General features: G+C 74.0%; 45 protein-coding genes and 1 tRNA gene (1 of these 46 only partly in view). 23 read left to right on the top strand and 23 right to left on the bottom strand.

Translation table 11 applies throughout. The features are described 5' to 3' along the window. The 7 genes from QSK10_RS01590 to QSK10_RS01560 all read left to right on the top strand — a co-directional run. A protein-coding gene (locus QSK10_RS01590) for an AfsR/SARP family transcriptional regulator (protein WP_285660745.1) crosses the window boundary here: on the top strand, window positions 1-826 show its 3' end. Its footprint begins 2,216 nt before the window's first position; only the last 826 of its 3,042 coding nucleotides appear in the window; the start codon falls outside the window, past its left edge; its stop codon occupies window positions 824-826. A gap of 93 nt (window positions 827-919) precedes the next feature. Beyond that, entirely contained in the window at window positions 920-5,821 is a 4,902-nt protein-coding gene (locus QSK10_RS01585) for a non-ribosomal peptide synthetase (RefSeq protein WP_285660743.1), read from the top strand. Further along, window positions 5,818-8,625, top strand: a complete 2,808-nt coding sequence (locus tag QSK10_RS01580; protein WP_285660742.1) for a type I polyketide synthase — start codon at window positions 5,818-5,820, stop codon at window positions 8,623-8,625. The genes QSK10_RS01585 and QSK10_RS01580 overlap by 4 nt, the downstream gene beginning before the upstream one ends. Beyond that, window positions 8,625-8,825: an MbtH family protein gene (locus QSK10_RS01575; protein ID WP_285660741.1), complete on the top strand. Its 201-nt coding sequence runs from the start codon at window positions 8,625-8,627 to the stop codon at window positions 8,823-8,825. Before QSK10_RS01580 ends, QSK10_RS01575 begins: the two co-directional genes overlap by 1 nt. Continuing rightward, a complete protein-coding gene (locus QSK10_RS01570; RefSeq protein ID WP_285660740.1) occupies window positions 8,822-10,087 on the top strand; it encodes an MFS transporter in 1,266 nt (421 codons plus the stop codon). The genes QSK10_RS01575 and QSK10_RS01570 overlap by 4 nt, the downstream gene beginning before the upstream one ends. Then, the gene (locus tag QSK10_RS01565; protein WP_285660739.1) at window positions 10,080-10,811 is read left to right on the top strand and encodes a thioesterase II family protein; all 732 of its coding nucleotides are present in this window, start codon (window positions 10,080-10,082) and stop codon (window positions 10,809-10,811) included. The genes QSK10_RS01570 and QSK10_RS01565 overlap by 8 nt, the downstream gene beginning before the upstream one ends. After that, window positions 10,795-12,378, top strand: a complete 1,584-nt coding sequence (locus QSK10_RS01560; protein ID WP_285660738.1) for an acyl-CoA dehydrogenase family protein — start codon at window positions 10,795-10,797, stop codon at window positions 12,376-12,378. The genes QSK10_RS01565 and QSK10_RS01560 overlap by 17 nt, the downstream gene beginning before the upstream one ends. On the opposite strand, the gene QSK10_RS01555 is transcribed toward QSK10_RS01560, so the two are convergent. From QSK10_RS01555 to QSK10_RS01540, 4 genes are all read right to left on the bottom strand, one after another. Continuing rightward, a complete protein-coding gene (locus QSK10_RS01555; RefSeq protein WP_285660737.1) occupies window positions 12,359-14,029 on the bottom strand; it encodes a DUF7927 domain-containing protein in 1,671 nt (556 codons plus the stop codon). The two genes, QSK10_RS01560 and QSK10_RS01555, sit on opposite strands and share 20 nt — an antisense overlap. 50 nt (window positions 14,030-14,079) lie before the next feature. Continuing rightward, on the bottom strand, window positions 14,080-14,574 hold the full coding sequence (locus tag QSK10_RS01550; protein WP_285660736.1) for an SgcJ/EcaC family oxidoreductase: 495 nt from the start codon (window positions 14,572-14,574) through the stop codon (window positions 14,080-14,082). 137 nt (window positions 14,575-14,711) lie between these two features. Then, the gene (locus QSK10_RS01545; protein WP_285660735.1) at window positions 14,712-16,472 is read right to left on the bottom strand and encodes an ABC transporter ATP-binding protein; all 1,761 of its coding nucleotides are present in this window, start codon (window positions 16,470-16,472) and stop codon (window positions 14,712-14,714) included. Continuing rightward, window positions 16,469-18,145 (bottom strand): ABC transporter ATP-binding protein, encoded by a 1,677-nt coding sequence (locus QSK10_RS01540; RefSeq protein ID WP_285660734.1) that lies wholly within the window; start codon window positions 18,143-18,145, stop codon window positions 16,469-16,471. The genes QSK10_RS01545 and QSK10_RS01540 overlap by 4 nt, the downstream gene beginning before the upstream one ends. Before the next feature lie 93 nt (window positions 18,146-18,238). On the opposite strand from QSK10_RS01540, the gene QSK10_RS01535 reads away from it, so the two are divergent. Further along, complete coding sequence (locus tag QSK10_RS01535; protein WP_285660733.1) at window positions 18,239-18,988, top strand: AraC family transcriptional regulator; 750 nt, start codon at window positions 18,239-18,241, stop codon at window positions 18,986-18,988. A gap of 4 nt (window positions 18,989-18,992) precedes the next feature. On the opposite strand, the gene QSK10_RS01530 is transcribed toward QSK10_RS01535, so the two are convergent. From QSK10_RS01530 to QSK10_RS01490, 9 genes are all read right to left on the bottom strand, one after another. Further along, on the bottom strand, window positions 18,993-20,303 hold the full coding sequence (locus QSK10_RS01530; protein ID WP_285660732.1) for an FAD-dependent oxidoreductase: 1,311 nt from the start codon (window positions 20,301-20,303) through the stop codon (window positions 18,993-18,995). A 46-nt stretch (window positions 20,304-20,349) separates the two neighbouring features. Continuing rightward, entirely contained in the window at window positions 20,350-20,829 is a 480-nt protein-coding gene (locus QSK10_RS01525) for a MarR family winged helix-turn-helix transcriptional regulator (protein ID WP_285660731.1), read from the bottom strand. Window positions 20,830-20,934: 105 nt separating this feature from the next. After that, window positions 20,935-21,474: a F0F1 ATP synthase subunit B gene (gene atpF, locus QSK10_RS01520; protein WP_285660730.1), complete on the bottom strand. Its 540-nt coding sequence runs from the start codon at window positions 21,472-21,474 to the stop codon at window positions 20,935-20,937. 73 nt (window positions 21,475-21,547) lie between these two features. Beyond that, window positions 21,548-22,177 carry an MBL fold metallo-hydrolase gene (locus QSK10_RS01515; RefSeq protein WP_285660729.1) on the bottom strand — a complete coding sequence of 210 codons (630 nt, stop codon included), beginning with the start codon at window positions 22,175-22,177 and terminating at the stop codon, window positions 21,548-21,550. Beyond that, entirely contained in the window at window positions 22,174-23,259 is a 1,086-nt protein-coding gene (locus tag QSK10_RS01510; protein ID WP_285660728.1) for an S-(hydroxymethyl)mycothiol dehydrogenase, read from the bottom strand. The genes QSK10_RS01515 and QSK10_RS01510 overlap by 4 nt, the downstream gene beginning before the upstream one ends. A gap of 147 nt (window positions 23,260-23,406) precedes the next feature. Beyond that, window positions 23,407-24,417, bottom strand: coding sequence for a TerC/Alx family metal homeostasis membrane protein (locus tag QSK10_RS01505; RefSeq protein ID WP_285660727.1), 1,011 nt, complete (start codon window positions 24,415-24,417; stop codon window positions 23,407-23,409). A gap of 260 nt (window positions 24,418-24,677) precedes the next feature. Then, a tRNA-Val gene (locus tag QSK10_RS01500) sits at window positions 24,678-24,749 on the bottom strand. A gap of 113 nt (window positions 24,750-24,862) precedes the next feature. Beyond that, window positions 24,863-26,455, bottom strand: a complete 1,593-nt coding sequence (locus QSK10_RS01495; protein WP_285660726.1) for an ABC transporter permease — start codon at window positions 26,453-26,455, stop codon at window positions 24,863-24,865. Continuing rightward, window positions 26,452-27,375 (bottom strand): ABC transporter ATP-binding protein, encoded by a 924-nt coding sequence (locus QSK10_RS01490; RefSeq protein WP_285660725.1) that lies wholly within the window; start codon window positions 27,373-27,375, stop codon window positions 26,452-26,454. Before QSK10_RS01490 ends, QSK10_RS01495 begins: the two co-directional genes overlap by 4 nt. 134 nt (window positions 27,376-27,509) lie before the next feature. Between QSK10_RS01490 and QSK10_RS01485 the strand changes: the two genes are divergently transcribed. Further along, window positions 27,510-28,013, top strand: coding sequence for a GbsR/MarR family transcriptional regulator (locus QSK10_RS01485; RefSeq protein ID WP_285660724.1), 504 nt, complete (start codon window positions 27,510-27,512; stop codon window positions 28,011-28,013). Here the strand turns inward: QSK10_RS01485 and QSK10_RS01480 are convergent. After that, window positions 28,007-29,545 (bottom strand): gamma-glutamyltransferase family protein, encoded by a 1,539-nt coding sequence (locus QSK10_RS01480; protein ID WP_285660723.1) that lies wholly within the window; start codon window positions 29,543-29,545, stop codon window positions 28,007-28,009. The two genes, QSK10_RS01485 and QSK10_RS01480, sit on opposite strands and share 7 nt — an antisense overlap. A gap of 78 nt (window positions 29,546-29,623) precedes the next feature. On the opposite strand from QSK10_RS01480, the gene QSK10_RS01475 reads away from it, so the two are divergent. Continuing rightward, window positions 29,624-30,418, top strand: a complete 795-nt coding sequence (locus QSK10_RS01475; RefSeq protein WP_285660722.1) for an HAD family hydrolase — start codon at window positions 29,624-29,626, stop codon at window positions 30,416-30,418. Here QSK10_RS01475 and QSK10_RS01470 read toward each other — a convergent pair. The 6 genes from QSK10_RS01470 to QSK10_RS01445 form a co-directional block, all read right to left on the bottom strand. Beyond that, window positions 30,412-31,077: a phosphotransferase gene (locus QSK10_RS01470; protein ID WP_285660721.1), complete on the bottom strand. Its 666-nt coding sequence runs from the start codon at window positions 31,075-31,077 to the stop codon at window positions 30,412-30,414. The two genes, QSK10_RS01475 and QSK10_RS01470, sit on opposite strands and share 7 nt — an antisense overlap. After that, the gene (locus tag QSK10_RS01465) at window positions 31,077-31,709 is read right to left on the bottom strand and encodes an MBL fold metallo-hydrolase (RefSeq protein WP_285660720.1); all 633 of its coding nucleotides are present in this window, start codon (window positions 31,707-31,709) and stop codon (window positions 31,077-31,079) included. The genes QSK10_RS01470 and QSK10_RS01465 overlap by 1 nt, the downstream gene beginning before the upstream one ends. A gap of 10 nt (window positions 31,710-31,719) precedes the next feature. Continuing rightward, the gene (locus tag QSK10_RS01460) at window positions 31,720-36,954 is read right to left on the bottom strand and encodes an AMP-binding protein (RefSeq protein WP_285660719.1); all 5,235 of its coding nucleotides are present in this window, start codon (window positions 36,952-36,954) and stop codon (window positions 31,720-31,722) included. Between the two features lie 99 nt (window positions 36,955-37,053). Beyond that, a complete protein-coding gene (locus QSK10_RS01455; RefSeq protein WP_285660717.1) occupies window positions 37,054-37,284 on the bottom strand; it encodes a hypothetical protein in 231 nt (76 codons plus the stop codon). A gap of 69 nt (window positions 37,285-37,353) precedes the next feature. Beyond that, window positions 37,354-38,013, bottom strand: a complete 660-nt coding sequence (locus QSK10_RS01450; protein ID WP_285660716.1) for a lysoplasmalogenase — start codon at window positions 38,011-38,013, stop codon at window positions 37,354-37,356. Beyond that, on the bottom strand, window positions 38,010-38,849 hold the full coding sequence (locus QSK10_RS01445; protein ID WP_285660715.1) for a sterol desaturase family protein: 840 nt from the start codon (window positions 38,847-38,849) through the stop codon (window positions 38,010-38,012). The genes QSK10_RS01450 and QSK10_RS01445 overlap by 4 nt, the downstream gene beginning before the upstream one ends. 126 nt (window positions 38,850-38,975) lie before the next feature. Between QSK10_RS01445 and QSK10_RS01440 the strand changes: the two genes are divergently transcribed. Next, window positions 38,976-39,335, top strand: a complete 360-nt coding sequence (locus tag QSK10_RS01440; RefSeq protein ID WP_285660714.1) for a VOC family protein — start codon at window positions 38,976-38,978, stop codon at window positions 39,333-39,335. Between the two features lie 39 nt (window positions 39,336-39,374). Here the strand turns inward: QSK10_RS01440 and QSK10_RS01435 are convergent, their stop codons facing one another. After that, the gene (locus QSK10_RS01435) at window positions 39,375-41,666 is read right to left on the bottom strand and encodes a glycosyl hydrolase family 18 protein (RefSeq protein WP_285660713.1); all 2,292 of its coding nucleotides are present in this window, start codon (window positions 41,664-41,666) and stop codon (window positions 39,375-39,377) included. A 389-nt stretch (window positions 41,667-42,055) separates the two neighbouring features. Here QSK10_RS01435 and QSK10_RS01430 point away from each other — a divergent pair, with 389 nt between their 5' ends. The 10 genes from QSK10_RS01430 (at window position 42,056) to QSK10_RS01385 (ending at window position 54,553) form a co-directional block, all read left to right on the top strand. Further along, on the top strand, window positions 42,056-42,445 hold the full coding sequence (locus QSK10_RS01430; RefSeq protein ID WP_285660712.1) for a DUF485 domain-containing protein: 390 nt from the start codon (window positions 42,056-42,058) through the stop codon (window positions 42,443-42,445). Then, window positions 42,442-44,115 (top strand): solute symporter family protein, encoded by a 1,674-nt coding sequence (locus QSK10_RS01425; protein ID WP_285660711.1) that lies wholly within the window; start codon window positions 42,442-42,444, stop codon window positions 44,113-44,115. Before QSK10_RS01430 ends, QSK10_RS01425 begins: the two co-directional genes overlap by 4 nt. A gap of 46 nt (window positions 44,116-44,161) precedes the next feature. Beyond that, on the top strand, window positions 44,162-45,079 hold the full coding sequence (locus tag QSK10_RS01420; protein WP_285660710.1) for a MerR family transcriptional regulator: 918 nt from the start codon (window positions 44,162-44,164) through the stop codon (window positions 45,077-45,079). Further along, entirely contained in the window at window positions 45,076-47,646 is a 2,571-nt protein-coding gene (locus QSK10_RS01415; RefSeq protein WP_285660709.1) for a VIT domain-containing protein, read from the top strand. Before QSK10_RS01420 ends, QSK10_RS01415 begins: the two co-directional genes overlap by 4 nt. Before the next feature lie 771 nt (window positions 47,647-48,417). After that, window positions 48,418-48,618, top strand: a complete 201-nt coding sequence (locus QSK10_RS01410) for a hypothetical protein (RefSeq protein ID WP_285660708.1) — start codon at window positions 48,418-48,420, stop codon at window positions 48,616-48,618. A gap of 179 nt (window positions 48,619-48,797) precedes the next feature. Then, on the top strand, window positions 48,798-50,837 hold the full coding sequence (gene thrS, locus QSK10_RS01405; RefSeq protein ID WP_285660707.1) for a threonine--tRNA ligase: 2,040 nt from the start codon (window positions 48,798-48,800) through the stop codon (window positions 50,835-50,837). 89 nt (window positions 50,838-50,926) lie between these two features. Beyond that, window positions 50,927-51,250, top strand: a complete 324-nt coding sequence (locus QSK10_RS01400) for a hypothetical protein (RefSeq protein ID WP_285660705.1) — start codon at window positions 50,927-50,929, stop codon at window positions 51,248-51,250. Window positions 51,251-51,357: 107 nt separating this feature from the next. Then, entirely contained in the window at window positions 51,358-51,858 is a 501-nt protein-coding gene (locus tag QSK10_RS01395; protein ID WP_285660704.1) for a hypothetical protein, read from the top strand. 199 nt (window positions 51,859-52,057) lie between these two features. After that, entirely contained in the window at window positions 52,058-53,875 is a 1,818-nt protein-coding gene (locus tag QSK10_RS01390; RefSeq protein WP_285660703.1) for a cellulose binding domain-containing protein, read from the top strand. Window positions 53,876-53,998: 123 nt separating this feature from the next. After that, on the top strand, window positions 53,999-54,553 hold the full coding sequence (locus QSK10_RS01385) for an HdeD family acid-resistance protein (protein ID WP_285660702.1): 555 nt from the start codon (window positions 53,999-54,001) through the stop codon (window positions 54,551-54,553). On the opposite strand, the gene QSK10_RS01380 is transcribed toward QSK10_RS01385, so the two are convergent. Next, window positions 54,541-55,002 (bottom strand): MarR family winged helix-turn-helix transcriptional regulator, encoded by a 462-nt coding sequence (locus tag QSK10_RS01380; RefSeq protein WP_285660701.1) that lies wholly within the window; start codon window positions 55,000-55,002, stop codon window positions 54,541-54,543. The two genes, QSK10_RS01385 and QSK10_RS01380, sit on opposite strands and share 13 nt — an antisense overlap. 80 nt (window positions 55,003-55,082) lie before the next feature. Here QSK10_RS01380 and QSK10_RS01375 point away from each other — a divergent pair, with 80 nt between their 5' ends. Further along, window positions 55,083-55,631 carry an NADPH-dependent FMN reductase gene (locus tag QSK10_RS01375; protein ID WP_285660700.1) on the top strand — a complete coding sequence of 183 codons (549 nt, stop codon included), beginning with the start codon at window positions 55,083-55,085 and terminating at the stop codon, window positions 55,629-55,631. On the opposite strand, the gene QSK10_RS01370 is transcribed toward QSK10_RS01375, so the two are convergent. Then, window positions 55,628-56,950 carry a GNAT family N-acetyltransferase gene (locus QSK10_RS01370; protein ID WP_285660699.1) on the bottom strand — a complete coding sequence of 441 codons (1,323 nt, stop codon included), beginning with the start codon at window positions 56,948-56,950 and terminating at the stop codon, window positions 55,628-55,630. The two genes, QSK10_RS01375 and QSK10_RS01370, sit on opposite strands and share 4 nt — an antisense overlap. Before the next feature lie 185 nt (window positions 56,951-57,135). Between QSK10_RS01370 and QSK10_RS01365 the strand changes: the two genes are divergently transcribed. After that, window positions 57,136-57,639 (top strand): HIT family protein, encoded by a 504-nt coding sequence (locus QSK10_RS01365; protein WP_285662888.1) that lies wholly within the window; start codon window positions 57,136-57,138, stop codon window positions 57,637-57,639. The last annotated feature ends 32 nt before the right edge of the window (window positions 57,640-57,671 follow it).

The following is a 57,671-nucleotide window of genomic DNA, read 5'->3' as shown; positions in this document are numbered from 1 at the left end:
CCGCGACCGCTACCGCAACGCCCAGCACTACCTCACCGAGGCCCTGGAGATCTTCCGGAGCCTGTCCGACGCCTCCGCCGAGGCCGAGGTGCTGCGCGCGGTCAGCGCCGCCCACTGGTACGCCGGGCGCTTCGAGGACTCCGCCCGCGCCGCCCGCCGCGCCGGGGCGCTGCTGCACCGCGCCGGGGACCTCACCGGCTCCGCCGCGTCCTTCTGCGGGCTGGCCTCGGCGCTGCGCATGCTCGGCCGCCTCGACGCCGCCGCCGTCTGGTACCGCCGCGCCCTCACCCGCTTCGAGAAGACCGGCGAGCAGGCCGGGCAGGCCACCGCGTGGGCCGGGCTCGGCCTCGTCCACGCCGCCGAGGGCCGCGCCGGGGCCGCCGAGGACGCCTACACGCGCGCGCTGGCCCTCGCCGGGAAGTCCGGGCACCGCCTGTTCGAGGCCTACGCCCGCTGCTACCTCGGCGAATGCCTCCTGTCGGTCGGGCGCGCCGACGAGGCCGCCCCGGAACTGGCCGCCGCGCTGGAGGGCGCCCGCGGCGCCGGTGACCGCTTCGGTGAGGCGCTGTCCCTGCGCGCCCTCGGCGAGCTGGACCTGGCCCGCGGCCGCCCCGACGAGGCCGCCGCGCGGCTGGCCGACGCCACCGGCATCGCCCGGCGGCTGGAGACCCCGGCGCTGCTGGCGCGCGTCCTCGTCAGCGACGGCGACGCCCGCCTGCGCCTCGGCGACCGCGAGGCCGCCCGCGACGCCTGGCGCGAGGCCCGCGACCTGCGCGCCCGCTTCGATCTGCCCGGCCGCGCCGAGATCACCCGCCGCCTGGGCTGAGCGCTCCAGCGCCACCACAGCACCACTCCAGCGCGCGGGCGCAGCCTTCAGCGCGTGACCGCCGACCCGCGGTCCGCGCCGAAAGGAGAATCCGTGTATCCGACGGAGCTCATGCCCCGGATCGCCGCCATCGCCGGAGCGCGACCCGACGCCCCGGCCGTGCGCGGCGAGGCGGGAACCGTCACCTATGGACGCCTGCGCGCCGACGCCGGGCGCCTCGCCCGCCGCCTCGCCGCGCGCGGCGCCGGGCCCGGCACGGTCGTCGCCGTCTGCCTCCCGCGCGGCGCGGGCCTGGTCACCGCGCTGCTCGGCGTCCTCGAAGCGGGCGCCGCCTACCTGCCCCTCGACCCCGGGCAGCCCCCGGCGCGGCTGCGGCACATGCTCGACGCCGCCGGAGCCGGCCTCGTCCTGGCCACCGGGCACGCCGGTCTCTTCGAGGAGGCCATGGACCCCGAGGGTGACGGGCCGCTCGCCGAGCCCGCCGCCGCCCACCCCGAGGACCTCGCCTACATCGTCTACACCTCCGGCTCCACCGGCGAGCCCAAGCCGGTCGCGGTGACCCGCCGGTCCCTGGACGCCCTGGCCACGGCGGCGGGCGCGCGCTACGGGCTGTCCGAACGCGACACCGTCCTCCAGTTCGCCAACCCCGCCTTCGACGTCCTCGCCGAGGAGGTCTTCGCCTCCCTGGCCGCCGGCGCGGCCATCGTCCCCGCCCCCGACGAGGGCATCACCCCGCGCGCCCTGGAGGGCCTGATCGCGCGGCACGGCGTGACCGTGGCGAACCTGCCGACGCCCTACTGGACGGCGTGGACGCGCGACCTGCGCGCCGCCCCATCGTCCCTTCGGCTACTGGTGGTCGGCAGCGAGGCCGGGCGCGCCGACACCCTCGCCGCCTGGCAGGCCGTCACCGCGATCCCCGTGATCAACGCCTACGGCCTCAGCGAGACCACGGTGACCGCCACCGCCGCGAACCTGCCGCCCGCGGCCGAACTGGACGCCCCCGTCCTCCCCGTCGGCGAGCCCCTGCGCGGCTGCGTCACCCGCGTCCTGGACGCCGAACTCGCGGCCGCGGAGGAGGGCGAGCTGTACATCGGGGGCGCGCTCCTGGCCCGCGGCTACCACGGTCGGCCCGCGCTGACCGCCGAGCGCTTCGTCCCCGACCCCTTCGGTTCCGGCGAGCGCCTGTACCGCACCGGCGACCTCGTCCGGCGCGGCCCGCACGGCCTGGAGTTCCTGGGCCGCGCCGACGGGCAGGTCAAGATCCGCGGCCACCGGGTGGAGCCGATGGAGGTCGCCGCCGCCCTCGCCGCGCATCCCGACCTCGCCGATGCCCACGTCACCGCCCGCGACGGCGACCTCATCGGCTACGCGGTGCCGCGCGACGCGCGCGCCGTGCCCACCCCGGCGGCGCTGCGGGAGCACCTGGCCACGCGCCTGCCCGCCTACATGGTCCCGTCGGCCTACGTCGTCCTCGACGTGCTGCCCCTGGGCCGCAACGGGAAGGTGGACGCCGCCGCGCTCCCCGCCCCCGCGCGCCGCTCGGCGCCCGCCGCCGAACCGCCCGCCACGCCCGCCGAGGAGGCCCTGTGCCGGATCTGGCGGGAGGTCCTGGAGCTGGACGCCCTGGGCGCCACCGACGACCTGCGCGAGTTCGGCGCGCACTCGCTGACGGCGGTGCGCGTGGCCGCCGCGATCGAGACCGAGCTGGGCGCGACGGTGACCCTGCGGGAGGTCTTCGCCGCCGCGACCGTCCGCGAACTGGCCGCCCTCGCCGCCGCCCGCGCGAGCGGCCCCGCCGAGGACGGCTTCGAACCCGAGGACGGGCCCGGGCCACCGCCCCTTCACGATGAGCTGTCCCTTCAGCAGGAGCAGGTGTGGTTCCTCAACCGCCTCGCCCCCGACTCCATCGCCTACCACACGCCCACCACGATCCGGGTGCGCGGACCGCTCGACCTGGACGTCCTCGACCGGGTCGTCACCGAGATCGCCCGCCGCCACGAGATCCTGCGCACCACCTTCGCCGAGACCGGCGGGCGCCCCGCGCAGACCCCGCACCCGCCCGGGCCGGTCACCGCCCGCCGCGCCGACCTGCGCCACCTGCCGCCCGGCGAGCGCGAGGCGCGCTTCGAGGAGCTCTTCGCCGCCGAACTGCGCCGCCCCTTCGACCTGGGCGCCCTGCCGCTGATCCGCTGGACCGCCGTGCGGCTCGGCGAGGACGAGTGGGAGCTGATCCTCGTCGAGCACCACCTCGTCCACGACGGCTGGTCCTTCGCCATGCTCATGCGCGACCTGCGCGAGCTGTACACCGCCTACCGCGAGGGCCGCGAGTCGCCGCTGCCCGAGCCGCGCAGCTCCTACCGCGACCACGCCCGCCGCCAGCGCCGCGACCTGGACGCCGGGCGCATGGACGACGCCCTCGCCCGCTGGCGCGAACGCCTCGCCGGGCTCCCCGCGCCCGTCGCGCCGCCCGCCGACCGGCCGCGCGGGGGAGTGGCCGCCTACACCGGCGGGATGCTGCGGATCGAGCTGCCGCCCACCCTCCCCGGCGCGCTGCGCGAGACGTCCCGCCGCCTCGGCGTGTCCCTGTTCACCACCATGTACGCCGGGTTCGCCGCCCTCCTGCACCGCTACACCGGCGAGGGCGACATCGCCATCGGCTCCGCCTTCGCCAACCGCCGCCCGCCCGCCACCCACGACGTCCTCGGCATGTTCGTCAACCCCGTCGTGCTGCGCTGCCCGGTGACGCCGGAGGAGCCCTTCGCCGCGCTCGCCGCCCGCGCCGCCGAGACCGTCCTGTCGGCCGCCGACGACGAGGCCGTCCCGTTCCCGCTGATCGTGCGCGAGGTCAACCCCGGGCGCGACCCGGCGGCCAACCCCCTCGTGGCGGTCATGTTCAGCGCCAACGACTCGCCGCTGCCCGCCCTCGACCTCGGCGGCGGCGTCACCGGCACCGTCCACGAGCGCGGCAACGGCGGCGCGAAGACCGACATGAACGTCGTCGTCGTGCCCCGCGCGGAGTCCCAGCGCGACGGCGACGACCGGATCCTGCTCATGTGGGAGTACGACGCCGCCCTCTACGACGAGGACACCGTCCGCGCCATCGCCGACGCCTACCTGCGGCTCCTCACCGACGCCGCCGCCCACCCGGAGCGCGCGGTCGCCGCCCTCGACCTCCTCGGCGGCACCCGCCGCGAGATCCTGGCCGCCGGACGCGGCGCACACGTCCCCGGCGGGCCCGCCGCGCATCTCGCCGTCGCCGCCCGCGCCGCCGCCACCCCCGCCGCCGTCGCTATCGCCGAACCCGGCCGCGCCATCGACTACGCCACCCTCACCGGCGACGCCGCCCGCCTCGCCGGGGTCCTCGCCGCACACGGCGCCGGGCCCGGCGAGATCGTCGCGGTGTGCCTGCCGAGCGGCGCCGCGCAGGTCACCGCCGCGCTCGCCGTCCTCCACACCGGCGCCGCCTACCTCGCCCTCGACCCCGCCAACCCGCCCGAGCGGCTGTCCTGGATGTGCCGGGACGCCGGAGCGCGCCTCGCCATCGCCGACACCGCGCGGCCCGACGGCGTCACCGTCATCGACCCCGGCGCGCGCGGCGAGCCCTTCGCCCCGCGCCCGGTCGCCCCCGGCGAGACCGCCTACGTCATCTACACCTCCGGCTCCACCGGGCGCCCCAAGGGCGTCGCCGTCTCCCACGGCGCGCTCGCCGGGCTCATCGCCTGGCACCGGGACGCCTTCGCGCTCACCCCCCGCGACCGCGCCACCCTCCTCGCCGGACCCGGCTTCGACGCCGCCGTCTGGGAGACCTGGCCCGCCCTCGCCACCGGCGCCGCCCTCCACGTCCCCGACCACGCCTCGCGCGTCTCGGCCACCGCCGTGCGCGCCTGGCTCGCCGAACACGAGATCACCATCGCCTTCGCCCCCACCCCCCTCGCCGAGGCGATGCTCGCGCTGCCCCCGGTGGAGGGCCCACTGCGGATCCTGCTCACCGGCGGCGACCGCCTCCACCTGCGCCCGCCCGCGGACCTCCCCTACACCCTGGTCAACAACTACGGCCCCACCGAGGCCACCGTCGTCACCACCACCGGAACCGTCGGCGACGGCACCGGGCTCCCCGCCATCGGCCGCCCCCGCGCCGGGCTCGACGCCCACGTCCTCGACCCCGAACTCGCGCCCGTCCCCGACGGCGCCGTCGGTGAACTGCACATCGGCGGGCCCGCGCTCGCCAGGGGCTACCTCGGGCGGGCCGCGCTCACCGCCGAGCGCTTCGTCCCCGACCCCTTCGGGACCGGCACCCGCCTCTACCGCACCGGCGACCTCGTGCGGCGGCGCGGCGGCGTCCTGGAGTTCCTGGGCCGCGCCGACGGGCAGGTCAAGATCCGCGGCCACCGCGTCGAGCTCGGCGAGATCACCGCCGCGCTCCTGGCGCACCCCGGCGTCACCGACGCGCACACCGCCGTGCGCCCCGACCCCCGCACCGGCGAGCCCGCGCTCGTCGCCTACCTCACCGGCGAGAAGGCACCCGGCCGCGACGAGCTGCGCGAGCACCTGCGCGGCTGGCTGCCCGGGCACATGATCCCCGGAGCGCACGTCGTCCTGGACGCCATCCCCGTCACCGCCAACGGCAAGGTCGACGCCGCCGCCCTGCCCGACCCGCAGGCCGCGCCCGAACCACCCGCCACCGTCATCGGCGGCGGCACCGAGGCCGTCATCGCCGGGATCTGGCGGCGCGTCCTGGGCCACGACCGCTTCGGCGCCCGCGACAACTTCTTCGACGTCGGCGGCCACTCCCTGCTCCTCGGCCGCGTCCACCACCTCCTCACCACCGAGACCGGACGCGACGTCCCCGTCGTCGACCTCTTCCGCTTCCCCACCGTCGCCGCCCTCGCCGGGCACCTCGAACGGCCCGCCGAGGCCGCCGACGGCCCGGTCCCCACCAGACGGCGGCCCGCGCGCGCCCGCGCGCTGCGCCGCGAGATCGGAGAGCACGCATGAGCGAGGACCACCTGGCCGTCATCGGGATGGCCGGGCGCTTCCCCGGCGCCGGAGACCTCGGCCGCTTCTGGGACAACCTGACCGGCGGAATCGAGTCCATCACCGAGTTCCCCTCCACCCGCGACCACGTCAGCGCCTGCGGCGTCCTCGACGGCGCCGACCTCTTCGACGCCGGATTCTTCGGCCACTCGCCCCGCGAGGCGCTGATCCTGGACCCCCAGCAGCGGGTGTTCCTCGAATGCGCCTGGCACGCCCTGGAGGACGCCGGATACGACCCCGCCGCCCACCCCGGCCCCATCGGCGTCTACGGCGGATCCAGCCCCAGCTCCTACCCCGAGCGCCTCCGCGCCGCCGCCGAGCGCCTCGACCTCGACGACTGGACGATCCGCCTGGCCACCGGACCCGACTTCCTCACCACCCGCGTCGCCTACCGGCTCGGCCTCACCGGGCCCGCCGTCACCGTCCAGACCGCCTGCTCCACCTCCCTCGTCGCCGTCCACACCGCCGCGCAGGCCCTCCTGGCGGGCGAATGCGACATGGCCCTCGCCGGGGGCGTCTCGGCGCACGTCCCCGTCCGGCCCGGCGTCTACACCGAAGGCGGCGTGCTGTCCCCGACCGGGCACTGCCGGGCCTTCTCCGCCGCCGCCGACGGCACCGTCGGCGGCGACGGGGTCGGCGTGGTCGTCCTCAAGCGACTCGACGACGCGCTCGCCGACGGCGACGACGTGCGCGCGGTCATCCTCGCCACGGTGGTCAACAACGACGGCGACGACAAGATCGGCTACACCGCGCCGGGCGTCGCCGGGCAGGCCCGCGCGATCCGCGCCGCGCACCGCGTCGCCGGGATCGACCCCGGCTCGATCGGCTACGTCGAGGCGCACGGCACCGGCACCCGCCTCGGCGACCCCATCGAGATCGCCGCCCTCACCGGCGCCTTCGGGCCCGGTGAGGAGACGCTGATCGGCTCGGTGAAGACCAACATCGGGCACACCGACGCCGCCGCCGGGGTCGCCGGGCTCATCAAGACCGTGCTGGCGCTGCGGCACGCGACGATCCCGGCGAGCCTGCACGCCACCCCGGCCAGCGCCGTCATCGACTTCGGCCGCTTCCGGGCCGCCGCCGAGACCACCCCGTGGCCCGCGCGGCCCGGCCCGCGCCGGGCGGCGGTCAACTCCCTGGGCATCGGCGGCACCAACGCCCACGTCGTCCTGGAGCAGGCACCCCCGCGCGAGGCCACCGCCGACGACGGCTCGCCCCGGCTCCTGACCGTCTCGGCCCGCTCGGCGGGCGCCCTGGCGACCGCCGCGGCGGACCTCGCCGCGCACCTGGAGACGCACCGGCCCCCGCTGTCCGACGCGTCCTGGACCAGCCGCGCCGGGCGGCGCGCCTTCACCCACCGCGCGTTCGCCGTGGCCTCCGGGCCCGGCGGGGCCGCCCGGGAGCTGCGCGCCGCCGTCCCCGTCACCGCCGCCGAGGGCGCGACCACGGCCCTGCTGTTCCCCGGGCAGGGCGGCCAGCACCCCGGCATGGGCCGCGAGCTCTACGAGACCCGGCCGGTGTTCCGCGAGGCCCTCGACGAGGTCGCCGAGCTGGCCCGCCCGCACCTCGGGCTCGACCTGCGCGAGGTCCTCTACGGCGACGGGGGCGAGCGGCTGTCCGCGATCGCCGTCGGGCAGCCCGCCGTGTTCGCCGTCGAGTACGCCCTCACCCGGCTGTGGGCGCGGTGGGGCGTCACGCCCGCCGCGGTGGCCGGGCACAGCCTCGGCGCCTACGCCGCCGCGCACGCCGCCGGGGTCATGTCCCTCCCGGACGCGGTGTGGCTGGTCGCCGAGCGCGGCGCGCTGCTCCAGAGCCTGCCCGCCGGGGCGATGCTCGCCGTCCCCCTGAGTGAGGACGAGGTCCTGCGCCGCCTGCCCGGCGAGCTCGACCTCGCCGCGGTCAATGCCGCCCACCAGTGCGCGGTCTCCGGGCCGGCCGAGGCCGTGGAGTCCTTCGCCGCCGAGCTGGCCGCCGGGGGTGTCGACGCCCGTCGCCTGCGCATCGCCGCCGCCGGGCACTCCCGCCTCGTGGAGCCCATCGTGGACGACTACGCCAAGCGCCTGTCGGAGGTCGAGCTGCGCGACCCGCGCGTCCCGTGGGTCAGCGACCTCACCGGCCACTGGGTCCGCCCCGGCGAGGCCACCCGCCCGCAGTACTGGACCGACCACATGCGCCGGCCCGTGCGGTTCCGCGACGCCGCCCGCACTCTCGCCGCCTCGGCGCACGGCGCGTTCGCCGAGGCCGGTCCCGGGCGGACCCTGGCGTCCCTCGCCGCGCGGGAACTGCCCGGCCGCACGGTCGTGGCGTCCCTGCCGCACCCCGCCGAGGACGTCTCGTCGGTCACCGCGATGCTCACCGCCGCCGGGACCCTCTGGGCCGCCGGGGCGAGCGTCGACCGGTCCCGCGTGGACGCCCCGGCCCGCCGCGTCCCGCTGCCCGGCTACCCCTTCGAGCGCGGCCGCTACCTGGTCACCGCCACCGAGACCGTCATCGAGGACGCCGCCGCCACCGCGACCGGCGAGGACTACCAGGCCCCCGCCACGCCCACCGAGGAACGCGTCGCCGGAGCCTTCGCGCGCCTCCTCGGCGTGGAGCGCGTCGGCCGCGACGACGGCTTCTTCGCCCTCGGCGGCGACTCCCTCCTCGCCACCCGCCTCATCCGCTGGGCCCGCGAAGAGCTCGGCGCCGCCCTCACCGTCCCGCAGGTCTTCCGCGCGCCCACCCCGCGCGCCCTGGCCGCCCACCTCTCACCCAAGGAGCAGTGATGTTCGAAGACGACACCGACCGCGTCTACGCCGTCGTCCGCAACCCCGAGGAGCAGTACTCCATCTGGCCCGCCGACCGTCCCCTCCCGCCCGGCTGGGACCCCGAGGGGTTCACCGGCCCCAAGACCGCCTGCCTGGAGCACATCGAGGCCACCTGGACCGACATGCGCCCCCTCGCGCTGCGCCGGACCGCGACGTGACGGCCGCGACCGGCGTCCGCAGCCTGTGGCGCCACGGCGACTTCATGCGCCTGTGGAGCGCCCAGACCCTCAGCCTCGCCGGAACCCAGGTCACCCAGATCGCGCTGCCCATCGCCGCGATCACCCTCCTCGACGCCACCCCCTGGCAGCTCGGGCTGCTCGCCGCCGCCCAATACCTGCCGTTCCTGCTGGTCGGCCTGCCCGCCGGAGTGTGGGTCGACCGGTGGCGGCGGCGGCCCGTCCTGGTCACCACCGACCTCGCCCGCGCCGCCGTCCTGGCCGTCCTGCCCCTCGCCTACCTGTTCGGCGGGCTCCACCTGTGGATGCTCTACCCCGTCGGATTCGCCGTCGGGATCCTCACCGTCTTCTTCGACATCGCCCACCAGTCCTACCTGCCCTCCCTCGTGGACCGCGACCACCTCGTCGACGGCAACGGCAAGCTGGAGGCCTCCTACCAGGGCGCCCAGCTCGCCGGGCCCGGCGCCGGGGGCGTCATCGTGCAGGTCCTCACCGCGCCCGTCGCGCTGTTCGCCGACGCGGTCAGCTACCTGTTCTCCGCCCTCCTCCTCGGCCGCATCAAAGCCGTCGAGCCCGTCCCCGAACCGCACCCCGAGGACGCCCACGGGCTCCTGCGCGGCATCGGCGTCGGCCTGCGCTACGTCCTCAAGCACCCGCTGCTGCGGCCGATCGCGCTGGCCACCGCCATCGGCAACCTCTTCGGGATCTTCGGCATCGTCCAGGCCGTGCTCACCCTGTTCGCCATCAAGGGCGTCGGCCTCACCGCCGGATGGCTCGGCCTGGCCCTCGGCATCGCCAACGCCGGCGCGCTGCTGGGCGCCCTCGCCAACCGCCGCATCGTGGCCGCCCTCGGCCTCGGGCCCGTCATCGTCGCCTCGGTCACCCTGCCCGGCGCGGCGATCCTGCTGCTGCCGCTGGCCCGCGAGGGCTTCGCGCTGCCCGTCCTGGCCGTCGCGCTGGCCATCGCCTGGTTCGGGATCGCGGTGTACAACGTGAACCAGATCAGCCTGCGCCAGGCGGTGGTCCCCACCGCCCTCCAGGGCCGGATGAACGCCACCATGCGCTTCCTGATCTGGGGCACCATCCCGCTCGGCACCGCCCTCGGCGGGTTCCTCGGCGGCGCCATCGGCCTGCGCTCGACGCTGCTCATCGCCGGGGCGGGCGCGGTCCTGTCGGCGCTGCCGGTGCTGCTGTCGCCGGTGCGCGCGCTGCGCGCCATCCCCGAACGGGACGGCGATGGGTGACTGGCTGGCGCGCCGCCGCGCCGCGCCCGGCGCCCGCGCGCGCATGTACTGCTTCCCCCACGGCGGCGGCTCGCCGGGCGAGTACCTGCGCTGGTCGGAGGACCTGCCCGAGCTGGAGGTCTGGGGCGTCCAGGCGCCCGGACGCGGGCCGCGCTTCGGCGAGGAGCCCTTCGACCGGCTCGCGCCCATGGTGGACGCGCTGGTGCGCGAGACGTCCTTCGCGCCGCCGTTCGTCCTGTTCGGGCACAGCCTCGGGGCCCTGGCCGCCTACGAGACCGCGCGCGCCCTGCGCCGGGCGGGACGGCCCGCGCCGGTCCTGCTCGTCGTCTCCGCCTACCCCGCGCCGCACCTGCCGCGCGCGGCGGCGCCCGTCCACGGCCTGCCGGACGAGGCGCTGCTGGCGGCCGTGGAGGACCGCTACGGGCGCTGGCCGGAGGAGATCCGCGAGGACCCGGACCTGCTGGCGCTGACCCTCGCCGTCCACCGCGCCGACTTCGCGCTCTTGGAGACCTACGCGCACGTCCCCGACGAGCCCCTGTCCGTCCCGGTCCTCGCCGTCACCGGCGCGCAGGACGCGGGCACGCCCGCCGAGCTCGACGGGTGGCGCGACCACGCCACCCGCTGCGACACCCGCGTCGTGCCCGGCGGGCACTTCTACCACCGCGACGGCAAGGACGCCCTGTTCGCCCTCATCAGGGAGCGCCTCGATGAACTCCTTCCATGACGACCTCGTCCGGGGGAGCCTGCGTTTCGGGCTCCTGCGGCCCTTCCCCGTCCAGGACCCCCTCGACCGGCACCTCGGCGACGCCGTCGTCGCCGAGCTGGAGGCCCTGCTGGCCTGCCGCGTCGACCCCGACGACATCGACCGCAGCGGGCGGATGCCGCCCGGCGTGATCGACGACCTGCGCTACGGCGGTTTCCTGTCCCTGCGCGCGCCGGTGACCCTGGGCGGGCGCGACCTGACCGAGTTCAACGCGTTCCGCGCGGTGACCGCCGCCGCGTCGATCGCGCCGCCGATCGCGCTGACCATGGCCATCGCCAACGGGCTCGGCGCGCCCGCCTACCTGTCGGTGCTGCCGCCGGGGCCGCTGCGGGACTTCCTGGCCGGGCGCATCGCCGACGGCGCGGTCTCCGGCACCGCCGACACCGAGCCCGGCGGCGCGGCCAACTCCACGCGCGGCACGGTCGCCGTGCCCGACGGCGACGCCTACGTCCTGCACGGCGAGAAGGTCTTCGCCGGGAACGGCACGATCGCCGACCTGCTGGCCGTCTCGGCGAGCGTCCGCGACGACGGCGACGCGGTGCGGCTGTTCTTCGTGGACACCTCCGATCCCGGCGTGGAGGTGCACGCCGCCCACCAGTTCACCGGGTTCCGGGGCGCGCCGAACGCCGCGGTGCGCCTGTCCGGCGTGCGCGTCCCCCGGGAGCGGATGGTCCCGGCGGCCACCTCCTGGCGGGAGTCGCAGGGCCTGGTCGGCCTCGCCGCCGCCGCGCGGCTGCTGGTCATCGCCGCGCCCTCGCTGGCGATCGCCCGGCAGTGCCTGGAGTGGGGCCGCCGCTTCGCCGCGCGCCGCAGCGTCGACGGGCACGGGCTCGGCGAGTACGAGCTGGTCCGCGAGCTGCTGGACACCGCCGAGGCCGAGGTCTACGGCATCGAGAGCCTGGTGCGGTGGGCGGTGCTGGGCGCGCGCCGCGCCGATACCGGCCGCGAGCGCGCCGCCGCGAAGAACCTCACCTCGATGGCCTGCTGGCGGGTCGTGGACGGGACGATGTCGCTGCTGGCCGCCGAGGGCTACGAGTCGGCCGCCAGCAAGGGACGCCGTGGCGCCGACCCGGTGCCGCTGGACCGCGCCTTCCGCGACGCGCGGGGCCTGCGGATCGCCGGTGGCGTCGACTTCCAGGTCGACAACTGGGCCGGTCAGGCCATTCTCGCCCGCCACCGCGAGGGGCCCGGCATGCCCGGCGGCGGCGGGCTGAGCGGCGTGCCGTCCTGCTGCGCCGGGTACCTGGCGGGCACCGCCGAGGCGGCCCGGGAGCTGGCCGACACCGCCGCCTGGCTCGGCGCGCGCGTGTCCGGGGACGCCCGGCGCGGGCAGAAGGCGCTGATGCTGCTCGGCCGGGTCGCCGGTGAGCTCACCGCCGTCCCGATCGCGCTGGCGCGCGGCCTGGACGGCGACGGCCACGACCTCGCCGAGCGGTACGCGCGGGTGGCCTCCGAGCGCGCCGAACGCCACCTGCGCCTGCTGCGGGCCGAGCGCGCGGCCCTGGCGGCTAACCCCTCCGGCGGGTGAGCCACAGCCCGGCCGCGCCCAGCGCGATGAGGACCGCGCCCGCGGCGGCGAGGATCCACGCCGCGCGGCCGGTCGCCGCCAGCGCGGTGCCCGGCCGCGGGGTGCCGTGCTGCGGCGGGGCCGCGCCGGGGACGGTGACCGCGACGGCGCAGGCCGGGTCGGTGGAGCCCTTCTCACAGTTGCCGACCAGGGATCCCGAGGCGACCAGCACGTTGTTCAGCAGCCTGCCGTCGCCGGTGTCGGGATCCCTGACCCGCAACCGGTAGGTGACGGTGGCCTTCGCGCCGGCCGGGACGTCGCCGCTCCAGCGCAGCACCGGCGCGGTGTAGCCGGCCTCGCCGAGGTCGGCGGTGGCCGAGACCCAGTCGGCGTCGTCGAGGACCTCCGACAGGTCGTCGGTGAAGGACGCGCCGGGGTAGTCGACCTCGCCGGTGTTCTCGGCGGTGATGGTGAAGGTGACGACGTCACCGGGCTTCACGATGCCGCCGGGGCTGGTCTTGGTGACCAGGAGATCGGGCACCGGCACCGACAGCGACACCTCCTGGAGGACATAGGTGTCGCCCCTGGTGCTCAAGGTGAGATCGGCCGAGGTCGCGCCCTCGGGGATGACGCCGCCGGGCAGGTCGAGGGCGTCGACGTCGGTGCCGAGGTTGTACGGCGAGCCGACCTCGACGGTGTCGGCGCCGTCGGCGCGGCCGGCGAAGAAGTTGCGGGTCTCGCCGGTGCGCGGGTTGGGGATGTTGGTCCCGTTGACCCGGAACTGGTCCCCGGAGGCCGCGCGGTCGCCTTCGTGGGCGGTGAGCGTGGCGCGCACGGGCGCGGTCCCGTAGCGGTGGAAGCCGTCGACGGTGACGGTGGTGGGCGCGTCGTTGGAGCGCTGGAGCACGTGCCCGCCGTAGATGTGCACGTGCCTCCGCGAGGGCGCCTGCGCGTTCGGCCCGGCGAACTCGTAGACCACGGCCACCGACCAGCCGCCGACGCAGCCCGCGCCGTTGGGCGCCCACACGTCGCCGACGGCGATGTCCACGGGGGACCCGGTGGGTGCCGCGGCGAACAGGGACGTCACGTCGCCCTCGGCGGTGTAGTAGTGCGGGCCGTTCAGGCTCTCGGAACTGGCCGCGGCGTTCTCCGGCGGCACCGGCGTGGCCGGGCCACCGGCCACCGCGATCACCGGCGCGCTCGTCATCGGGTCGCCGGGGGCGGGGTCCACGTCGGCGCCGGAGATGTCGCAGCGGTTCAGCAGCCCGCCGACGGCCGAGCGGTAGGTCCCGGTGTTGCCGCCCCAGAACAGGCGCGCGTAGGACACCCTCGCGCCCGCCGGGACGGTGAGCCGCGCGACGCTGGAGTCGTAGGCGCCCACGGCGGCCGACTCCTTCACGCGCGTCATGACGAACTGGTTGTTGTTGTCGCCGTTCTCGCCGCGCATGGCCGCGCGGCAGCGTTTCGCCGCCTTGGCGGGCGATCGCGGGCAGCCGAGCACGGCGTCCCCGGCGATGAGGACGTCGCCGTAGACGGTGTCGTCATGCCGCAGCGTCAGTGGGCCGGCGACCTCGGCGGCGGCCGGTGGTGGCACGGCCGCGACGGACGCCGCCGCCACGGCCAGGACCGCGAGCGCGGCGGGCGTCCGCCGGATCGGTGCGAATGCGCGCATCGAAAGACACTATCGGGACATTTCAGCCATGTCTCGCGACGCGCTCGGGCTCAGCCGAGCGGCATCTGCCTGGTGTTCTGGAAGGACTGCTGCATCCAGCGGCCGTGCCGCTTGAGCATCACGTTGGTGTTGGTCGACAGCGACCCGTCCCGGCACGGCGAGGACTCGGTCACCAGCAGGCAGGACGTCCGCACGATGACCGCCAGGTCCGGCCGCGCGAAGGTCACGTCCTGCGAGAGCGTCTTGATGTGCGTGGGATCCATGTAGTTGTCGAAGTAGTACTGCATCCGCACGGCGATGTCGGCGCGCCCGTTGAGGTGGTCGCCGTTGAAGGTGACCATGTCGCCGTCGGGCCAGAACGTGGCCGCGAAGGCCGCGCCGTCCTCGGCGAACCACGCGTCGGCCTGCGCCCGCAGGATCGCGTCGAAGGTCTCGGCCGGGCGGTCGTCCGGGGTGGACGGACCGGCCGAGGCCGCGGTGCCCGCCAGGGCGAGCACCGCCATCGCCACCGTCGCCAGGACGGCCTGGTACCAGCGCTTGCGCATCGGATCTCCTCTGTCTTGGAGGCTGTGTCCCCGACGCTATGGGCGCGGTTCGCCCCGGGGCGTCGCCCCCGGGTTGCGACCCGGCACGCCACTGTGGGGGTACGGGCGCCCGGCGCGTACCTCCACAGTGGACACCCTCATTCGGCGCGGTGCGCCCGCCACGCCTCCCACAGCCGCGCGTACCCGCCACCGGCGGCGATCAGCTCCTCGTGCGGGCCCTGCTCCACCACGCGCCCGCCGGCCATGACCACGACCCGGTCGGAGTCGGCGGCCTGGCTCAGCCGGTGGGCGACGACGAGGGAGGTCCGCCCGCGCAGCACGCGCGCGGCGGCGGCCTCCAGCTCGCGCGAACCGGCGCTGCCGGCCTCGGCGGTGGCCTCGTCCAGGACCGCGATCGGCGGATCGGCCAGCGCCAGCCGCGCCAGCGCGAGCTGCTGCCCCTGCGTGGGCGTCAGCCGGTGCCCGCCCTCGCCGACCACGGTCGCCAGGCCGTGGGGGAGCGCGGTGGCCCACCCGTCGGCGCCGACCATCGTCAGGACCTCCCACAGCCGCTCCTCGGTGGCCTCCGGCGCGGCCAGCCGCAGGTCGTCGGCGACGGTCCCGGCGAACACGTGCACCTCCTGGCTGACCAGCGCCACCGTGCGCCGCAGCGTCGCCTGGTCCAGGTCCTCCAGCGGGACCCCGCCGAGCCGGACGGCGCCGCCGCCGGTCGCGTGGACGCCGCCGATCAGCTTCACCAGGGTCGTCTTGCCCGCCCCGCTGGCCCCGACGAGGGCGACGCGCTCGCCGGGCGCCACGCTCAGGTCCACGCCGTCCACGACGACGTGCCCGGGACGGTAGGCGAAGGTGACGCCCTCGGTCTCCACCGCCGCCGAGGCCGGTTCGCGCGGGTGCTCCGGCGCCGGGCGGCGGGGCATGTCGATGACGCCGGCCAGCCGGGCCAGGCCCGCGCCGCCCTGCTGGATGTCGTCCAGCAGGCCCAGCACGATGTTGATCGGGTCGAAGAGGCGGATGAACAGCAGCGCCGCCGCCGTCGCCTCGCCGATGGAGGCGATATCGGCGCGCACCATCAGGAAGCCCACGATCAGGATCGCGGTCAGGCCCACGAACTCCGCGCCGTTGAGGCGCCCGTAGAAGCGCGTCTGCGTCCGCACCGCCCGCATCGCCAGCCCGATCGCGGCCCGCGATGCCTCGGCCACGCCCGCCAGGTGCCGCTCGCCCAGCCCGAAGGCGCGGACGGTGCGCGCGCCCCCGATCGAGTCGAGCTGCCGCTGCGCCAGCGCGCCGCGCGCCACCCGCTCGGCGGCGTACACCTCCGGCGCCGCCTTCAGGTACCAACGCGCGGTGAGCGCCTGGATCGGCACCGCGCACAGCCCCGCCAGCGCGAACCGCCAGTCCAGCGCGCCCAGGCCGACCACGGTCAGCGCGATCGTCAGCAGCGAGATCGCGAAGTACGCCAGGATGTCGCGGGCGACCTCGGCGACCAGTTGCATGTCCTCGGTGACCCGGGAGACGAGGTCGCCGGTCCCGGCGGCCTCCACCGTCTCCAGGTCGAGGTCCAGGGCCCTTTCCAGGGCCTTCTCGCGCAGTTCGGCCACCGAGGGCTCGCCGACGCGGGCGACCAGGACCTGACCGAGGGCCTTCAGGAACGCCGCCCCGATCGCCACCGCGACCAGCGCGGCCGCCGGTCCCGTCATCGCCGCCGCGCCCTTCCCGGCGGCCACGAGGTCCACGATGCGGCCCAGGACCAGCGGCGTCAGCATCGCCAGCAGGCTCCCGGCGACCAGCGCGGCGACCGCCGCGATCAGCGGCCACCGCCGGGCCCGGGCGAGCGCGCGGAGCGTCCGCCACGACTCGCGGCCGGTGGCCACCGGCAGCAGATTCCCCTGGGCGCTCATCCCACCACCTTCATCCGGTACTCCTCATGGTTCGCGGCCAGCTCGGCGTGCGCGCCCTGCGCGTCCACGCGGCCCCGCGCCAGCACCACGACGCGGTCGCACGCGGCGAGCAGCGTCGGGCTCGTGGTCACCAGCAGCGTCGTGCGGCCCTCGCGGACCTCCCGCAGCCCGAGCGCGATGCGCGCCTCGGTCACGGTGTCGACGGCGCTGGTCGGTTCGTCGAGGGCCAGCACGGGCGCGCCGGACGCGAGCGCGCGCGCCAGCGCCACCCGCTGCCGCTGCCCGCCCGACAGGGCGTGCCCCTGCTCGCCCACGCGCGTGTCGCGCCCGTCGGGCAGCGCGCCGATGACGTCGTCGGTCGCGGTCGCCGCGATCGCCTCCTCCACCGGCCCGCCGGGCCGCAGCGCGACGTTGGCGAGGAGCGACTCGTCGAACAGGTCGGCGTCGTGGGCGGCGACCAGGACCGCCGCGCGCGCCTCGGCGGCCCGCAGGCCCGCCAGGTCGCGCCCGCCGACCAGCGCGCGTCCCTCGTCCGGTGCGAGCTCACCGGCCAGGACGCCGAGGACCGCCGCCCCGTCGGCGGGGTCGAGGGCGGCCACGCCGACCAGCTCGCCGTGCCCGACGGTGAGGTCGAGGCCCTTGAGCGGACCGGCCGACAGCCCGTCGAGGACGACGTCGTGCCGCGCGCCGCCGTAGTCCCCTTCGCCTTCGGGGCGGTGCGGGGCCGAGAGGGTCTCGGCGACGCGGCGGGCCGAGGCGCGGGCGTGGGCGAAGGCCGCGCTCTGCGCGGTGATGTTCTGCAGCGGCCCGATCAGGAACTGCGCCAGGCCGACGGTGGCGATGAGCGCGCCGACGCTGATCGCGCGGTCGGCGGCCATGCGCCCGGCGACCACCGCGACCACGGCCACGAACACGCCGGTGATGAGGGTGGCCACGCCCTGGAAACCGGCCTCGAAGCGCGCCGAGCGCATCGCCGCCGTCAGGCTCGCCCGGCTCATCCGCCGGTAGCGGTCCCCGGCGGCGGCCTCGGCGCCGACGCCCTTGAGCACGCGCAGTCCACTGACCAGGTCGGCGGCCACGCCCGCGGAGGCCGAGGCGGCGTCCTGCTCGGCGTGCAGCCGCTTCTCCAGCGGCCGCCCGAGGACCTGCATGAGCGCCAGCACCGGGATCGCGCCGACCACGACGAGGATCCCCAGCGTCACCGAGGTCCACATCAGCGTCACCACCGCCACGCCCAGCGCGCCGAAGGCCGAGGCCACCGCCGGGATGACGCGCAGGATCCGGGCGGCGCCGGTGGCGTCGGTGGTCGCCACGCGCAGGACCGCGCCCGGCAGCCGGTCCTCGGCCACCCCGCGCGGGTCGAGGACCTGCCGCGCGATGCGCGTCCGCAGGTCGTGGGCGGCCTCCTCGACGCCGCGCACGGCCACGCGCGCGTAGAAGCGGTAGGAGTACGACAGGCACGCGAAGACCCCCGCCAGCACCGCCAGCCACAGCACCAGCGCGCTCACGTCGCCGGTGGCGATGGCCTTGTCGATGACCACGCCCACCATGACCGGCACCAGTGCCTCGCCGATCTGATGGCCGCTGGCGAGGACCGTGCCCAGCACGGCCCGCCGCCGCTGGCCGCGCAGGACGTGCCGCAGCACCGATCCCGACGTCCACTGATGACTCATGGGGCTCCCAGGTTCTCCCGATGCCGAGGTGGTTCGACTTAGGCGACCCTAAGAGGTTTTCGGGACGGCGGAAACACCGTATGCTGACGCATCATGTCGATCAGCGGACACGAGGCGCCTCCGGCGGCCATCACCGTCCTCCACGAGGAGCGGCGCGGGACCACGTCCTTCGGCACCCACTCCCACGCCGACCGGCACCAGGTCTTCTGGTCGCCCGAGGGCGCCCTGGTCATCGAGGCCGAGGACCGCGACTGGGTCCTGCCCCCCAGCCTCGCCCTGTGGGTCCCCGCCGGGGTCCCGCACGCCGCCCGCTCCAGCACCGACGTGTGGCACTGGATCTACATCGACGCCGACCGCAGCGCCGTCGGCTGGACCTCGCCGACCGTCCTGGCCGCGACCCCGCTCATGCGCGAGCTCATCGGCTACCTCCGCGCCCCCGGCCTGACCGCCCCCGCCCGCCACCACGCCGAAGCCGTCCTTTTCGATCTCATGGTCCCGCTGGAGCACACCCGCATCGACCTGCCCATGCCCGGCGACCCCCGCGCCCGGACCGTGGCCGAGGAGGTCCTGCGCGACCCCGGGCGTCCCCACCGCCTCGGCGACTGGGCCGCCCGCCTCCACGTCAGCGACCGCACCCTCACCCGCGCCTTCGTCGACCAGACCGGCCTCACCTACACCCGCTGGCGCGCGCAGGCCCGCCTGCGCGCCGCCCTCGAACTGCTCGCCCGTGGCGTCGCCGTCGGCTCCGTCGCCCGCCGCGTCGGCTACGCCACGCCCAGCGCGTTCGTCGAGGCCTTCCAGCGCGCCACCGGGCAGACCCCCGGCACCTACTTCAAACGGTGAGCGGCTACGCGTCGCCGAAGCCCGCGAAGACCTTCCGCTTCACCGCCGGCATCGCGTTGAACGCCCGGAACGCCGTCTTGCCGAAGAACCGGCCCACCGGGTTGCCCGAGACCGTCATCATCGCCGTCTTCAGCGACGCCCGCACCGCCGCGAAACCGTAGTCCCGCATCCGCTCCTCGTACCCGCCGATCGCCGGGACCACCGGGCGCTCGCCCCTGGCGACGGCGACGAGGGCGTCGTGGAGGTGGCGGGCGTCGCGCAGGGCGGTGTTGGCGCCGATGCCGCGGAACGGCGTCATGCTGTGGATCGCGTCGCCGAGCAGCGTCACGTTCGTGGCCGCCCAGGCGTCCACGGGCACCGAGGTGGTGATGGGGATGAGCGTGACCGTGGAGGTGTCGGTGCCCTCGACGAGGGCGCGCAGCCGGGGGCTCCAGGACGCCGTCATGGCCCGCGCCAGGTCGTGCAGCCCGGCGCCGTCGAGGTCCTCCAGGGCCCGGCCGGCGCGGTAGGCCTCGCGCTTGGCGGCGAAGGCCCAGAACACGTAGGGCGTGGTGTTGTCGAAGAGCGCGCCGGGCGCCAGTGCCGGGTCGTCGCTTCCGATCGCGCCGGCCGCGGCGGGCGCGAACTCGTGCGGGGCGATGAACATGCCGTGGTCGCGGGGCGGCATGACGCTGGCCGGTCCCCGCAGGAACTCGGCGGGCAGCGCCCGGCGGGCCTCCGGCGTCAGCGCGTACTTGCCGACGATGGTCACCACGCCGGTCTGGACGCGCTGGGCGTGCGGCAGATACTGCCGCCGCACCCGGGAGTTGCCGCCGTCGGCGCCGACGAGCACGTCGCCGGTGGCGCTGGTGCCGTCCTCGAAGAACGCGGTCACCCGCCCGTCCGGGGTCCGCTCGTAGCGCTCGAAGCGCTTGCCGTAGCGCACGTGCCCGTCGAGCCCGGCGAGCAGGACCTGCCGCAGCGTGATCCGGCTGACGCCGTGGTGGCCGTCCTCGGGGGAGCGGGCGCCGCCGGTGGTGATGGCCTCGTCCAGGTGCAGCAGCTCGCGCATCTTCTCGTCGTAGAAGCGGAACTCGTTGCCGCCGTGCCCGGCGGTGGCGGTGAAGGCGGCGAAGGACTCCGGCGGGAGCAGCTCGTGCAGCGCGCGGCTGCCCTGCGGGTTGATGTGGATGCGGTAGCCCTGCAGCCGGTCGTCGCGGTGGAGGTCGCGCTCGTAGACGGCGACGCTCACACCGGACTTCCGCAGGCCCTGGGCGAGGGCGAGGCCGCCGATGCCGCCGCCGACGACGAGGACGTGGAGGGACGAGGCGTTCATGGGAGGTTCCTTTCGAGCCGTGGGGGTGGGTTGCTCTCGGGAGGGACTAGCCCTCGCTCCAGTCGAAGCGCTTGCCGGACCGATTGGCCTTCTGCTCCTGGGCGCCCTTGGCCGCCCAGGACGCGATGAGCCGCTCCAGCAGCTCGGTGAGCCGGACGACGTCCTGCGCCGGCCAGTCGGCGATGACGCCGTGGAAGACCTCGGCCCCGGCCTCGCGGAACCGCGCGGCCTGCTCGCGCCCGGCCTCGGTGGCCTCGATGAGCGAGGCGCGCTTGTCGGCCGGATCGGTCCGGGTGGCGACCAGCCCGGCGTCCTGGAGCGCCTGCACGTGCCGGGTGACCGACGACGGGAGCACGTCGAGCTCCTCGGCGATCGCCCCGGCCCGCAGCGGGCCCCGGTCGGCCGCGACGGTCAGGACGCCGACCCGCACGGGGTCGAAGGCGCGGGCCTGGCCGCGCCGGGCGGCGTCCAGGACGCGGGTGACGGTCTCGGAGAGGCGGGCCGCCTCTTCTCTGGTTGTTTGCATGAAGCAAATATAAGTCAGTTGTTTCATGGAAGCAAGTAATTTCTCCCCGTGTACGCCAAAGGCGCCGGACGGGTGTGTCCGGCGCCTCGTGTGTGTGCGTGTGGGTCAGTCCCGGGCGGTCTCCCGCTCACGCAGGAACTCCTCGACGGTGCCCCGGGCCCGCGCGTCCTCCATCAGCGACTCCCCGACGATGCGCCCGGCCAGGTCCACCGCGATCTCCCCGATCACGCCGTGCAGCTCGGCCAGCACCGCCACCCGGTCGGCCGCCAGGGCCGCCCGCCCCTCGGCGAGCACCTGCTCCCGCGCGGCCTCGGCCCCGGCCATGACCTCCGCCCGGATCTCGTAGGCCTCGGCGCGCGCCCGCTCCCGGATCACCGCCGCCTCGGCCCGCGCCGCGGCGATCTCGGCCCGGAACTGCTCCAGGACCGCCTTCGCCTCGATCGTGGTCCGCTCGGCCCGCGCCAGCCCGCCCTCGATGGCGTCGGCGCGCGCCTTGAAGGTGGCCTCCATGCGCGGGAAGACGAACTTCATCAGCACGAAGCAGAGCAGCCCGAACAGCAGGAGGGCCACCAGGACCTCGGTCCAGACCGGCTTGATGATGTCGCGGCTGTCCTGGGCGAGGACGACGCCGTCGGCGAGGGTCATGAGGATCCTTCCGGTCGAAGGGGATGAGTGCACTGTAGACAGTTCTTCCCCCCGGCGGTGTCCCCGCTTCGAGTCAGTGCCCCCGCGCCACCCACTCCGCCAGGTGCGGCGCCTCGTCCCCGATGGTCGTGTCGTCGCCGTGCCCGGTGCGCACGACCGTCTCCGGCGGCAGCCCCAGCAGGCGCTCGCCGATCGAGGCGATGATCGTGGGGAAGTCGCTGAAGGACCGTCCCGTGGCGCCCGGGCCGCCCCGGAACAGCGTGTCCCCGGTGAACACCTCGCCGGTGCCGGGGGAGTGGAGACAGACCGCGCCCGGCGCGTGGCCGGGCGTGTGCAGGACCCGCAGGACGGTACCGGCGACGCGCAGCTCCAGCCCGTCGGCGAGTTCCCCGTCGGGCGCGCGGCCGGGGTGGGTCAGGTCCCACAGCTCCCGGTCGGCGGGGTGCAGCAGGACGGGCGCGCCGAGCAGCCGCGCGAGGGCGGGCGCGGCGTTGACGTGGTCGTCGTGGGCGTGCGTGCACACGATCGCGGTGACGGCGCGCCCGGCGACGGCGGCGGCGATGGCCGCGGCGTCGTGGGCGGCGTCGATGACGATGACCTCGGCGTCGTCGCCGACGATCCACACGTTGTTGTCGACGTCCCAGCTGCCGCCGTCGAGGGTGAACTTCCCGGAGGTGACGACCCGCTCGGTCCGCGCGCTCACAGCAGGACCACCGAGCGCAGGACCTCGCCGCGCTCCATCCGCGCGAAGGCCTCCTCGATGCCGTCGAGGGTGATGGTCTCCGACACGAACGCGTCGAGGTCGAGGCGGCCCTGGAGGTACAGGTCGATCAGCATCGGGAAGTCGCGTTCGGGCAGGCAGTCGCCGTACCAGGAGGACTTGAGCGCGCCGCCGCGCCCGAACACGTCCAGCAGCGGCAGGTCGAGCCGCATGTCGGGCGTGGGCACGCCGACCAGGACGACCGTCCCGGCCAGGTCGCGGGAGTAGAAGGCCTGCTCGTAGGTCTCGGGACGGCCGACGGCCTCGATGACCACGTCGGCGCCGAAGCCGCCGGTGGCCTCGCGGACGGCCTCGACCACGTCGTGCCGGCGCGCGTTGATCGTGTGGGTGGCGCCGAGCCCGCGCGCCCAGGTGAGCTTGCGGTCGTCGATGTCGACGGCGATGATCTTCGCCGCGCCCGCCAGCCGCGCGCCGGCCACCGCCGCGTTGCCGACGCCGCCGCAGCCGATGACCGCGACGCTGTCGCCGCGCGAGACGTTCCCGGTGTTCAGCGCGGCCCCGAAGCCGGCCATCACGCCGCAGCCGAGGAGTCCCGCCACCGCCGCCGAGGCGGTCGGGTCGACCTTGGTGCACTGACCGGCGGCGACCAGCGTCTTCTCGGCGAACGCGCCTATCCCGAGCGCGGGCGACAGCGGCGTCCCGTCGGCGAGGGTCATCTTCTGGGCCGCGTTGTGGGTGTCGAAGCAGTACCAGGGGCGTCCGCGGCGGCACGCGCGACACCGTCCGCAGACCGCCCGCCAGTTCAGGATCACGAAGTCCCCGGGTTCGAGGTCCCGCACGTCCGGCCCGACGGCCTCGACCACACCGGCGGCCTCGTGCCCGAGCAGGAACGGGAACTCGTCGTTGATGCCGCCCTGGCGGTAGTGCAGGTCGGTGTGGCACACGCCGCACGCCTGCACCCGCACGAGCGCCTCGCCTGGGCCGGGGTCGCCCACCAGGATGGTCTCCAGGCGAACAGGGGCACCTTTTCCGGGGGCCACCACTCCGCGCACCTTCTGTGACATCGCCGTCTCCCTAAGGCCGGGGTTTCGACCTTACGGGCATCCGGAGCCGGTGGGGAAGGGGCCGGTGCCCGCCTGGAGGTCCCGGCGGCGGTGAACCGGGCGCCACGGCGGCCATCGCCGTGACCGGGACCTCCGGCGCGGCACCGATCACACCCGGCTCTCCTCCACCGCCTTGCGGCCCGAACGCAGGCTGGTCACCGTGACGGTCGCCAGGACCCCCACGATCACGGCCAGCGACAGCGGCGTGGGCACCGTCGGCACGCCCGGCCAGGACTCGTGCGCCCAGTGCAGCACCAGCTTCACGCCGATGAACGCCAGGATGATCGCCAGCCCGTGGTTGAGGTGCTTCAGGCGGCCCAGCGCCGACTCCAGGACGAAGTAGAGCGCGCGCAGCCCCAGCAGCGCGAACGCGTTGGCGGTGAACACGAGGTAGGGGTCGGAGGTGATGCCGTACACGGCCGGCACGGAGTCCACCGCGAAGACGATGTCGGTGGCGAAGACGGTGAACACGACCACCGCCAGCGGCGTCAGCGCCGTCCGGCCCTTGTCGCGGGTCAGCATCTTCAGGCCCCGGTAGCCGTCGGTGACCGGCATGACCCGCCGCAGTATCCGCACCGACCGCATGTCGCCGGCCTCGCGCTCGGGCCCGGGCCCGCCGACGGCCTCCTTCATGATCTTCACCGCGGTGAGCAGCAGGATCGCGCCGAACACCAGGAACGCCCACGTCCCCGCCTCCAGCATCGCCGCGCCGAGCGCGATGAAGATCCCGCGCAGCACCAGCGCGCCGACGATGCCGAACAGCAGCACCCGCTGCCGCAGCTCCGGCGGCACGGCGAACCCGGCCAGGATCAGCATGAAGACGAAGAGGTTGTCCACCGACAGCGACTTCTCCACGACGAAGCCGGTGAGGAAGTCCACCGACGGCCCGCCGCCGTGCGCCGTCCACAGCCACAGCGCGAAGAAGAACGGCAGCGCCAGGTAGAACACCGACCACCCCACGGCCTCCCGCATGGAGACCTTGTGCGGCTTGTGCGTGACGGCGAAGTCGAGCACGAGGAGCGCGAGCAGCACACCGATGCTGGCGATCCACAGCGCGGGCGTCGCGATGGACGTGGGCGGCGCGGCACCGGCGGACAGCACGGAAGAGACGGGTGACATGGGCGGAAAACCTCCACGACGAAGTCGTGAGGTCTCCTTCACCCTGGAGGGCGGCCACCCGAGGTCACATGGGTGACCGTACTGACCGGATGGACCTTGGGAAGTACTCCCCTCCAGCACAGTATAGGGATGATCAAGCGCGGTGGGCGGGTGCGCGTGCGGGAGGACGTGGCGAGCGGCTCACGTCACCGCCGGTCCCGGGGAAACGGCGAAGGCCGGTCTCCCTGGGGGAAACCGGCCTCCGGCCTGCTACTTCTCGGTGCGCGATACTGGGATCGAACCAGTGACCCCTTCGGTGTGAACGAAGTGCTCTCCCGCTGAGCTAATCGCGCCGACGTGGCACTACTGTACCGGACGCCCGGGGCGGTCCTCGACCGGATACCCCCGGCCTGGATAGGCCCTGCTCAGGCCGGGCCGCGCTCGCGCACGTCCCGGCCCGGGCGGGTCATCCGGCGCTGGCGATGTCCCTGCGGCGCAGGCCGGTGAGGCCCGCGGTGGTGAGGGCGGCGGCGAGTGCGAGCAGCCACAGCAGGGGCGCGGCGTCGAATGTGGACGCCGATGGCGCGGGGACGTGGGTGAAGGGGGAGAGGTCCATCGCCCACTGGTCGAGCTGGAGGATCGGCCCGAGCTGGCCGAGCAGGACGAAGACCACCAGGGCGGCCCAGGCGAGCGCGGCGAGGCGGGGCGCGAGCCCGAACAGCGCGACGGCGAGTCCGGTGAGGACCCAGACGGCGGGCAGCTGGACGGCGGAGCTGCGCAGGCTCGACGTGAGCTGGCCGCCGACGTCGCCGACGGCCGCGCCGTAGACGAGGCCCATGGCGGCCCCGGCGGTCAGGAGCAGGACGGCGGGCCCGATCACGGCGAACGCGAGGTGGCCGGCGGCCCACTTGACGCGCCCGACGCCGGTGGCGAGGACGGGTTCGGCGAGCAGCCCGGTCTCCTCGGCGCGCAGCCGGAGGGTCGCCTGGATGCTGTACACGGACACGATGAGGGCGGTGATGCCCATGATCATGGTCATGTAGATGTCGATGATGGAGCCCTGGTCGAGGCGTTCGAGTACCTCCATGAGCTGCGGGTTGGAGTCGAAGATGTCCTCGACGCCGTTGGCGGCGCCGCCGAAGACCGCGCCGAGCAACACGAAGCCGATCACCCAGCCGAGGAGCAGCCCGCGCTGGAGGCGCCAGGCCAGCGCGAGGGGCGTCCGCAGTGAGGGTCTGGCGGTGGCGGGCCCGGGGCGGGGTGCGACGAGCCCGGCGCCGAAGTCGCGGCGGCGTTGCAGCGAGTAGGCGCCGGTGAGCAGGACGGCGGTGAGCGCGGCGAAGAGCCCGAGGACCCACCAGGCGTTCTCCTCGAAGGGCCGCAGCCGCAGTGCCCACCCGATGGGGGACAGCCACGACAGCCAGGCGGGGCCACCGGTGTCGCCGACGGCGCGCAGCAGGTAGCACCCGCCGAGGGCGAGCCCGGCGAGGCCGCTGGCGAAGCGCGCCGACTCGGTGATCTGCGCGGTGAGCCCGGCGAGGGTCCCGAAGACCACGCCGTTGACGGTGATCTGGAACGCGAAGGCGATCGAGCCCGCCCCGTCGAGGCCGCCGCCGGCGGTGATGGCGGCGGTGAGCGCGAACAGGACGAGGTTGGCCAGGTAGACGGTGATCAGGGACGAGGTGAGCGGCGCGAGGCGTCCCACGACTCCGGCGCGCACGAGTTCCAGGCGGCCGGTCTCCTCTTCGGCGCGGGTGTGCCGCACGGCGATGAGCAGGCTCATCAGCGCGGCGAACACCCCGATGGTGGTCCCGTACCGCCAGGACAGGAACGCCCCGGTGGAGTCGCCGTAGAGGGGCCCGTAGAGGGCCTCGAAGGTCGGGTTCGACGCCACCGACGCGGCCAGTTCGGCGCGTTCCTGGGCCGTGTCGTACAGCTTGGTGAAGGTCGCCACCGCCGACTGGAGGATCAGCGCGAACGCGATCAGCCACACCGGCAGCAGGATCCGGTCCCGGCGCAGCGCCAGGCGGACCAGCGACCAGGTTCCGGCGAAGTTCATGACGTGGACGCTCCGTCCTCGGCGGGGCCGGGCTTCAGCTCGTCCTCGTAGTGGCGCAGGAAGAGCTCCTCCAGCGTCGGCGGGCGGCTGGTGAGGCTGCGCACGCCGACGGCGGTGAGGGCCTTGAGCGCGCCGTCGATGCGGCTGGTGTCGACCTCGAAGGTCACGTGCGCGCCCTCGGTCCGCAGGTCGTGGACGCCGGGCAGCGCGGCCAGGTCGCCGGGCTCGGCGGTGAGCTCGGCGGTGATGGAGGTGCGCGTCAGGTGCCGCAGCTCGGCGAGCGTGCCGGTCTCCACGACGCGGCCCTTGCGGATGATGCTCACCCGGTCGCACAGGGACTCGACCTCGGCGAGGATGTGGCTGGAGAGCAGGACGGTGCGCCCGGCGCGGCGTTCCTCGTTGACGCACTCCTGGAACACCGCCTCCATGAGCGGGTCGAGCCCGGAGGTGGGCTCGTCCAGGAGCAGCAGCTCGACGTCGCTGGCGAGCGCGGCGATGAGGCCGACCTTCTGCCGGTTGCCCTTGGAGTAGGTGCGGGCCTTCTTGCGGGGGTCGAGTTCGAAGCGCTCGATGAGCTCTTGGCGGCGTTTGACGTTGAGGCCGCCGCGCAGGCGCCCGAGGAGGTCGATGATCTCCCCGCCGGACAGCGCGGGCCAGAGGGTGACGTCGCCGGAGACGTAGGCGAGCCGCCGGTGCAGGGACGTGGCGTCGCGCCACGGGTCCCCGCCCAGGAGGGTCGCCTTGCCGGAGTCGGCCCGCAGGAGGCCGAGGAGGACGCGGATCGTGGTGGACTTCCCGGCGCCGTTGGGGCCGAGGAAGCCGTGCACCTCGCCGGTGCGCACGGACAGGTCCAGCCCGTCGAGGGCGTGGGTACGGCCGAAGTGCTTGTGCACGTCGGTCATCGAGATGGCCGTTTCCATGTTTTCGACGATACGCTTGATTCACAATTTTGTGAAAGTTGGCGATGCTTTAAAAACTTCCGGAGCGTCAAGAATTCGTCAATCGGCTAGCCTTGCCGCTCCGGACCACCTGGAAGAGGGCGACCATGGACGCGATGAACGACACGCCGCGCGATGAGCGGGCGATCCGCGAGTACGCGGAGGGCTTCGCCTCCAACCTGGTCGCCGCGGGCATGGCCCGCATGCCCGCGCGGGTCTTCGCCGCGCTCCTGGTCACCGACGGGGGCAGCCTCACCGCCGCCGAGCTCGCCGAGACCCTCCAGGCCAGCCCGGCCGCCATCAGCGGCGCGGTCCGCTACCTCACCCAGGTCGACATGATCCGCAGGGACCGCGAGCCCGGCTCCCGCCGCGACGTCTTCCGCCTCTACGACGACATCTGGGACTCCCTGCTGCGCCGCCGCGACGCGATCCTGCGCATGTGGGCGGCGAACCTGCGCGAGGGCGCGGCGATCGTCGGCGCGGGCAGCCCGGCGGGCAAGCGCATGTCCGACTCGGCCGAGTACTTCGAGTTCGTGCACCGCGAGCTGCCCGGCGTCCTGGACGCCTGGGCACGCCATAAAGAGGACAGGGCCAAGAAGGGTCTCGACGCGGCTCAGTAGCCGGACGCGGCGCCGATCAGCGCGCGCGGGTCGGCCGCGCCGCCGCGCGTCCCGTCCTCGCCGATCTCGATGAGGTTGGCGTGGCCGTACCTGCCGTCGTCCACGCGCCGGACGGTGTGCCCGCGCGCGGCCAGCCCGTCCCACGCGCCCGGCGCGGCGGCCTCCAGCTCGACCGGCGCGCCCGCGTCGGCCCACGTGTCGAAGCCGGTGCCCGAGGCGATCCGCCAGCGCGGCGCCGCCATCGCCGCCCCGGGCGTCTCGCCCAGGTACAGCAGCCGCGCCAGGATCTGCAGCAGCGCCTGCGGCTGCGCGTCCCCGCCCTGCGTGCCCAGCACCGCCCGCAGCGACCCGTCCGGGCGCGTGACCAGCGCCGGGGCGAGCGTGTGCGGGGGACGGCGGCCCGGCCGGTACTCCGCCGGATGCCCCTCGACGAGGTTGAACCCGAGTCCCCGGTTGTGCAGGCCGATCCCCGTCGACGGCTCGAACAGCCCCGAACCGAAACCCGACGCGTTCGACTGGATCAGCGACACCCCCGTGCCCTCGCCGTCGACCGCGCACAGGTACGTCGTCCCGCCCGGCGTGGTCAGGTCGGCCAGCTCCGCCCGCCGGTCGCGCCGGACCAGGTCCCGCCGCGCGGCCACCGCCGCGTCCGTCAGCAGCGCCGCCAGGTCGGCGTCCTCGTGCAGCGCGTCGGGGCGGTCGTGCCCGGCGACGCGCGCCGACTCCACCAGCAGATGCGCCCAGTCGGCCGCCGAGGCGTCCCGGGGCAGGCCCAGGCCCTCGGCGACGGCCAGGCCCAGCAACGTCAGGTAGCCCTGCGAGTTCGCCGGGATCGTCCACACGTCGTGCCCGAACACCCGCCGCCCCAGTGGCTCCACCCACCCCGCGACCGGCTTCAGGTCCGCCTCGGCGAACTCGCCGCCGCCCACCCGCAGCAGGCCGCGCCCGAACTCGCCCCCGTAGAACGCCTCCCGGCCGCCCTCGGCGATCGCCCGCAGCGTCCGCGCCACCCCCGGACGCCGCACGCGCGCGCCCGGATGCGTCGCGCTCAGCAGGTCGGCCGCGCCCTCCGCCCCGGCGACCCGGGGCAGCGCGGCCACCAGCAGCGGCGAGGCCGGGAAACCCTCCTCGGCATACCGGATCGCGTCGGCGAACAGCACCGGCAGCGGCAGCCGCCCGAACCGCGCGTGCAGCTCCGCCCACCCGTCCACGCAACCCGGCACCGTCACCGCCCGCACGTCGCCGTGCAACGGCATCACCGCGTGCCCCTCCGCGCGCAACCGCGCCGGATCGGCCCCCGAACCCGCCCGCCCCGACGCGTTCAGCGCCACCGGCGCCCCCGCCCGCTGGTGCACCAGCGCGAACAGGTCACCGCCCATCCCGCACAGATGCGGCGAGGTCACCGACAGGACGGCGTTGGCCGCGAGCGCGGCATCGGCCGCCGAACCACCCGCCCGCAAGGCGGACACGCCCGCCTGAGCGGCGAGCTGATCGGCGGCGCAGACCATGGCGGCAGGGGCGTAGACGGTCACCCGCAACACCCTAGGGCCTCGATCACCGCACCGGAAGCCACCCGCCGCCGCGCCCCGCGCCTCGGGCAGAATCGGCCGATGACGAGCCCCCGCCTCATCGCCACCGACCTCGACGGCACCCTCCTGCGCGCCGACCACACCCTCTCCCCGCGCACCATCGCCGCCCTCCGCGCCGCCCGCGCCGCCGGGACCCTCGTCGCCGCCGTCACCGCCCGCCCGCCCCGCGCGCTCGCCGACATGGGCCTGGCCGCCCACTGCGACCTGGCGATCTGCGCCAACGGCGCCCTCGTCCACGACCTCGCCGCCGACCGCGTCGTGTCGACCCGCGCCCTCACCGTCCCCACCGCCCGCAAGGCCGCCGAAGCCGTCGCCGCCGTCGTCCCCGGGGTCGGCTTCGGCGTCGAGACCGGCTTCGAGGTCGTCGCCGGGCCCGGCTACACCCGCCGCGACAGCGTCGGCGACAGCACCCGCCACGTCAGGGCCATCGACGACGTGTGGGCCACCGCCCACCCCATCGTCAAACTCCTCGCGCACAGCACCGCCCACCACGCCGACGACATGCTCGCCGCCGCCCTCGCCGTCGCCCCGCCCGACGTGGTCGTCAGCCACTCCGGCGGGCGCGGGCTCCTGGAGATCAGCGCCGCCGGCGTCACCAAGGCCACCACCCTCGCCGCCCTCTGCGCCGAACACGGACTCACCCCCGCCGACGTCATCGCCTTCGGCGACATGCCCAACGACATCCCCATGCTCGAATGGGCCGGACGCGGCTACGCGATGGGCGACGCCCACCCCGACGTGCGCGCGGCGACCGTTCACCACGCCCCGGCCTGCGCCGAGGACGGGGTGGCCGCCGTCCTGGAGACCCTCTACTGAGCCGCCAGGATCCGCTCCAGCTTCACCCGCTCGCCCGGCCCGACGTTCGGGTCGCGCAGCTTGGCCACCACCGCGCTCGCGATGTGCTCCTCGCTCAGCTCATGCTCCCGCGTCGTGATCAGGAACCGCGCCAGCAACGGCGCCTTGAGCACGTCGACGGCCTTGCGCGCCGCCCACGGCAGCGGCGGCGTCATCGCCTTGAACAGCACGACCACCATCGCGATGTCGGCCTGCGGCGCGCCCGCCATCGCGTTGCGCCAGTCGATCACCACCGGCCCGGCGGCGGTCACCATCACGTTCTCCGGATGCAGGTCCAGGTGCACCACCCGGTCCCCGCCCTCCGGCAGGCGCGGCAGCCAGTCCGGCGCCGGGATCGCGTGCAGCCGGTTGTGCAGCTCACCGAGGACCTTCCCCGGCCGGCCCGGATTCCACACCCGCCGCAGCGCCGCCCGCGTCAGCGTCACCCCGTCCACGCGCTCCATCACCATGTCCGGGCCCGCCGCCTCGAAGACCTCCGGGACCGGATACCCGTGCGAGCGCAGGTAGGTCATCAGCCGCGCCTCCGGCTCGGTGTCCCCGCCCTCGCGGTAGCGGCGCAGGACCCGCCGCTCATCGAGGGCGAAGACGTCGGCGTCGCGGCCCCTCCCGATCAGCTCCATCAGCCCAGGTCCTCCGCCACACCGAACGCCAGGCGCGAGTAGGCGGTCTCCGAGGCGCGCGTCAGCCACGCGTCGGCGCTGTGCCAGCCCCGCTCCGGGCTCATCTGCGCGTCGTGGATCGGATGCGCCCGCTCCGGCTTCACCTCCCGCGCGAACGCGATGGCCTCCCCGATCTTCATCCACGACCCGTGGATCGGCACGAACAGCACCTCCACGTCCACCCCCGGCGGCACCAGCGAATCGCCCGGCACGTACACGCGCCCGCCGACCAGGTAGCCGAGGTTGGCCACGTCCGGCAGCTCCTCCCAGATGTGCGCGTGCCGCCCGCCGTGCGCCGAGACCGTCATCCCCGCCGCCTCGAAGGACTCGCCCGCCTCCACCGCGACCGCGCGCTCGCCGAGGTCCAGGTGCGCCAGGGCCTCGGCGGGACCGTAGACGCGCAGGTCCGGGTTCTTCCCGGCGGCTTCGGCGATGAGCTCGGCGCTCATGTGGTCATTGTGGACGTGGCTGATCAGGATCGCCTCGGCGCCGTCCAGCGCGCCCGGTTCGGTCCAGATGCCCGGGTCCACGAAGATCGCGCGCCCGCCCTCTTCGACGCGGACGGCCGCGTGTGTGTACTTGGTCAGCAACATGCGCGACAGCCTACGACGGACGTCGATGTCCCACCGCCCAGGCGGGAACCGGCCCGCAGTACTCCAGGGCCCCGTCGCCGCGCAGCCGCACCTGGTCGCCGGTGCGGAACAGCGTGGTCCCGTCCGGGCCCGGGCGGAACGCCGCCGCCGTCGCCTCCGGGTCGCCCGGGTAGCCCGAGGCGACGCCCGCGCCGCCGATCCACAGCTCGCCCGGCGTGCCCGGGCGCGCCGGGCCGCCGTGCCGGTCGACGATGTAGAGCCGGTTGTTGTCCACGGGCAGGCCGATGTCGGGGGCGTCCTCGCCCTCCTGCGCCAGGATCGCCAGGGCCGCCACGATCGCGTTCTCCGGCACCCCGTACAGCGAGAACACCGTCGGGAACGAGATCGGCGGGCGCCGCCGCACCTTCCGCCCGCCCACCAGCAGGAACCGCAGCCGGTTCCCGTCGGGCAGCGGCCGCGCGAAGACCCGGTCGGCCAGCGGCGCCGGGAGGCACGCGACGGTGATCCGCTTCAGCGTCCACCACGCGGTCAGCTCCAGCTCGTCGTCGCGCAGCTCCTCGGGGACCATGTGGACCGCGGCCCCGGCCAGCAGCGCCGGGTAGATCTCGGCGAGGTTCACGTCGAGGTCCAGGTCGAGCATGTGCGCCACCGCGTCCCCGGAGGCCAGCCCGAGCGTCGTCATGCCCCAGCGGACCATGTTGACCAGCGCGCGGTGCGAGACCGCGACCGTGCGTCCCGGGACCTGCGTGCGCACGTGGTAGGCGGCGCGCTCGGGATCGGCGGGCGGCGCGGGCGGCTCGCCCGTCTCGCCCGGGTCGTCCTCGACGTGGACGACGGCCACGCCCAGGTCCGGCGCGTTGCGGGAGGCCAGCACCATGCGCGCGCCCCGGGCCGTGCCGGTGAGCTCGTCCAGCGGCCGCGCCGGGTCGAGCGGCAGGAACACCGCGCCCAGCCGCAGGACCGCCAGCTGCGCCGCGATCAGGTCCGGGCGGCGCGGGATCAGCACCGCCACCAGGTCACCGGCGCCCGTGCCGTGCCGGTGCAGCAGCCGCGCGAGGGTGCCCGCCCGTTCCCGCAGCTCCCGGTACGTCCACGTGGTCTCGCCGCACACCACCGCGACCGCGTCGGGCGTGGCGGCGGCCTGGAGCTCGAACAGCTCGTGCACCGAATCGGTCGACGGCGGCATCGCCGGGCCCGTCACGGCGGGCGTGAGCGGCTCGCCGAGGCCGAGGATCTCCGTCAGCGGCGCCGAGGGCGTGGCCACGGCCGCGACCAGGACGTCCAGGACCGCGCCGAGGACGTTCTGGGCGACCTCCTCGCCGAAGACGTCGTCGCGGTAGTCGAGCCGCCAGCGGAGCCCGTCGCGCTGCCACACGCGCAGCCGCAGGTCGGTGCGCAGCGGGTCGGGCGGGAAGTCCAGCACGGTGGTGCGCACACCGGTCAGCGCCGGTTCGAGGATGCCGCCGTCGAACTCGACGGTCGCGGCCAGCGCCGGGACGTGCGGCACGCCCGCGGCGTGGCCCCGCGCGGCGGCGGTGGCGTCCCGGGCGGAGGCCAGCAGCAGCGTGAACGCCGGGTCGCCGGACATGTCCAGCCGGATCGGCAGCAGCCGCGACAGCGGCCCGACGAGCGCCCCCGCGCCCGGCACCTCCGCGCCGACGACCACGTCCTCGCGTCCCGACAGGCCGTGCAGCGCCGCCGCGAACGCCGTCAGCACCACCGTCGGCACGGTCACCCCCGCGTCGGCGGCGAGCGCGCGCACCCGCTCGGCCAGCGCCGAGGGGACCTCCAGGTTCACCGAGCCCGCGCCCGGTCCCGGAGCCTCCGGCCGCACCCGGTCGGACGGCAGGTCGAGCGGCTCGGGAGCCACCGCGAAGCGCTCCGCCCAGTACGCGCCCGTCCCGGCCGAGACCTCGGGCGCGGGCAGCGAGCTGTACGGGACCGCGGCGGGAAGAGGAGCCGCCTCCCCGTCCAGCGCCGCCCGGTACAGCTCGGCGAGCTCGGCGGCCAGCACCTGGTACGACCACGGATCGACGGTGAGCGGATGGAACGCGCAGATCAGCACGTGCCGGGTGTAGCTGAAGCGCAGGAGCTGGAAGGAGACGGCCTTGCCCGCCGCCTGGTCGAGGGAGGCCGAGGACGCGGTCGCCAGGGCGTGCCGGACGGCGGTGTCCTCGTGATAGCCGGTCAGGTCGGTGACCGGGACGTCGAGGTCGACCTGCGGGAGCACGATCTGGAGCGGCCGCCCGGTGATGTCGCTGTACATGGTGCGCAGCGGCTCATGGCGGGCGACGACGGCGCGCAGCGCGGCGGTGAGCGCGGAGACGGTGAGCGGGCCGTCGAACTGCACGGCCCGGACGAGGTTGCCGTCGGACCGGTGCGGCCAGAGGAGCGTTTGCGCGGGGGAGAGGGGGGCGTGGACGGGGTCGGGGGCCTGCGAGGGGGTGGGGTCGGATGTGGGGGCGGAGGTGAGGTTGGCGGAGCCGGAAGCGGAATCCGATTCCGAATCCGGTTCCGTTTCACCTTCGGACGCCGGAGTGGGCTCCGCTGCCGTCGACCGGGCCGCCTTTGCCGGTTCGGCTGTCGCGGCCGAAGTCGTGGGTGCGGCCGGTGTGTTCGGTGCGTTCGGTGCGGCAGTGGGGTCCGAGGTCGGCGACGCCGATGCGAGGCCCGAAACGGAAGCGGAATCGGAATCCGGTTCCGTGGCCTGGTTTGCTCGGGGCGCGGCCTGGCCTGGAGCCGTGCCCGGTGTCGGGGTTGCCCGGCCCGAGACGGAATCCGGTTCCGTGGCCCGGTCTGCTCGCGGCGCGGCCCGGCTTGGAGTCACACCTGGGGCCGGGGTTGCCTGGCCCGAGACGGAATCCGGTTCCGCCTCACGCCCCTCGGCGGGGTCACCGTCGCCGAGCCGATCGGCATCCGCCCGAGCCTGCGCGCTCGTGCTCAGAGGCGGGGCCGGGGTGGAGGCCTGGGCGGGGGTGACGGGTGCGGCCGGTGTCCTCACGGAATCGGAATCCGGTTCCGTTTTTCCGTCGATGCCGTCGATGCCGTCGATGCCGTCTTGCCCGAGGCTCGCGCCCATCTCGCCGTGGGCGAGCTCATCCGCGTGCGTGTCCACGCCCGAAGCCGATGCCGCGGTCGGTCCGTGCTCCGAAGCCCCTGCCCCGGTTCGGGCCGTGACGGAAGCGGAATCGGCTTCCGGTTCCGTTTCGGATTCGCCGCCGGTGGCGCGAGCGCCGATGTCCGTGGCGGTGGGTCCATGAGCCGTGTCGGCCGGGCCCCGGCCAGCGCGCGACAGCGGGTCCGTGCCCGGCGCGCTCGCGTCCCCGCCGGGCGTCCGGGGGTATCGGGTGCCCGCGGCCTCCAGGGGGCCTCCGGTCGCCGCCCAGAAACCGCCCTCGATCGCCACTTCCTCGTGCTCGGCCGCGTGCTCGGCCCCGTGCTCGCCCCCGTCGAAGTGCGAGTGCTCGCCCACGGGAGCGGAAACGGAATCCGCTTCCACCTCCGGTCCCACCTCGCGCTCGGCCGCCGAAGCCATCGCCGCCCCAGCCGCCTCACCCTCGACCGCCCCCGGGGCCCCGCCGTGGATCTCACCCCGGTGGGCCTCACCGAACTCACCCCACTCCGGCGCCTCCGCCCCCAGCACCACGATCACCTCGTCGGCCCCGGCCTCCCGCGCCTCCGCGAGCCGCGCCGGGTCCGCCGCCGCGTCGAGCGGCACGCGCACGGCCACCCGCCCGTCGTGGCGGACCGCGCGGTAGGCGGCGGCGGGACCGGCGGCGTCCACGATCGCGTCGAGCCCGAGCCGCGCGGCCTCGGCCGCCTCGCCCGCGTTCGCCGCGATGGCGTCGGCGCGGCCGCGCCAGCGCTCGTCGGGGTGGGTGAAGGGCGTGTGCAGCGCGTATCCGGCGCGGCCCTCGGACGCGTCGTCGACCACCGCGCGCTCGGCGGCGGTCGCGGCGTCCAGGCGCAGGAGCAGCCGCCGGGTCTGCCCGGCGATCGCGGCCGCCGGCACCGGGCCGGGCAGCCACAGCGCGCGCAGCCCGTGGGCCTCGGCGAAGCGGGCGATCTCCAGGACGCGCGGGTAACCGGCGTCGGGCAGGGACAGGCTCACGTCGAGGGCACCGGCCGCCGCCAGGACCCGCAGGATCCGCTCCTGCTCCGCCGCTCTCGCCCGGTGCCTCCCGACGACCGGGTCGGGCGCGATGATGCGGGTCGGCGGGGGAGCGGTCGTGGTCACGGTGGGGGTCCTCGGGGTCGGCGGCGGTTCGGGGGGCGGCGCGATCGAGACGCCCGCGTAGTACAGATTGCCCGCCGCGTGCCACCTCGCCCCCACCCGGCCGGTTTCGACCTCTCCGGTCAGTAGCGCGGCCCCGGACGACGCCTCGCCTCCCGCGTTGGCGCGCACCCCTTCGGGGCCGACCTGGACGAGCGTCCGGCAGCCCGACCCGAGCAGCGCCCCCAGCGCCAGGTCGAAGCGGACGGGCAGGCGCGCCTGGTCGCGCAGGTGCGCGGCGTCGGGCAGCCACCCGGGCGGGCGCGTGCGCCCGTCGACGCCGCTGGTCACGGGCAGGCGGGTGGGCCGGAACCGCATCCCGGCCAGCTCCTCCTCCAGCTCCCGCAGGACCGGGTCGGCCAGCGACGTGTGGAACGCGCGCGTGACCTGCTGGCGGCGGGTGCGCACACCGGTGCCCTCGCACAGCGCGATGAGCGCGGCGACGGCGTCCTCGGGCCCGGCCAGGACGCGCCGGTCGGGCCCGTCGACCGCGGCGGTCTCGATGCCGGGGACGCGTGCGCACAGCGCCTCCGCCTCGGCGGCGGTCGCGCGGACCTCGACGGCCCCGGCGGGCGCGCCGTACTCCTGCATCAGCCGCGCGCGCAGCGACACAAGCCGGACCGCCTCGCGCGCGTCCAGGGCCCCGGCGGCCACCAGGGCGGTGAGCTCGCCGGTGCCGTGCCCGAAGACGTGGCCGGGGGTGACGCCGTGCGCGGCGAGCGCGGCGGTCATGGCCAGCTGCAGGGAGACCAGGACGGGCTGGGCGATGTCGGCCGGCCAGTCGGGGTCGGGGTAGGCGAGGCGGCCGCGCAGGTTCGCGCCGGTCACCTCGCGGTAGGCCCCCGCGCATTCGTCGAGGACCGCCGCGAACGCGGGGTCGAGGGCCAGCTCTGCGGCGTCGCCCACGGAGGACTCCGGCCCGGCGTAGACGAAGGCGACGGGCCCCTCGGGCGGTGTCGGGGACTGGGACATGCGGGATCCGTTCGTGCGGCGGTCCTGCATTCTTACCCGACGCCGCAACGCCCGCCCAGCCCGGCGGTGGGGCCGCGCAGCGCGGCCCCGGAGGATGGGTCAGCAGGTGTTTCCGGTGCGCAGGCAGCTCGCGGGGCCGACTTGGATGCAGCTGCCGTCGCAGTTGATCTCGCACGAGTAGCGGTAGCGGTAGGCGCGCCCGTCCTCGCAGCCGCAGATGGCGCCCCACCGCGTCTGGATCTGGCCGACGTTGCCCACGCACGCCCCGGCGGTGCTCTTGCCGGCGAGCGCCGTCACGAGCCGGTCGGCGAGCCCCGTAATACGCTTCATCTCTGTCTCCCTTTCGCGCCTCGGGGTGAGGCGAGGACAGATTAGGGTCACCGCGTGCTCACGGGATGATCATGCGACCGCCAGGGGCTCCTTCTTATGCGATGGCGTGTGCGCAAGGAATCCGGTGACGAGCAGGTACTGCGCGGCCACGTAGGTCGCCATGATCCACACGTCGACGGCCGGGGGACGCCAGGTGTGCGCGATCCCGGTGGCGATGAGGGTGTCGGAGATCAGGAACAGCGCGCCCCCGGCGGCCGCGCGTACGTTCACGCCCACGGTGAGGACGGCGGTGGCGGTCAGCAGCAGGCTGTACACCGCGACGGGCGCGCGCAGCGGACCCGGCAGGCCCGGCCAGAGCGCGACGAGCACGGCCGCCCACACCACGGCGTAGGCGCAGGCGGCGATCGCCACCTTCCGCGTCCGCCACGAGCCGTGCCGGATGGCGGTGACCTCGTAGCGGAGGTGCCCGAGGGCGAAGGCGCCCATGCCGCCCAGGAACGCCGCCTCGGCGGGCAGCTGGAGCAGGACGTCGCCCGCCCAGCCGAACAGGACGGCGGCGATCAGCGGCGTCCGCAGCGGCGGGCGCGCGGCGATCGCGGTGAACCACGCCAGCAGCGGCATGAGCAGCGGTTTCGTGGCCGTGGCGGCCGTGTCCCAGCCGGCGCCCAGGGCGGCGAGGTGGACGAGGGCGAGGGCGGCGAGCAGCGCGAGGGGGAGGGCCCGCTTCACCGCTCACTCTCCGGGCGCCAGCCGGGGCCGCGGAACAGGTGGCCGAGGCGGTCGCGCCAGGTGGCCGCGCGCATCACGTCGCGCCCGATGGCGGCGTACTCGTGGGTGGCCACGCGCAGCGGGTTGAAGGTGGTGAGGTTCTTGGTGAGCCCGTACACGGGCCGTTCGAGCTCGGGGGCGAAGGAGCCGAAGAGGCGGTCCCAGACGATCAGGATGCCGCCGAAGTTGCGGTCCAGGTAGCCGCCCTGCGAGGCGTGGTGGACGCGGTGGTGGGACGGGGTGTTCAGCAGGAACTCGAAGGGGCGCGGCAGCCGGTCGACGCGCTCGGTGTGGATCCAGAACTGGTAGACCAGGTTCACCGAGGAGCAGAAGGCGATCACCGCGGGGGACACCCCGGCGGCGGCCATCGGGATGTAGAAGATCCAGCTGGTCAGCGACGTCCAGGGCTGCCGCAGCGCCGTCGACAGGTTGAACCGCTGACTGGAGTGGTGCACCACGTGACAGGCCCACAGCACGCGGATGACGTGGTGGCCCCGGTGCGACCAGTAGTAGAAGAAGTCCTGCGCGAGCAGCAGCGCGGGGAACGTCCACCACGTGAACGGGATCCGCAGCGGCGTCAGCGCGTAGACGGCGGTCAGCGCGGCGACCGTCGGGATCTTCCAGAGCAGGTCGAAGAAGACGCTGCCCAGGCCCATGGAGAGGCTGGCGGCGGTGTCCTTCGCGTCGTACCCGGCCTCGTCCTCGTCGGGATGGAACCGGTAGGACACGATCTCGACGATCGTGAGGAGCACGAACGCCGGTATGGACCACAGGACGACGTTCGGCAGCTCCGGCATGACGGCAGGCTAGTACCCGCGCGGTCGCAGGGGGAAGACTTCGTTACCGACAAGTAATGAAGAGATGCGCCGTAGCCGCCCACCACAATGGGCGGCGGGGCCGGTACGTCCCGAAAGGAGTGATCCATGGCGACCATCTGCCCGATCCTCGGGTACCGCGACGCCGAAACGGCCATCGCGTGGCTCGGCGAGGCCTTCGGCTTCATCGAGCACGCCGTCATGCGCCACGACGGCGGGATCGCCCACGCCGAGATGCGCTACGGCGACGACATCGTGATGCTCGGCGAGCGCGAGGAGCACAAGGAGACCTACGGCATCTACGTCGTCGTCGACGACCCCGACGCGCACCACACACGCGCCGTGGCGGCCGGGGCGACGATCACGCGCGAACTCACCGACATGGACTACGGGTCGCGCGAGTACTCCTGCCTCGATCCCGAAGGCCACGAGTGGCACTTCGGGACCTGGCGTCCCGTCAAGGACTGAGCGAGCGCGGGGCGGCGTCGCCCGCCGCCCCGCGTCCCGCTACTTGAGGCCGTTGTCGATGGCCGTCATCAGAGTGCCGTTGTCGCCGGACATCTCCCAGATCATCACGCCCAGCAGGCCCTTCGACTTCAGCCACGCCATCTTCTTGGTGATGAGCCAGGGATCGTCGAAGGTCCACCACTGGCCGTTGTTGCCGGTGTAGCAGTACGTCGACAGTGACTGCTCGTCGTGGTAGACCGTGCAGTTGGGGACCGAGGCGAGCAGGTTGGCGTAACCTCTCGTCCCCGCCTCCTCCGGGAACTGCCCGGGTGCCGCGCCGGTGGCCGACTGCCACTCGCCGTGGACACCGCCGTCGGCGACGCCCTGCCAGCCGCGCCCGTAGAACGGGACGCCGATGGTGAGCTTGCGCGGGTTGACGCCCGCGTCGATGTACGGCTTGATCGCGTCGACCACCGAGAAGTGGAAGTTGTACGGGTCCTGCGCGTCGGTGTTCTGGTTGGAGGCGTGCCCGGTGCGGTTCGGCTCCCAGGAGTTGTCGCTGCCCGCGCCGTGGAAGTCGTATCCCTGCACGTTGGCGAAGTCGAGGTAGTCGAAGACGCTCGGGTTGCCGTCATTGGTGGTGATGTCCCAGCCCGTGGCGATCTTCGCCGGGTCGGCCGGGGTGAACGCGGTCAGCTGGTAGTGCTTGCCGGTGGTCTTGGTCAGTTCCTCCATCTGACGCCGGAACTCGGCGATGAGCAGCGTGTTGTTGGCCTTGTCCTCGGCCGACCAGTGGTTGCCGGGGTGTCCTTCGGCGCCCGGCCACTCCCAGTCGAGGTCGAGGCCGTCGAACACGCCCGCGGCGCTGCCCGCGCCGCCCGCGCCGTTGTAGCTGGGCAGGTTGCCCTTGATGTACAGGTCGATGCAGGAGGCCGCGAAGGCCTGCCGCCGCTCGGGGGTCAGGGCCGCGTCGTGGAAGAACTTCGAGTACGTCCACCCGCCGATCGACATCATGACCTTCAGGTTCGGGTACTTCGCCTTCAGCTTCTTGAGCTGGTTGAAGTTGCCGCGCAGCGGCTCCCACCCGGTGTCGGCCACGCCGTCCACCGACTGGGCGGCGCTGAAGCCGCGGCTGTAGTCGGCCTCGGCGTCACCGGCGCCGGTCCCCTGGTCGGGGTCCTGCGGATTGGCCGTGGTGCCCTTCGTGACACCGTTCATGCAGGTGAAGGTGTTCTGGTTGAGGTTGGTGAAGGCGTAGTTCAGGTGCGTCATCTTCGCCGCCGCGCCCGAGGTGTGCAGGTTCCGCACGAAGAACTGGCGCCCGTAGATGCCCCACTGCGCGAAGTACCCGACGCGGGCGTAATTGCCGTTGCCCACGGGATCGTCGGTGGTCACCGAGAGCGCCGGCGTCGCCGCCGACACGTTGTCGTAGATGTCGCGGGCCTTGACGGTGAACTGGTACGGCGTCGACGGCGCCAGGTTGACCACCTTGGCGGTGGTGCCGGTGACCGTCTGGTTGAGCGTCCCGTTAACGTAGACCTCGTAGGCGAACAGCCCACCGGCGTCGGTCGAGGCGTCCCACGCCAGGCTCACCGTCACCGAGTCGTGATAGGGACTGCGCAGGTTGCCCGGCACCGTCGGGGGCGTGGTGTCGTCGGCGGGATTGCGGGTCGCCCCCGTCACCGGCGCGCTCGCCGCCGAGACGTTGCCCCGGGAGTCCTTGGACTTCACGGTGAGCTGGTAGGACGTGTTCGGGGTGAGGCCGGTCAGCGTGGCCGACGTGGTGTCCACACTGGCCTTGAGCGCGCCGTCGGCGTAGACGTCATATCCGGTGATCGGGAAATCACCGGGAGCCGGGGCCGTCCACGAGAGGCTGATGCGCGTCGTCGTCCGCGCTCCCACGGTCACGTTCGTGGGCGCTCCGGGGGGTGCGTCGGTGCCACCGTCGCACTTGTTCCCGTTGATGCGGCACGAGAGTGGCGTGCTCATGGGGGAGGAGGAGATGAAGTAGTAGCTGTAGGGCTCGGTGTCGCGGCCGGCGGCCACGTTCCCGTTGTAGTAGGCGTTGGCCACGGAGAACGCGTTGTTCGGTTTCGTCGTGGCGGTGCCGTTCCAATGCCCGTCGACCTTGGTCGCGGCGGGCAGCTGGAACTCCAGGGTCCAGCCGTTGATCGCGGCCGAGGTGGGGTTCTTGACGATGAACTTGCCCATCCACCAGGAGCCGTAGCTCGTCTGCGTGAAGGTGGCGGTGAGACCCGCGGCGGCCTGCGCCGGCGCGGACAGGGCGACCAGCCCGGATAGGACTAAGAGGGCGGTTGCGGTGAAGGTGAGAGCGCGTGACCGGATCTTCATGGCGTGTCTCTTCTGCCGGAGGAGTCTGCCAGAGCGGGCCGAGGGGAGCGGCCTGCGAGTTGATCCGGACGCTACTCTCAGGAAACATTCCAGTCAATAAGGACGGTCCATGATGGACCGTCGCCGGCAGGCCCGCCATCAGGCGTTAGACCCCGCCGCGCGGTTCCCGGGCACGTCGCGACCGTCCGCCGGGGCGCGCCGCCGGGCGCGGGCGGGACGCCGTCCCCGTTCACCGAATGCGAACCCCCGCGAAACGCGCGCGTCAAGAGTGATTCAGCTCACAAGTTTCGACGTTTCTTCTCGGCCCGGGGTCTGGCGAATGACAGTCCGGTAACGATACGGTGCCCCAACGATCCGGCAAGCCCCGCAAGCTCCATATAGGACTCAATATGACGACATCGTCTGAGACGGCCTCCGGAGAGCGAGAGAACGTCGACAGTCTCCAGATCCAGCGCGGCCCGGAGTTCGCCGCGCTGCGCCGGGCACTGCGCGTCTTCGTCTTCCCCGCCACCGTCGTCTTCCTCGTCTGGTACGCCCTCTACGTCGCGCTCTCCGCCTATGCGCGCGACTTCATGGCCGTGAAGGTCTTCGGCGAGATCAACGTGGCACTCCTGTTCGGACTGTCGCAATTCGTCTCGACCTTCCTCATCGCCTGGCTGTACGCCCGTTACGCCGCCAGGAACCTCGACCCCAAGGCGGAGGCCCTGCGCCGCGAGTACGAGCGCCCCGCCGACGACGCGACCGCCGATGGCGGTCCGGAAGGGACGGTGCAGGCGTGAACCTCCTCGCCGACGGCGACACCTCCACCACCCGCACCTGGACGATCGCCCTGTTCCTGGTGTTCGTCGCCGCCACGCTGGCCATCACCGTCTGGGCCGGGCGCCGCACCAAGGGCGCCAGCGACTTCTACGCCGGCGGCCGCTCCTTCAGCGGCTTCCAGAACGGCATGGCCATCGGCGGCGACTACATGTCGGCGGCCTCGTTCCTCGGCATCGCCGGCATGATCGCCCTCAACGGCTACGACGGCTTCCTGTACTCCATCGGCTTCCTCGTCGCCTGGCTGGTGGCGCTGCTGCTGGTGGCCGAGCTGCTGCGCAACTCCGGCAAGTACACGATGGCCGACGTCCTGGCGTTCCGCATGCGGCAGCGCCCGGTCCGCACCGCCGCGTCGGTCTCCACCGTGACCGTCTCGATCTTCTACCTGCTGGCGCAGATGGTCGGCGCCGGCGCCCTCGTGGCCCTGCTCCTGGGCATCAAGGCCGACCACACCTTCCTCGGCATGGACGCCGACACCGCCAAGATCGCCACCATCGTCCTCGTCGGCGCGCTCATGATCACCTACGTGGTCATCGGCGGCATGAAGGGCACCACATACGTCCAGATCATCAAGGCCGTCCTCCTGCTCGTCGGCGCGGCCCTGATGACCGTGCTGGTCCTGGCCTGGTTCAAGTTCAACCTGTCGGATCTCCTGCACGCGGCCACCACCAAGTCCGGCAAGGGCCCCGCCTTCCTCGAACCCGGCCTCAAGTACGGGAAAGAGGTGCCCGGCGACGCCTGGCAGACCATGGTCAACAAGCTCGACCTGCTGTCCCTCGGGCTCGCCCTGGTCCTCGGCACCGCCGGACTGCCGCACATCCTGATCCGCTTCTACACCGTCCCCAACGCCAAGACCGCCCGCAAGAGCGTCCTGTGGGCCATCGGCATCATCGGCGTGTTCTACCTGATGACCCTCGCCCTCGGCTTCGGCGCGGCGGCCCTGGTCAACCGGCCCGAGATGTTCGACCCGGACAAGGGCGCGGGCAACGTCGCCGCGCCGCTGCTCGCCCGCGTGCTCGGGAGCCACTTCTTCGGGGGTGATCTCGGCGGGGCGATCCTGCTGGCCGTCATCGCCGCGGTGGCCTTCGCGACGATCCTCGCGGTCGTCGCCGGGCTCACCCTGGCCTCCTCGTCCTCGCTCGCGCACGACCTGTACGCGAACGTGTTCCGGCGCGGCAAGACCAGCGACAAGGAAGAGGTCGTCGTCGCGCGCTGGGCGGCGGTCGTCATCGGCATCGTCGCGATCGTGCTGGCGATCTTCGCGCAGCGCCTCAACGTCGCCTTCCTCGTCGGCCTCGCCTTCGCGGTGGCGGCCTCGGGCAACCTCCCGGCGATCCTGTACAGCCTGTTCTGGAAGCGCTTCAACACCTCCGGGGCGGTCTGGGCCATCTACGGCGGCCTCGGCTCGGCGGTCCTCCTGCTCGTCTTCTCCCCGGTGGTGTCCGGGACGGAGAACGCGCTCTTCCCGGGCGCCCACTTCAACCTCTTCCCGCTCACCAACCCCGGACTGGTGTCCATCCCGCTCGGGTTCATCTTCGGCTGGCTGGGGACCCTCATCGGCCGCGACAAGGCCGACCCGGAGAAGTACGCCGAGCTGGAGGTGCGCTCGCTCACCGGCATCGGAGCGCACTGACCCCCATCATTTGACACTGTCATGATGACAGTGTTAGGGTTCGGGCATGACAGCCGTGATGCCCGAACCCGACGGGACGAAGCACACCCCGCCCGCGCCACCGCGCGAGGCGAGCTCCCGGCTGCCTTCCCCGGGTTCTCTGGAGCCTCCAGAGAACCTGTGGACCGTGGCCGAGCTCGCCGAACTGGTGGCGCGGGCGCTCTCGTACGACTACACCGGCGCGGCCAGCGGCCGCGTCACCGACGTGCCCAGCGTGCGGGTGATCCGCTGGTACCAGACGATCGGCCTGGTCGGGCGGCCCGCCGAGACGCGCGGGCGCACCGCCCTCTACGGGCCCCGCCACCTGCGCCAGATCGTCGCCGTCAAGCGGCTCCAGGCCGAGGGGCACAGCCTCGCCGACATCCAGGCCCGCCTGCTCGGCGCGAGCGACGACGTCCTCACCGAGGTCGCGCGCGTGCCGGACACGTTGCCGACGGCCGGTCCCGCCGGGGAGGGCCCCGCCGCAGTGCCGGTTCCCGACGTCATGACCCCGCCCGCCGGGGCCGGTCAGCGCCGCTTCTGGGCCCAGCGGCCCGCCGAGGCGCCCGGCGTCGATGACAGTGTCCCGCCGAGGATCGTCTTCGACCCCGAGGACCACTCCGCGCCCGATGACACTGTCACCGTCCGGCGCCGCCACCGTCCGGCCCCCGAACCGCCCCCGAACGCGCGGCCGGTCGCGCCCATGGCCGCGCGGCCCGCGTCCGCCGAACTCTCCTACGGCGTCCCGCTGGCCGCGGGCGTCACCGTCCTCTACACCGCCGCCCGGCCGCCCACGCCCGAAGAGACCGCCGCGCTCCGCGCCGCCGCCGGGCCGCTGCTCGCCGCCGTCGCGGCCGTCCGCGAGGGCCGCGCCACCGACTCCATCACCAACGCCGCCACCACCGAACCCGCCGCGACCGGATCCACCGAAGGAGCCTCCGCATGAGCCTCACCGTCACCCCGTTGCCGACCGCGCCCGGCGCGCCCGATCCCGAGGCCGGACTCGGCGCCCTGACCACCGAGCGCGGCAACCTGCCGCTGCACAAGCTGGAGGTCGACACCCGCGTCACCGGGCTCACCGCCCGCACCGAGATCGTCCAGGGCTTCCACAACCCGCACGCCGAGCCCATCGAGGCGACCTACATCTTCCCGCTGCCCGACCGCGCCGCCGTCACCGCGATGCGCATGACCGCCGACGGCCGCACCGTCGAGGCCGAGCTGAAGGAGCGCCAGGAGGCCCGCGACACCTACGACGCCGCCATCGCCCAGGGGCAGCGCGCGTCCATCGCCGAGGCCGAGCGCGCCGACGTGTTCACCATGCGGGTGGGCAACATCCTCCCCGGGGAGCGCGTCAGCATCTCCCTCAGCCTCACCGGTCCCCTGCTGAACGAGGACGGCGAGGCCACCCTGCGCATCCCGCTCGTGGTCGCGCCCCGGTACATCCCCGGCACGCCGCTGCCCGGCCCGCAGGCCGGTGACGGCACCGCGCCCGACACCGACGCCGTCCCGGACGCCTCCCGCATCACCCCACCGGTGCTGCTGCCCGGCTTCCCGAACCCCGTCTCCCTGCGCATCGAGACGGTCATCGACCCGGCGGGCCTTCCGCTCACCACCGCCCGCTCCAGCCTGCACACCGTCACCCGCGCCGAGAACCCCGACGGAACCGTCGCCCTCAGCGTCCGCCCCGGCGAGCGCGTCGACCGCGACTTCATCCTCCGCCTCGCCTACGGCGAGCCCGCGACCGTCGGCACCGCGCTGGCCGCCGAACCCGACCGCGACGGCGAGGGCGGCACCTTCCAGCTCACCATCGTCCCCCCGGCCATGACGGCCCCGTCCCGTCCACGTGACGTCGTGGTCCTCCTCGACCGCTCCGGCAGCATGTCCGGCTGGAAGATCGTGGCGGCCCGCCGCGCCTCGGCCCGCATCATCGACACCCTCACCGGCGCCGACCGCTTCGCCGTCCGCTGCTTCGACCACGAGGTGGAGAGCCCCGACCGGCTCCCCGCCGGTCTCGCCGAGGCCACCGACCGCAACCGCTTCCGCGCGGTGGAGTACCTGGCCCGCGCCGACGCCCGGGGCGGCACCGTCCTCCTCGACCCGCTCCGCGAAGCCGCAGCCCTCCTCGCCCCCGGACCGGAGACGGGCGAGCGCGACCGCGTCCTGATCCTGGTCACCGACGGCCAGGTCGGCAACGAGGACCAGATCCTCGCCGAGCTCGCCGCCGGTCTCGCCGGGGTCCGCGTCCACGTGGTCGGCATCGACCAGGCGGTCAACGCCGGGTTCCTCAACCGCCTCGCCCTCACCGGCCGCGGCCGCTGCGAGCTGGTGGAGTCCGAGGACCGCCTCGACGAGGCGACCGCCCGCATCCACCGCCGCATCTCCTCGCCCGTGGTCACCGGCATCGCCTGGACCGCCGAGGGCTTCACCCCCGACCCCGGCAGCCTCACGCCCGGCCGCGTCCCCGACCTCTTCGAAGGCGCCCCGGTGGTGGTCTCCGGCCGCTACCACGGCGTCCTGCCCGCCACCGCCCGTCTCACGCTGACCGGCACCACGGTCACCGGCGAGGCCTGGACCGCCGCGCCCACCGCCACCGTCGCCACATCCGCCGCCGAGACCGCCGGGCCGCCGCCGCTCGCCACGTCCTGGGCCCGCGCCCGCCTCCGCGACCTGGAGGACCGCTACGCCACCGGTACCGGCGACCTGACCGGCCTGGAACAGCGCATCGTCGAGCTCTCCCTGCGCCACTCGGTGCTCTGCCGCTTCACCGCCTTCGTCGCGGTCGACACCCGTGTCGTCACCGACGGCGGGACGCCCCGCACCGTCGTGCAGCCCGTCGAGCTCCCCGCGGGCTGGGAGGCGGCGACCCCGGCCATGCCGATGATGCCCGTGGCGATGAGCATGCCCCAGGCCGCCGCACCTGACTTCCTCTCCGGCTACGGCAGCCCGCCCCCGGCCCCCGCCGGTGGCCCGTCCGGCATGCTCTTCCGCGCCGAGAGCCGACGCGGCCGCCACGCTCCCGTGCCGCCCGCACCCGCCGCGCCCGGTGGCTTCGGCGGCGGAGGCCCCGTCTTCGGCGCCCCGCCGCCCGCCCAGCAGATGCCCGCCGCGCCCGACCCGACGCCGGTCGCGCCGCCGCTCGCCTACGACCCGTGGACCGGCGCCCGCGCCCTCCTCGCCGAGGAGCTCGCGGCCCTCGCCTCCGTTCCCGCCGACACCCCCGAGCACACCCGCCGGGACCTGCTCTCCGATCTCGCCAGCCGCCTGCGCGCCCTGCTCATCGGCCACCCGGCCGACGAGACCCACCGGGCCCTGACCGGCCTCACCGAGGCCCTCGCCGCCTGCGACGGTCCCACCCCGCCCCGCGGAGAGGAGCTGACGGCCCTCTGGAGCCGCACCCTCCAGGTCCTCACCACCCAGGCGGCTCCCACCGCCGCACCGTCCGGCCCCGCCCCACCCCCGCCACCCGCCCCCCAGCCGACCGCCCGCCGCGCCTTCTGGAAGCGCGGAAGCTGACCCGGACTCACGGGACGACCGCACAACCCGGCGACCGGTAAGCCGCCGCCACCCCGTCGCGCCGGTGGCTCCCTCAGGGGAGTCATCGGCGGGCCCGGCCTTCCGGGCGGGGTGGCCGCGCCGGGCACACGCCGAGGCCGGAGAGCATCCGCGCCCAGGGCCCGCGCCGCCCACGTCAGAGTCGCGGCCCGGCGAGCAGCCGGCCACACGGCCCGCCACCCGCCTCGCTCCGGTCGGCCCGCGACGTCACTCCCACCGGAACAAGCCGCGGGCGGCACGATGACCCCGGCGCACCCGGCGCTGCGACCGCGGTGTCGCACACCCCGGCCGTCGAGCTCGCATCGTGCCGCGCAGCCGGTCGGTGCTCGTCCAGCCGACGATGAGGCGAACCGTGGCGGATCGGCACGGCCGTGCGCGAGCCTTCGCCGAGTCCCACCGGCGGCGAGCCCGGCCCGCACGGTTCAGGGCGGCTCGGTTCAGGCCGGCCCGGTTCACCGGATCCCGGCCGGTGGCACATCCCCGGAGCGCGGCCTGGCGGCCGGCACCGCCCGAACCCCGCTCCGGCCCAGGCCCTCCCGAACTCGCCTCGCCACCGCTCCCCGCCCGTGCTCCCCGCCCGTGCTTTCCGACCTTGCGCCAACCTCGTCCCGATCTAGTCCCGACCCCACCCCTATCCCCGTCCTCACCTGCGCATTCGCCCGGCTCGCGTATGCGCTCGCCTGTACCTCCGCGGTCTACATTGGTGCGATCCCATCCGAGAGGAGACCCGCGATGGCCTCGATCGTCACCCGGCTCGGCGACCGCATGCTGAGGGCCTTCGTGCCCGCCGCCACCGCGTCGGCCACGGGCACGTCGCCCAAGTGCCACTGCCAGTGCAGTGACGCCTGCTTCTACTGCTGTCCCGCGGGCGTCACGCCCGAGGGGCTGCCGATCTACAGCTGCCACGTCGCCAGCGGCTCGCAGTGCATGTGACCGCGCGCCACTGACCGTCTCCGCGCCGGGCGGGCACCCGCCCGGCGCGGTGCGGACCCTCGCGGACCGGCGGGTAATGCGTTCGAGCGGCGCGAATCGCTGAGACTACGATGAGCGAGGCCGGGAATCGCCCGGCGCCACGTACGGGGAGGCCCGTACCCGCTCGAAGGAGAACCATCGTGTCCGCACCTCCGCCTCCCGCCGTGACCGACCGCGTCGTCGTTCCGGCCGGGACGACGTGCGCCGACGCGATCGAGCGCGCCGGCCTCCCGCTGTCGGGTGCGAAGGCGATCGTCGTCGTCCGCGACGGCGAGGGGAACCTCCGCGACCTGTCGTGGGCCCCCGACGCCGACGCCGAGGTCGAAGCGGTCGCCATCGACTCGCCGGACGGCCTGAACGTCCTGCGCCACTCGACCGCGCACGTCCTCGCGCAGGCCGTGCAGGACCTGTTCCCCGAGGCCAAGCTCGGCATCGGCCCGCCCATCCGGGACGGCTTCTACTACGACTTCGACGTCGAGACCCCGTTCCAGCCCGATGACCTCAAGCGCCTCGAAAAGCGCATGCAGGAGATCATCAAGTCCGGGCAGCGCTTCTCCCGCCGCGTCTTCGACTCCAACGACGCCGCCAAGGCCGAGCTGGCGAACGAGCCGTTCAAGCTCAAGCTCGTCGACATCAAGGGCGACGGCGACGTCGACGCCGACGAGGTCATGGAGGTCGGCGGCGGCGAGCTGACCATCTACGACAACCTCGACGCCAAGTCCGGCGACCGCAAGTGGGGCGACCTGTGCCGCGGCCCGCACCTGCCGTCCACCCGGCACATCCCGGCGTTCAAGCTGATGCGCTCGGCCGCCGCGTACTGGATGGGCTCGGAGAAGAACCCGCAGCTCCAGCGCGTCTACGGCACCGCGTGGCCGACCCGCGACGCCCTCAAGGAACACCTCGCCATGCTGGAGGAGGCCGCCAAGCGCGACCACCGCAAGCTCGGCGCGCAGCTGGACCTCTTCAGCTTCCCCGACGAGATCGGCTCCGGCCTGGCGGTGTTCCACCCCAAGGGCGGCGTCATCCGCAAGGAGATGGAGGACTACTCGCGGCGCCGCCACGAGGAGGCCGGGTACGAGTTCGTCAACACCCCCCACATCACGAAGGCGCAGCTGTTCCAGACCTCCGGTCACCTCGACTGGTACGCCGACGGCATGTACCCGCCCATGGAGCTGGAGGGCGCGAACTACTACCTCAAGCCCATGAACTGCCCGTTCCACAACCTGATCTTCCGGGCCCGTGGCCGCTCCTACCGTGAGCTGCCGCTGCGGATGTTCGAGTTCGGCACCGTCTACCGCTACGAGAAGTCCGGCGTCGTGCACGGCCTCACCCGCGTCCGCGGCCTGACCCAGGACGACGCGCACATCTACACCACCAAAGAGCTGATGGTGGAGGAGCTGAAGAGCCTCCTGCGCTTCGTGCTCGACCTGCTCGCCGACTACGGCCTCGACGACTTCTACCTGGAGCTGTCCACCAAGGACCCCGAGAAGTACGTCGGCTCCGACGAGGTGTGGGAGGAGGCCACCGCGGCCCTCCGCCAGGTCGGCGAGGAGTCCGGGCTGGAGCTCGTCCCCGACCCGGGCGGCGCGGCCTTCTACGGTCCGAAGATCTCCGTCCAGGTCAAGGACGCCATCGGCCGCACCTGGCAGATGTCGACCATCCAGCTCGACTTCAACCTGCCGGAGCTGTTCAACCTGGAGTACGTCGCCGCCGACGGCTCCCGGCAGCGCCCGGTGATGATCCACCGCGCGCTCTTCGGTTCCATCGAGCGCTTCTTCGGCGTCCTCACCGAGCACTACGCGGGCGCGTTCCCGGCGTGGCTGGCCCCCGTCCAGGCCGTCGGCATCCCGATCCGCGACGAGAACGTCGGCTACCTGGAGGACTTCGCCGCGCGCCTGCGCGCCGAGGGCGTCCGCGCCGAGGTGGACTCCTCCGACGACCGCATGCAGAAGAAGGTGCGCAACGCGCAGCTGCAGAAGATCCCGTTCATGATCCTGGCCGGCGACACCGACCAGGAAGCCGGAACCGTGTCCTTCCGCTACCGCGACGGCTCCCAGCGCAACGGCGTGCCCCTCGACGAAGCGGTCGCCCACGTGCTCGACGTCGTCCGCTCCCGCGTGAACCACGGCCCCTCGGCCGCGGCCGATGAGAGCGAGGAGGCCACGCCCGCCGAGGCGTAGCCGAGAGATGTGAAAACGGCCCCGGGCGAGCGCGCCCGGGGCCGTTTCGCGTACCCGCGCGGGATGGCGGCGCGTCCTAAGCTGAGGCGGTGTCAGACGTATTAGCCGAAGAGACCTCCACCGGCCGCACCATCGCGTGCTGGATCATGACCGTCGCATCCGGAGTCGTGTTCCTCACGTACGGCCGGGTGCTCATCATGATCAGACCGGTGGTCATGTGGCTGGCCTCGGACGGCTCCGAAGGGGTGATGCAGCTGTGGCTCATCACGGCCGCGGTCGCGTCCGGAGTGGTCGGGTTCGGTCTCGCCATCGGTGGCGCGCTCGCGCGGAGTGGCCGAGTTGGGGTGTGGCTCTGCGCGGTGGGACTGCTGGTGCAGACACCCGGCGTCGTGTGGGTCTGGCTGACCCTGTGACCGGGACGGGCGTGGGGTCTCCGGTGGCGCTCCGGCTCGGCGGGCGGGCCGTGCTCGTCGCGGCGGTCTTTCCGGGACACCCGGCCGGGGACGCGTAGTCTCGCCGCGTGGATCGGGATCGGCTCATCGCCCTGCTCGGTGGCCTGGAGAGCGAGGCCGCGGCGGCGTGCCGGGCCGAGCTGACCTCCGGTGCGGCCTTCGAGGTCTGGGAGCAGCCGGTGCCCGCGTCGCGGCTCGCGTCGATCTACGGCCGCCGGGAACGGCTCGCACGGAGGCGGGGGCAGGTCACCGACGGTGGCCGGGAGACGGTCGCGCGGCCGGCGCGGTCGGGTGAGGCCCCGGTGAGGCTCGCCCGGGTGTCGAACCGGGATCGCCGGTTCCTCGTCTTTCTCGGCGATCAGCCGGGCGAGGTGCCACTCGGCCGCATCAGTGGTGTGGGGCCGGTGCCCGGCGACTGGCCCCGGCGGTGGTCCGTTTCCTCCCGAAGGCCCCATCCCAACCATCTACCAGTCGCGTGCGACATCTCCCGCGCGGAGCGCTCCCGTGCGCAGAACCGGCGGTTCGGGGACCTGTTCGCGGTGACCCGTCCGGCACGTCCGCTGGACTGAACTTCAGCCGGATCCATCCTGTTGACGCGGGTTTGCCGGGGCGCTACATTGACGCCACTTAAGGAAACGTTCCTAAGTAATCCGGGCGGTCAGTGGCGACCCGCCCGGCGAACAGCCCGATCGAACGTCATGGGGCGCGCCTTCTCCGGCTCGGGCGCGGTCCACCTCTCATCACGAACACCCTTCACCGGGAGACACCATGCGCAGAATTCTGCGAACGGCCACGGCGGCGCTCTTAACGCTCGCCGTCGTGCTCGTCGCTCCGACCGCCGCGCCCGCCGCCGATCTGGCGGGGCCGACCGCGACCTTCTCGAAGGCGCAGGACTGGGGGAGCGGTTACGAGGCCAAGTTCACCATCAAGAACGGCGGGACGACGACGCTCACGTCGTGGAAGGTCGAGTTCGACCTGACCGCCGGGACGAGCGTCGGCGCGTACTGGGACTCGCTGCTGACCAAGTCCGGCACCCACCACACCTTCGCCAACCGCGAGTACAACGGCACCGTCGCGGCCGGGGCGCAGGTGACCTTCGGGTTCATCGTCAACGGCGCCGCCACCCCGGCCAACTGCCTGCTGAACGGCGGTTCCTGCGCCGGTGGGACGACGCCCGGGCCCGGCACGCCGGGGACGCCGACGGTTACCGGGACGACGAACACGTCCATCTCGCTGTCGTGGGGCGCCTCGACGGGCACCGTGACCGGCTACCGCGTGTACGAGGGGACCACGGTCGTCTCCACCGGCGCAGGGACGACCGCGACCATCGGCAACCTCGCGGCCTGCTCCGCCCACACCTACGCCGTGGCCGCGTACAACGCCAGTGGCGAGTCGGCGAAGTCGGCGCCGGTGACCGGCACGACGACCGGCTGCACCAACGGGCCCGGCACGCCGGGGACGCCGACGGTCACCGGGACGACGAACACGTCCATCTCGCTGTCGTGGGGCGCATCGACCGGCACGGTCACCGGCTACCGCGTGTACGAGGGGACGACCGTCGTCTCCACGGGCGCGGCGACCACCGCGACCATCGGCAACCTGACGGCGTGCACGAGCCACACCTACACCGTGGCCGCGTACAACGCGCAGGGCGAGTCGGCGAAGTCCGCGCCGGTCTCCGGCACCACGACCGGCTGCACCGGCGGCGGGACCAAGGCCGCCGCGCCGTACCTGTACAACGGTTGGGGCGACCCGCCGAGCCCGGTGACGGTCATGAACGCCACCGGCATCAAGTGGTTCACCATGGCCTTCGTGCTCTCCAGCGGCGGCTGCAACCCCGGCTGGGACGGTGAGCGGCCGCTGACCGGCGGCGTCGACCAGCAGGTCATCAACCAGATCAAGGCGGCCGGCGGCAACATCGTCCCGTCCTTCGGCGGCTGGCAGGGCAACAAGCTCGGCCCGAACTGCTCCACGCCGGAGGCCCTGGCCGGCGCCTACCAGAAGGTCATCGACGCCTACGGGCTCAAGGCCATCGACATCGACATCGAGAACACCGACGAGTTCGAGAACGCCACCGTCCAGGACCGCATCCTGAACGCGCTGAAGATCATCGAACAGAACAACCCCGGCATCACCTCGATCGTCACCTTCGGAACCGCGATCAGCGGCCCGACCGAGTGGGGCGACCGGCTCATCGAGCGGTCCAAGGCCCTCGCGGTGCCGGTGGACATCTTCACGATCATGCCCTTCGACTACGGCAACAGCAGCACCGACATGTACTCCAGCACCATCTCGGCGTCCGAGGGCCTGAAGAACAAGCTCAAGAGCGTCTACGGCTGGACCGACGCCGTCGCCTACACCCACATGGGCATCTCCGGGATGAACGGCCTGTCCGACAACAACGAGCTGACCACGACGCAGACCTGGACGCAGATCCGCGACTGGGCCAAGCAGAAGGGCCTGTCCCGGCTCGCCTTCTGGTCGGTCAACCGCGACCGGCCCTGCCCGGGCGGCGGGGTCCAGGAGAACTGCTCGGGCATCGACCAGCAGAACTGGCAGTTCACGCAGATCACCGCGGGCTTCTGACCCCCTCCCGCACCCGGCCGGGGCGATCCTCCACGCGGGGTCGCCCCGGCCTCGCCCGTTTCGCCCGGAAAGCCCCCGTCGAGGGAGTAGCTTGACGGACAAAAGGGTCGAAGGAGGCGCATCATGCTCGGGCAGCTCTCGCGCAACTGGTGGGTCCTGGTGCTCCAGGGCGTGCTGGCCATCATCTTCGGCATCATGGCGTGGGTGTGGCCGGGCGCCACCGTCCTCGTCCTGGTGATCCTGTTCGGCGCCTACACCCTCGTGGACGGCGTCTTCGCCATCGCCGCCGCCATCCGCGGCACCGACATGGCCGGGCGCGGCTGGCTCGCCGTCATGGGCGTGGCCAGCGTCATCCTCGGCCTCATCGCCCTGTTCTGGCCCGGCATCACCGCGCTGGCGCTGCTGTTCGTCATCGCCGCCTGGGCGATCGTGCGCGGCGTCATCACCATCATCGGCGCCGTCCAGCTGCGCAAGGAGATGACCGGGGAGTGGGTGCTGATCCTGTCCGGCGCCGTCTCGGTCCTGTTCGGCCTGCTGCTGATGATCTGGCCCGGCAGCGGCGTCCTCGCCGTCATCTGGCTGATCGGCGTCTACGCGGTGTTCCTCGGCGTCATGAGCATCATCCTGGGCTTCCAGGTGAAGGGCCGCTCGAACGGCCCCAACGACTACGTCCTCTGACCCAGGCGCGCCAGGACCGCCTCGGCGACGTCCCCCAGGACCCGGACCTGCTCCGGGGTCAAGACGTCCATGAGGTGCTCGCGGACGGAGGCCACGTGACCGGGCGCGGCCTCCCGCAGCGCCGCCCAGCCGGCCGGAGTCAGCGCGGCTATCGCGCCACGGGCGTCCCCGGGATGCTCCTCGCGCGCGACCAGGCCGCGCTTCTCCATGCGCGTCAGGTGATGCGACAGGCGCGAATGCGACCAGCGCAGGCGCGCGGCCAGGTCGCCGACGCCGGTGCGGCGGCCCTCGCAGGCCGAGAGGTTGGACATGACGTCGTAGTCCTGCTCGGACAGCCCGGCGTCCTCGGTCAGGTCGCGGGCGATGCGCGCGTCCAGCAGGTTCCGCAGGCGCCGGTAGCCGAGCCAGGCGCGCATCTCGTCGGGGGACAGCCAGCGTGGTTCGTTCACGGAATGAGCCTAACCCGTTAGTTGACGTGTCACATACCTGGTGCTAGCTTATGTGACACGTCAACTAACTGGAGGTTCCGATGTCCCGGGTCCTGGTCTTCACCGGCTCCGCCCGCTCCGGCTCCCTGAACGGCCTGCTCGCCACCACCGCCGCGCGCCACCTGACCGCCGCCGGGGCCGAGGTCACCGAGGCCAACCTGCGCGACTTTCCCGTGCCCCTCTACGACTTCGACGTCCAGACCGCCGAGGGCGTCCCCGCCCACGCCGCCCGCCTCGCCGCGCTCATCGCCGGCCACGACGCGCTGGTCATCGCCTCACCCGAGTACAACGCGTCGCTGCCCGGGCCGGTCAAGAACCTCCTCGACTGGGTCTCCCGGGTCAAGCCGTGGGTGACCACCGACGTCCCCGTGCTGCTGTTGGCCGCCGGGCCCGGGCGCGGCGGCGGACGCCGCGGCCAGGACGCGCTGCGCCTGGTCCTGGAGGCCGTCGGCGCGCGCGTCCACGAGCACGGATACGTCCTGCCGCTGGCCGGGGAGTCCATCGAGGACGGCGTCCTGCGCGGCGAAGCCGACGAGCGCCTCGCCGCGCTGACCCGGGAGTTCCTGGCCGCCGTCCCCGTGGCCGCCTAGAGGTCGATCCAGTAGGAGCGCACCCGGGCGTCGTCGGCGTCCCCGAACACGCGGACCAGGCGCCCGCCGTTCTTCAGGATCACCCGCACCGACTCCTCGTTGGCGCCCTCCACCGTCAGCAGGACGCCCGGGACGCCCAGCCGCCGCGCCTCGTCCAGCACCAGCGCCAGCCCCCGCGTCCCCAGGCCCCGGCCCCGCGCCGAGGGGCGCAGGTTGTAGCCGATGTGGCCATTGTGCTCCTCGAAGGGCTCGGCGATGTCCGGCCGCAACCGGAACTCACCGAGCACCTCACCGTCGCGGGTCAGGACGTAGGTGCGCTGCGCGGCGGCGCCCTCGGGGAGGCCGATGCCGGCGGCCTCCTCCTGAAGCTCCCGCACGAAAGCGGCGAAATCCGAGCGCGCCAGCGGCACGTTGTTCCACGGATAGCCCTCGCCGATGCGCTCGCACTCGCCGATCATCGCCACATAGCTCGGCCCGTGCCGCTCGGCGACCGCCTCCAGCAGCACCCGCTCGCGCACCAGCTCCACCGACCGGCCGGTCCGGGACGCGCCCGCGCGCGCCAGCAGCGACGCGCCCTCGGTGTCCGGATCGGCCTCGGTCACGAACTCCTCGTGCCCCCAGGACGCCGCCGCGCGCATCGCCCGCGCCAGCAACGCCGCCGCGACACCCCGCCCGCGATGCTCGGGCAGCACCGCCAGGAAACCCAGCCGCGGCCCGTCCGGATTGCGCCAGAACCGCGCCAGGCCCGTGTAATCGCCCGCCCCGCTGACCGCCACCAGGTAACCCGACGGGTCGAAGAACGGCGAACCGAAGGTCTCCTCCCGGAACCACACCGGATCCGGCCGCCAGCCCCGCCCGCGCAACGCGCAGTCCAGGTCCAGCAACCGCCCCGGATCGGCCGAGTCGGCGCCGATCAGCCGGTACCCGCCGGGCACCGGGCGCTCGCCGAGCCGGTCCAGGGCCTCGGCGAAGCGGACGCGGTAGCGGTCCTCGGCGCGCAGGTCGCGGAACCCCGCGGCGCGAAACGCCGGGGCGTCCTCCTCGGCGACCTGCGTGTGCACGTCGGCGCCGAACATCGCGGCGAGCCGGTCGGCCAGCGGGGCGGCGGTGCGTGCCGGGTCACCACCGAAACGGCCGACGAGGCGCCCGTCCGGGCGCACCCACCCGCCGACCACGCCGACGGGCGTCCCGCCGTCCACCGCCACCAGCCTCGGAGGCCGCTCGGCGTGCAGGGCGTCGATCTCTCGCAGCCGTTCGGGGGAGAGCCCGTACAGGGGAGCGACGAGCTCGTAATCATCTGTGTACGTCGATATCTCCATCGTCGCGCAGAATAGTGAGGGCGGTCACAAGATCGCCAGATGCTTTGCCCTCTCCGGCGATCAGGGATCTTGGCGCGCGGGGGCATAGGATCGGGCGCGTGACTGACGTACAGGACGGCGCGGGGGCACCGCGGACGGGCGTGGGAGAGCCCGACGCGCTGGAGCGGCTGTGGACGCCGCACCGGATGGTCTACATCAGGGGCGAGGAGGGGAAGCCGCCCGGACCCGACCACGAACCCGTCGGCTGCCCGTTCTGCGAGATGCCGAAACTGCCCGACCGCGACGGCCTCATCATCGCCCGCGGCCGGACGGTGTTCGCCGTGCTGAACCTGTACCCGTACAACTCCGGGCACTTGATGGTGTGCCCCTACCGGCACGTCCCGGACTACACCGACCTCGACCTCGACGAAGTCGCCGAACTCGCCGCCTTCACCCGCGTCGCCATGCGCGTGGTCCGGCGCGTATCGCAGGCCCACGGCTTCAACATCGGGATGAACCAGGGCGCCGTGGCCGGCGCGGGCATCGCCGGGCACCTGCACCAGCATGTGGTGCCCAGGTGGGGCGGCGACGCGAACTTCATGCCGGTGATCGGGCGGACGAAGGTGCTGCCGCAGATCCTGGCGGACACGCGCGAGCTCCTCGCGGAGGCGTGGCCGGGAGTGGCGGCGGAGGCGGCCGCGGGGGAGTAGGGCGGGTCTTGCGCCGGGCCCGGACAGTGCTG

Origin of the sequence: Actinorhabdospora filicis (assembly GCF_030269765.1) — a bacterium.
In the GTDB taxonomy this organism is placed as follows: domain Bacteria; phylum Actinomycetota; class Actinomycetes; order Mycobacteriales; family Micromonosporaceae; genus Actinorhabdospora; species Actinorhabdospora filicis.
This window is presented reverse-complemented; position numbering and strand designations above follow the sequence as displayed.

Excerpts from the sequence above, each read along its gene's own strand:
- QSK10_RS01580 (WP_285660742.1), top strand. The coding sequence starts at position 5,818 with ATGAGCGAGGACCACCTGGCCGTCATCGGGATGGCCGGGCGCTTCCCC.
- QSK10_RS01575 (WP_285660741.1), top strand. The coding sequence starts at position 8,625 with ATGTTCGAAGACGACACCGACCGCGTCTACGCCGTCGTCCGCAACCCC.
- QSK10_RS01565 (WP_285660739.1), top strand. The coding sequence starts at position 10,080 with ATGGGTGACTGGCTGGCGCGCCGCCGCGCCGCGCCCGGCGCCCGCGCG.
- QSK10_RS01560 (WP_285660738.1), top strand. The coding sequence starts at position 10,795 with ATGAACTCCTTCCATGACGACCTCGTCCGGGGGAGCCTGCGTTTCGGG.
- QSK10_RS01555 (WP_285660737.1), bottom strand. The coding sequence starts at position 14,029 with ATGCGCGCATTCGCACCGATCCGGCGGACGCCCGCCGCGCTCGCGGTC.
- QSK10_RS01550 (WP_285660736.1), bottom strand. The coding sequence starts at position 14,574 with ATGCGCAAGCGCTGGTACCAGGCCGTCCTGGCGACGGTGGCGATGGCG.
- QSK10_RS01545 (WP_285660735.1), bottom strand. The coding sequence starts at position 16,472 with ATGAGCGCCCAGGGGAATCTGCTGCCGGTGGCCACCGGCCGCGAGTCG.
- QSK10_RS01540 (WP_285660734.1), bottom strand. The coding sequence starts at position 18,145 with ATGAGTCATCAGTGGACGTCGGGATCGGTGCTGCGGCACGTCCTGCGC.
- QSK10_RS01535 (WP_285660733.1), top strand. The coding sequence starts at position 18,239 with ATGTCGATCAGCGGACACGAGGCGCCTCCGGCGGCCATCACCGTCCTC.
- QSK10_RS01530 (WP_285660732.1), bottom strand. The coding sequence starts at position 20,303 with ATGAACGCCTCGTCCCTCCACGTCCTCGTCGTCGGCGGCGGCATCGGC.
- QSK10_RS01525 (WP_285660731.1), bottom strand. The coding sequence starts at position 20,829 with ATGCAAACAACCAGAGAAGAGGCGGCCCGCCTCTCCGAGACCGTCACC.
- atpF (WP_285660730.1), bottom strand. The coding sequence starts at position 21,474 with ATGACCCTCGCCGACGGCGTCGTCCTCGCCCAGGACAGCCGCGACATC.
- QSK10_RS01510 (WP_285660728.1), bottom strand. The coding sequence starts at position 23,259 with ATGTCACAGAAGGTGCGCGGAGTGGTGGCCCCCGGAAAAGGTGCCCCT.
- QSK10_RS01505 (WP_285660727.1), bottom strand. The coding sequence starts at position 24,417 with ATGTCACCCGTCTCTTCCGTGCTGTCCGCCGGTGCCGCGCCGCCCACG.
- QSK10_RS01495 (WP_285660726.1), bottom strand. The coding sequence starts at position 26,455 with ATGAACTTCGCCGGAACCTGGTCGCTGGTCCGCCTGGCGCTGCGCCGG.
- QSK10_RS01490 (WP_285660725.1), bottom strand. The coding sequence starts at position 27,375 with ATGGAAACGGCCATCTCGATGACCGACGTGCACAAGCACTTCGGCCGT.
- QSK10_RS01485 (WP_285660724.1), top strand. The coding sequence starts at position 27,510 with ATGAACGACACGCCGCGCGATGAGCGGGCGATCCGCGAGTACGCGGAG.
- QSK10_RS01475 (WP_285660722.1), top strand. The coding sequence starts at position 29,624 with ATGACGAGCCCCCGCCTCATCGCCACCGACCTCGACGGCACCCTCCTG.
- QSK10_RS01470 (WP_285660721.1), bottom strand. The coding sequence starts at position 31,077 with ATGGAGCTGATCGGGAGGGGCCGCGACGCCGACGTCTTCGCCCTCGAT.
- QSK10_RS01465 (WP_285660720.1), bottom strand. The coding sequence starts at position 31,709 with ATGTTGCTGACCAAGTACACACACGCGGCCGTCCGCGTCGAAGAGGGC.
- QSK10_RS01460 (WP_285660719.1), bottom strand. The coding sequence starts at position 36,954 with ATGTCCCAGTCCCCGACACCGCCCGAGGGGCCCGTCGCCTTCGTCTAC.
- QSK10_RS01455 (WP_285660717.1), bottom strand. The coding sequence starts at position 37,284 with ATGAAGCGTATTACGGGGCTCGCCGACCGGCTCGTGACGGCGCTCGCC.
- QSK10_RS01445 (WP_285660715.1), bottom strand. The coding sequence starts at position 38,849 with ATGCCGGAGCTGCCGAACGTCGTCCTGTGGTCCATACCGGCGTTCGTG.
- QSK10_RS01440 (WP_285660714.1), top strand. The coding sequence starts at position 38,976 with ATGGCGACCATCTGCCCGATCCTCGGGTACCGCGACGCCGAAACGGCC.
- QSK10_RS01435 (WP_285660713.1), bottom strand. The coding sequence starts at position 41,666 with ATGAAGATCCGGTCACGCGCTCTCACCTTCACCGCAACCGCCCTCTTA.
- QSK10_RS01430 (WP_285660712.1), top strand. The coding sequence starts at position 42,056 with ATGACGACATCGTCTGAGACGGCCTCCGGAGAGCGAGAGAACGTCGAC.
- QSK10_RS01420 (WP_285660710.1), top strand. The coding sequence starts at position 44,162 with ATGACAGCCGTGATGCCCGAACCCGACGGGACGAAGCACACCCCGCCC.
- QSK10_RS01415 (WP_285660709.1), top strand. The coding sequence starts at position 45,076 with ATGAGCCTCACCGTCACCCCGTTGCCGACCGCGCCCGGCGCGCCCGAT.
- QSK10_RS01410 (WP_285660708.1), top strand. The coding sequence starts at position 48,418 with ATGGCCTCGATCGTCACCCGGCTCGGCGACCGCATGCTGAGGGCCTTC.
- QSK10_RS01390 (WP_285660703.1), top strand. The coding sequence starts at position 52,058 with ATGCGCAGAATTCTGCGAACGGCCACGGCGGCGCTCTTAACGCTCGCC.
- QSK10_RS01385 (WP_285660702.1), top strand. The coding sequence starts at position 53,999 with ATGCTCGGGCAGCTCTCGCGCAACTGGTGGGTCCTGGTGCTCCAGGGC.
- QSK10_RS01375 (WP_285660700.1), top strand. The coding sequence starts at position 55,083 with ATGTCCCGGGTCCTGGTCTTCACCGGCTCCGCCCGCTCCGGCTCCCTG.
- QSK10_RS01370 (WP_285660699.1), bottom strand. The coding sequence starts at position 56,950 with ATGGAGATATCGACGTACACAGATGATTACGAGCTCGTCGCTCCCCTG.
- QSK10_RS01365 (WP_285662888.1), top strand. The coding sequence starts at position 57,136 with ATGGTCTACATCAGGGGCGAGGAGGGGAAGCCGCCCGGACCCGACCAC.